Annotated in this window: 51 protein-coding genes and 1 tRNA gene (1 of these 52 running past the window's edge); 10 read left to right on the top strand and 42 right to left on the bottom strand. The window is 71.3% G+C overall.

The features are described from left to right. Window positions 1-462 precede the first annotated feature (462 nt). The 11 genes from QC282_RS16450 to QC282_RS16500 form a co-directional block, all read right to left on the bottom strand. A complete protein-coding gene (locus QC282_RS16450; protein ID WP_279550169.1) occupies window positions 463-1,284 on the bottom strand; it encodes a Pro-rich N-terminal domain-containing protein in 822 nt (273 codons plus the stop codon). A gap of 164 nt (window positions 1,285-1,448) precedes the next feature. Further along, on the bottom strand, window positions 1,449-2,540 hold the full coding sequence (gene aroB / locus QC282_RS16455) for a 3-dehydroquinate synthase (protein WP_279550170.1): 1,092 nt from the start codon (window positions 2,538-2,540) through the stop codon (window positions 1,449-1,451). Next, window positions 2,537-3,055 carry a shikimate kinase gene (locus QC282_RS16460; RefSeq protein WP_279550171.1) on the bottom strand — a complete coding sequence of 173 codons (519 nt, stop codon included), beginning with the start codon at window positions 3,053-3,055 and terminating at the stop codon, window positions 2,537-2,539. The genes aroB and QC282_RS16460 overlap by 4 nt, the downstream gene beginning before the upstream one ends. Continuing rightward, on the bottom strand, window positions 3,052-4,236 hold the full coding sequence (aroC, locus tag QC282_RS16465) for a chorismate synthase (RefSeq protein ID WP_279550172.1): 1,185 nt from the start codon (window positions 4,234-4,236) through the stop codon (window positions 3,052-3,054). Before aroC ends, QC282_RS16460 begins: the two co-directional genes overlap by 4 nt. Before the next feature lie 271 nt (window positions 4,237-4,507). Then, complete coding sequence (locus QC282_RS16470; protein WP_279550173.1) at window positions 4,508-4,846, bottom strand: hypothetical protein; 339 nt, start codon at window positions 4,844-4,846, stop codon at window positions 4,508-4,510. Between the two features lie 48 nt (window positions 4,847-4,894). Continuing rightward, window positions 4,895-5,734 carry a shikimate dehydrogenase gene (locus QC282_RS16475; protein ID WP_279550174.1) on the bottom strand — a complete coding sequence of 280 codons (840 nt, stop codon included), beginning with the start codon at window positions 5,732-5,734 and terminating at the stop codon, window positions 4,895-4,897. Then, window positions 5,715-7,331, bottom strand: a complete 1,617-nt coding sequence (gene mltG / locus QC282_RS16480; protein WP_279550175.1) for an endolytic transglycosylase MltG — start codon at window positions 7,329-7,331, stop codon at window positions 5,715-5,717. The genes QC282_RS16475 and mltG overlap by 20 nt, the downstream gene beginning before the upstream one ends. Before the next feature lie 123 nt (window positions 7,332-7,454). After that, a complete protein-coding gene (gene ruvX / locus QC282_RS16485; RefSeq protein ID WP_279550287.1) occupies window positions 7,455-7,919 on the bottom strand; it encodes a Holliday junction resolvase RuvX in 465 nt (154 codons plus the stop codon). Window positions 7,920-7,954: 35 nt separating this feature from the next. Further along, a complete protein-coding gene (alaS, locus tag QC282_RS16490) occupies window positions 7,955-10,627 on the bottom strand; it encodes an alanine--tRNA ligase (protein WP_279550176.1) in 2,673 nt (890 codons plus the stop codon). Further along, window positions 10,627-10,983, bottom strand: a complete 357-nt coding sequence (locus tag QC282_RS16495; protein WP_279550177.1) for a hypothetical protein — start codon at window positions 10,981-10,983, stop codon at window positions 10,627-10,629. Before QC282_RS16495 ends, alaS begins: the two co-directional genes overlap by 1 nt. 7 nt (window positions 10,984-10,990) lie before the next feature. After that, window positions 10,991-11,437, bottom strand: a complete 447-nt coding sequence (locus tag QC282_RS16500) for a DUF948 domain-containing protein (RefSeq protein WP_279550178.1) — start codon at window positions 11,435-11,437, stop codon at window positions 10,991-10,993. 162 nt (window positions 11,438-11,599) lie between these two features. On the opposite strand from QC282_RS16500, the gene QC282_RS16505 reads away from it, so the two are divergent. Next, on the top strand, window positions 11,600-13,747 hold the full coding sequence (locus tag QC282_RS16505) for a regulator (RefSeq protein ID WP_279550179.1): 2,148 nt from the start codon (window positions 11,600-11,602) through the stop codon (window positions 13,745-13,747). Between the two features lie 31 nt (window positions 13,748-13,778). Here QC282_RS16505 and rpsD read toward each other — a convergent pair whose 3' ends face one another. From rpsD to QC282_RS16520, 3 genes are all read right to left on the bottom strand, one after another. Next, on the bottom strand, window positions 13,779-14,393 hold the full coding sequence (rpsD, locus tag QC282_RS16510; RefSeq protein WP_279550180.1) for a 30S ribosomal protein S4: 615 nt from the start codon (window positions 14,391-14,393) through the stop codon (window positions 13,779-13,781). Between the two features lie 345 nt (window positions 14,394-14,738). Next, entirely contained in the window at window positions 14,739-16,094 is a 1,356-nt protein-coding gene (locus tag QC282_RS16515; RefSeq protein WP_279550181.1) for a replication-associated recombination protein A, read from the bottom strand. 43 nt (window positions 16,095-16,137) lie between these two features. Then, window positions 16,138-16,794 (bottom strand): vitamin K epoxide reductase family protein, encoded by a 657-nt coding sequence (locus QC282_RS16520; protein WP_279550182.1) that lies wholly within the window; start codon window positions 16,792-16,794, stop codon window positions 16,138-16,140. Between the two features lie 144 nt (window positions 16,795-16,938). Here QC282_RS16520 and QC282_RS16525 point away from each other — a divergent pair, with 144 nt between their 5' ends. From QC282_RS16525 to QC282_RS16540, 4 genes are read left to right on the top strand one after another with little or no spacing between them, the layout of a single operon-like run. Beyond that, window positions 16,939-17,805: an ABC transporter ATP-binding protein gene (locus QC282_RS16525; protein WP_279550183.1), complete on the top strand. Its 867-nt coding sequence runs from the start codon at window positions 16,939-16,941 to the stop codon at window positions 17,803-17,805. Further along, window positions 17,802-18,650: an ABC transporter permease gene (locus QC282_RS16530; protein WP_279550184.1), complete on the top strand. Its 849-nt coding sequence runs from the start codon at window positions 17,802-17,804 to the stop codon at window positions 18,648-18,650. The genes QC282_RS16525 and QC282_RS16530 overlap by 4 nt, the downstream gene beginning before the upstream one ends. Next, window positions 18,608-19,843, top strand: a complete 1,236-nt coding sequence (locus tag QC282_RS16535) for a sensor histidine kinase (protein ID WP_279550185.1) — start codon at window positions 18,608-18,610, stop codon at window positions 19,841-19,843. Before QC282_RS16530 ends, QC282_RS16535 begins: the two co-directional genes overlap by 43 nt. Continuing rightward, window positions 19,840-20,466 (top strand): response regulator transcription factor, encoded by a 627-nt coding sequence (locus QC282_RS16540; protein ID WP_279550186.1) that lies wholly within the window; start codon window positions 19,840-19,842, stop codon window positions 20,464-20,466. The genes QC282_RS16535 and QC282_RS16540 overlap by 4 nt, the downstream gene beginning before the upstream one ends. A gap of 98 nt (window positions 20,467-20,564) precedes the next feature. Here QC282_RS16540 and hisS read toward each other — a convergent pair whose 3' ends face one another. Continuing rightward, on the bottom strand, window positions 20,565-21,827 hold the full coding sequence (gene hisS / locus QC282_RS16545) for a histidine--tRNA ligase (protein ID WP_279550187.1): 1,263 nt from the start codon (window positions 21,825-21,827) through the stop codon (window positions 20,565-20,567). Between the two features lie 13 nt (window positions 21,828-21,840). After that, complete coding sequence (locus tag QC282_RS16550) at window positions 21,841-22,548, bottom strand: MBL fold metallo-hydrolase (protein WP_279550188.1); 708 nt, start codon at window positions 22,546-22,548, stop codon at window positions 21,841-21,843. Window positions 22,549-22,727: 179 nt separating this feature from the next. Here QC282_RS16550 and QC282_RS16555 point away from each other — a divergent pair, with 179 nt between their 5' ends. Together QC282_RS16555 and QC282_RS16560 are read left to right on the top strand one after the other, a co-directional pair. Further along, window positions 22,728-23,546, top strand: a complete 819-nt coding sequence (locus tag QC282_RS16555; RefSeq protein WP_279550189.1) for a peptidylprolyl isomerase — start codon at window positions 22,728-22,730, stop codon at window positions 23,544-23,546. 137 nt (window positions 23,547-23,683) lie between these two features. After that, window positions 23,684-24,913, top strand: coding sequence for a DUF349 domain-containing protein (locus QC282_RS16560; RefSeq protein WP_279550190.1), 1,230 nt, complete (start codon window positions 23,684-23,686; stop codon window positions 24,911-24,913). A 69-nt stretch (window positions 24,914-24,982) separates the two neighbouring features. On the opposite strand, the gene relA is transcribed toward QC282_RS16560, so the two are convergent. The 15 genes from relA to pgsA all read right to left on the bottom strand — a co-directional run bounded on the left by relA (window position 24,983) and on the right by pgsA (window position 40,530). Then, the gene (relA, locus tag QC282_RS16565; protein ID WP_279550191.1) at window positions 24,983-27,532 is read right to left on the bottom strand and encodes a GTP pyrophosphokinase; all 2,550 of its coding nucleotides are present in this window, start codon (window positions 27,530-27,532) and stop codon (window positions 24,983-24,985) included. Window positions 27,533-27,726: 194 nt separating this feature from the next. Next, window positions 27,727-28,266 (bottom strand): adenine phosphoribosyltransferase, encoded by a 540-nt coding sequence (locus QC282_RS16570; protein ID WP_279550192.1) that lies wholly within the window; start codon window positions 28,264-28,266, stop codon window positions 27,727-27,729. Next, window positions 28,263-29,390, bottom strand: a complete 1,128-nt coding sequence (gene secF / locus QC282_RS16575; RefSeq protein ID WP_279550193.1) for a protein translocase subunit SecF — start codon at window positions 29,388-29,390, stop codon at window positions 28,263-28,265. The genes QC282_RS16570 and secF overlap by 4 nt, the downstream gene beginning before the upstream one ends. A gap of 3 nt (window positions 29,391-29,393) precedes the next feature. After that, window positions 29,394-31,163: a protein translocase subunit SecD gene (gene secD / locus QC282_RS16580; protein WP_279550194.1), complete on the bottom strand. Its 1,770-nt coding sequence runs from the start codon at window positions 31,161-31,163 to the stop codon at window positions 29,394-29,396. 134 nt (window positions 31,164-31,297) lie between these two features. Then, window positions 31,298-31,795 (bottom strand): preprotein translocase subunit YajC, encoded by a 498-nt coding sequence (gene yajC, locus QC282_RS16585; RefSeq protein ID WP_279550195.1) that lies wholly within the window; start codon window positions 31,793-31,795, stop codon window positions 31,298-31,300. A gap of 166 nt (window positions 31,796-31,961) precedes the next feature. Continuing rightward, entirely contained in the window at window positions 31,962-33,032 is a 1,071-nt protein-coding gene (ruvB, locus tag QC282_RS16590; protein WP_279550197.1) for a Holliday junction branch migration DNA helicase RuvB, read from the bottom strand. 139 nt (window positions 33,033-33,171) lie between these two features. Then, window positions 33,172-33,777, bottom strand: a complete 606-nt coding sequence (gene ruvA / locus QC282_RS16595; RefSeq protein WP_279550198.1) for a Holliday junction branch migration protein RuvA — start codon at window positions 33,775-33,777, stop codon at window positions 33,172-33,174. After that, window positions 33,774-34,313: a crossover junction endodeoxyribonuclease RuvC gene (ruvC, locus tag QC282_RS16600; protein WP_279550199.1), complete on the bottom strand. Its 540-nt coding sequence runs from the start codon at window positions 34,311-34,313 to the stop codon at window positions 33,774-33,776. The genes ruvA and ruvC overlap by 4 nt, the downstream gene beginning before the upstream one ends. 142 nt (window positions 34,314-34,455) lie before the next feature. Beyond that, a complete protein-coding gene (locus QC282_RS16605) occupies window positions 34,456-35,208 on the bottom strand; it encodes a YebC/PmpR family DNA-binding transcriptional regulator (protein WP_279550200.1) in 753 nt (250 codons plus the stop codon). Window positions 35,209-35,257: 49 nt separating this feature from the next. Then, a complete protein-coding gene (gene pdxT / locus QC282_RS16610) occupies window positions 35,258-35,863 on the bottom strand; it encodes a pyridoxal 5'-phosphate synthase glutaminase subunit PdxT (protein ID WP_279550201.1) in 606 nt (201 codons plus the stop codon). Window positions 35,864-35,868: 5 nt separating this feature from the next. After that, a complete protein-coding gene (gene pdxS, locus QC282_RS16615) occupies window positions 35,869-36,774 on the bottom strand; it encodes a pyridoxal 5'-phosphate synthase lyase subunit PdxS (protein WP_279550202.1) in 906 nt (301 codons plus the stop codon). A gap of 285 nt (window positions 36,775-37,059) precedes the next feature. Next, window positions 37,060-37,602, bottom strand: coding sequence for a hypothetical protein (locus tag QC282_RS16620; protein WP_279550203.1), 543 nt, complete (start codon window positions 37,600-37,602; stop codon window positions 37,060-37,062). A 146-nt stretch (window positions 37,603-37,748) separates the two neighbouring features. Beyond that, entirely contained in the window at window positions 37,749-38,912 is a 1,164-nt protein-coding gene (locus QC282_RS16625; protein ID WP_279550204.1) for a glycosyltransferase family 4 protein, read from the bottom strand. Beyond that, window positions 38,909-39,835 carry a phosphatidylinositol mannoside acyltransferase gene (locus QC282_RS16630; protein ID WP_279550205.1) on the bottom strand — a complete coding sequence of 309 codons (927 nt, stop codon included), beginning with the start codon at window positions 39,833-39,835 and terminating at the stop codon, window positions 38,909-38,911. Before QC282_RS16630 ends, QC282_RS16625 begins: the two co-directional genes overlap by 4 nt. Continuing rightward, the gene (gene pgsA, locus QC282_RS16635) at window positions 39,832-40,530 is read right to left on the bottom strand and encodes a phosphatidylinositol phosphate synthase (RefSeq protein ID WP_279550206.1); all 699 of its coding nucleotides are present in this window, start codon (window positions 40,528-40,530) and stop codon (window positions 39,832-39,834) included. The genes QC282_RS16630 and pgsA overlap by 4 nt, the downstream gene beginning before the upstream one ends. A 275-nt stretch (window positions 40,531-40,805) precedes the next feature. On the opposite strand from pgsA, the gene QC282_RS16640 reads away from it, so the two are divergent. Then, the gene (locus tag QC282_RS16640) at window positions 40,806-43,004 is read left to right on the top strand and encodes an elongation factor G-like protein EF-G2 (protein ID WP_279550207.1); all 2,199 of its coding nucleotides are present in this window, start codon (window positions 40,806-40,808) and stop codon (window positions 43,002-43,004) included. Window positions 43,005-43,192: 188 nt separating this feature from the next. Further along, on the top strand, window positions 43,193-44,848 hold the full coding sequence (locus QC282_RS16645; RefSeq protein WP_279550208.1) for a hypothetical protein: 1,656 nt from the start codon (window positions 43,193-43,195) through the stop codon (window positions 44,846-44,848). 93 nt (window positions 44,849-44,941) lie between these two features. On the opposite strand, the gene QC282_RS16650 is transcribed toward QC282_RS16645, so the two are convergent. From QC282_RS16650 to QC282_RS16665, 4 genes are all read right to left on the bottom strand, one after another. After that, entirely contained in the window at window positions 44,942-45,490 is a 549-nt protein-coding gene (locus QC282_RS16650) for an HIT domain-containing protein (RefSeq protein WP_279550209.1), read from the bottom strand. Window positions 45,491-45,638: 148 nt separating this feature from the next. Continuing rightward, window positions 45,639-47,618 carry a threonine--tRNA ligase gene (gene thrS, locus QC282_RS16655; RefSeq protein WP_279550210.1) on the bottom strand — a complete coding sequence of 660 codons (1,980 nt, stop codon included), beginning with the start codon at window positions 47,616-47,618 and terminating at the stop codon, window positions 45,639-45,641. Window positions 47,619-47,741: 123 nt separating this feature from the next. Next, window positions 47,742-48,971: a hypothetical protein gene (locus QC282_RS16660; RefSeq protein WP_279550211.1), complete on the bottom strand. Its 1,230-nt coding sequence runs from the start codon at window positions 48,969-48,971 to the stop codon at window positions 47,742-47,744. Next, entirely contained in the window at window positions 48,968-49,534 is a 567-nt protein-coding gene (locus QC282_RS16665; protein ID WP_279550212.1) for a DUF4365 domain-containing protein, read from the bottom strand. Before QC282_RS16665 ends, QC282_RS16660 begins: the two co-directional genes overlap by 4 nt. Before the next feature lie 178 nt (window positions 49,535-49,712). On the opposite strand from QC282_RS16665, the gene QC282_RS16670 reads away from it, so the two are divergent. Further along, window positions 49,713-50,438: a 3'-5' exonuclease gene (locus QC282_RS16670; RefSeq protein WP_279550213.1), complete on the top strand. Its 726-nt coding sequence runs from the start codon at window positions 49,713-49,715 to the stop codon at window positions 50,436-50,438. A 91-nt stretch (window positions 50,439-50,529) separates the two neighbouring features. On the opposite strand, the gene QC282_RS16675 is transcribed toward QC282_RS16670, so the two are convergent. The 7 genes from QC282_RS16675 to QC282_RS16705 all read right to left on the bottom strand — a co-directional run. Next, window positions 50,530-50,601, bottom strand: a tRNA-Val gene (locus tag QC282_RS16675). 39 nt (window positions 50,602-50,640) lie between these two features. Next, on the bottom strand, window positions 50,641-51,099 hold the full coding sequence (locus QC282_RS16680) for an SRPBCC family protein (RefSeq protein ID WP_279550214.1): 459 nt from the start codon (window positions 51,097-51,099) through the stop codon (window positions 50,641-50,643). Between the two features lie 35 nt (window positions 51,100-51,134). Further along, window positions 51,135-53,870: a Tat pathway signal sequence domain protein gene (locus QC282_RS16685; protein ID WP_279550216.1), complete on the bottom strand. Its 2,736-nt coding sequence runs from the start codon at window positions 53,868-53,870 to the stop codon at window positions 51,135-51,137. 118 nt (window positions 53,871-53,988) lie between these two features. Next, entirely contained in the window at window positions 53,989-54,588 is a 600-nt protein-coding gene (locus QC282_RS16690) for a hypothetical protein (RefSeq protein WP_279550217.1), read from the bottom strand. Between the two features lie 12 nt (window positions 54,589-54,600). Further along, a complete protein-coding gene (locus tag QC282_RS16695) occupies window positions 54,601-55,494 on the bottom strand; it encodes a carbohydrate ABC transporter permease (RefSeq protein WP_279550218.1) in 894 nt (297 codons plus the stop codon). After that, on the bottom strand, window positions 55,491-56,492 hold the full coding sequence (locus QC282_RS16700) for a sugar ABC transporter permease (RefSeq protein ID WP_279550219.1): 1,002 nt from the start codon (window positions 56,490-56,492) through the stop codon (window positions 55,491-55,493). Before QC282_RS16700 ends, QC282_RS16695 begins: the two co-directional genes overlap by 4 nt. After that, window positions 56,492-57,071, bottom strand: partial view of an ABC transporter substrate-binding protein gene (locus QC282_RS16705; protein WP_279550220.1) — the 3' end only. Its footprint extends 710 nt past the window's final position; only the last 580 of its 1,290 coding nucleotides appear in the window; its start codon lies off the right edge, out of view; it ends in the stop codon at window positions 56,492-56,494. Before QC282_RS16705 ends, QC282_RS16700 begins: the two co-directional genes overlap by 1 nt.

Raw genomic sequence — 57,071 nt, forward strand, 5'->3', positions numbered from 1 at the left:
GGTCGCGCCCCTCCGTCCGCCCTACAAGGCACCGCCGGGTGGTAGCCGGCTAAGCGGCGGGCCGCACCACACCCCCACGCCCCACTCCCGTCCGGCGCCCAGCTGCGGGCCGTCGTGCCGCCCCGCCCCAGCTGCGGGCAGATGTCCCTTCCGCCCAGCTGGCAGGCAGTCGTGACCTCCAGCTGCGGGCAGTCGTGACCTCCAGCTGCGGGCAGTCGTGCCGCTGGAGCGGCACGGGTGGGCGCAGGCGGCAACCCGTCAACGCCGGGGTGCGTGGCCGACCGTCGGGGTGGGCAGCGGGCGGTGACCCGTCTACGCGGAGGTGCGTGACCGGCCACTGAGGGCGGCGACGGGGCGGTGCCCCGTCAGCCCTCGGCCGCGTGGCCGACCGTCGGGTGCGGCAGCGGGTGGTGGCCCGTCGACGCCGGGTGGGGGGCAGTGCACCCGCTCACGCTGCCGCGTTCACCAGTTCGGTGGGCTGGCTATCGCTCGGGTGAGGACTTCGTCCAGGACTCTGGCCGCTTCGGGGATGTCCAGCTGGGAGTTGTCGATGATCGGGAGGCCCGAGCCGTACCAGCCGGCCATGCGGCCGTGGATGCGGGCGACCTCCTCGTCGGTGAGGCGGCGGTTGCCCGAGCGTTCCGCGTTGCGTTCCAGGACGATGTCCAGGCCGGGGAGGAGGACGACCGGGAGCAGGCCGGGGCCCACGTGGCGTTTCCAGCCGCCGAGGCCGACGACCGGGCGGTCGGGGAAGACGGCGTCGTCGAGGATGCAGGAGATGCCGTTGGCGAGGAAGTTCCGCGCGGCGAAGCCGCAGGTGCGGCGGGCCAGGCGGTACTGGGCCTCCGAGTTGTCGTTCCACCCGGACTGCGGGTCGGCGAAGCCCGAGCGGACCCATTCGCGGACGTCGTCGAGGCTGATGTGCGCGGTGGGGACACGGCGGTGGTCCGCCCAGTACTTGGCGACGCTCGTCTTGCCGGCGCCGGCCGGGCCTATGAGGAGCACCGCGAGGGTGGTGGCCGTGGGGTCCGGGGACGTGGCCGGTGGCGGGCTGGGCATGGCGACCGGGCCGCCCGGCGGGAGTGTCATGTGGCCCGTGGTGTCCGGGGCCGGGGCCGGGGGCATCGGCGGTCCCGGGGGTGCGGTGAAGCCCGGGGGCGGGGGTGCGGGGGCCGGGCCCCGGTGCTGCGCGCCCGGGTGGTGCGCGGCCGGCGCCCAGCCGGCGGCCGGTCCGTGCCCCGGCTGGTGGGGCGGCGGCAGCGGAGAACCCACTGCGTGCTGCATCCGGTGCCACTCCGTCTCGTACAGGCGATTTCGACGCTGACGGCGGGGGAAGACCCGCGTGCTACCGAACGGTACCGCCCCCGGCCGTCGTTTGGTGAACGGCCGGGGGCGGTGCCAAGTGCCCGGTGGCGGAAGAGAATCGGACGGAAGGTGCCTTCGGGGACCTACTCGCCCACTTCGCCGTACGCGGCGAGGAGGACGGCCGGGTCGGGGCCCTCCAGGACGGTGGGCTTGGCCAGGCCGTCCAGCACGATGAAGCGCAGCAGGTCGCCGCGGGACTTCTTGTCGACCTTCATGTTCTCCAGGAGCTTCGGCCACTGGTCGTAGCGGTAGTGGAGGGGAAGTCCGACGGATTCGAGGATGGTGCGGTGGCGGTCCGCGGTCGCGTCGTCCAGGCGGCCCGCGAGGCGGCCGAGTTCGGCGGCGAAGTGCATGCCGACGGCCACGGCGGCGCCGTGCCGCCACTTGTAGCGCTCGTTCTTCTCGATGGCGTGGCCGAGGGTGTGGCCGTAGTTGAGGATCTCGCGCAGGCCCGATTCCTTGAGGTCCGAGGAGACCACGTCGGCCTTGACCCTGATGGAACGCTCGATCAGTTCCGCGGTGTGCGGGCCGGCCGGGGTGCGGGCGGCCTGCGGGTCCGACTCGATGAGGTCCAGGATGGCCGGGTCGGCGATGAAGCCCGCCTTGATGACCTCGGCCAGGCCGGAGACGTAGTCGTTGACCGGGAGCGAGTCCAGCGCGGCCAGGTCGCACAGCACGCCGGCGGGCGGGTGGAAGGCGCCCACGAGGTTCTTGCCCTCGGCGGTGTTGATGCCGGTCTTGCCGCCGACGGCCGCGTCCACCATGGCCAGCACGGTCGTCGGGATCGCGATCCAGCGCACGCCGCGCAGCCAGGTCGCCGCGACGAACCCGGCCAGGTCGGTGGTGGCTCCGCCGCCGACGCCGACGATGACGTCGGTGCGGGTGAAGCCGGACTGGCCCAGCGCCTTCCAGCAGTACGCCGCGACCTCGGCCGTCTTGGCCTCCTCCGCGTTCGGCACCTGGACGGCGATGGCGTCGTAGCCCTGTCCGGCCAGGTCGGCGCGCAGCGCGTCCCCGGTCTCGGCGAGCGCCTCCGGGTGGACGACGGCGACCTTCTTGGCCTTCGGGCCGATCAAGGCGCCCAGCTCGCCGAGGAGCTGACGGCCCACCAGGACCTCGTACGGGTCGGTGCCCGCCGTGCCGCCGACCTGGATCCGGGTGACTGCCTCGCTCATGCTTCCTTCAACTCCAGTGCGTCCAGGGCGGCTTGGGTGACCTCTTCGGGCGTGCGGCCGTCGGTCGGGACCACGGCCGTGGCCACTTCCTCGTACAGGTGGCGGCGTGCTTCCATCAACTCGCGCCACTGTCTGCGCGGGTTGACCGCGAGGAGGGGGCGGGCGGCGTTCAGGCCGGTGCGCTTGACGGCCTCCTCGACGTCCATCGAGAGGTAGACGACCCGATGACCGGCCAGCAGTGAGCGTGTGTCGGGGTCGAGGATGGCGCCGCCGCCCAGGGCGAGGACGCCGTCGTGTTCGGCGAGTGCCCGGTGCACCGCCCGCTTCTCGACGGCACGGAAGGCCGGCTCGCCCTCGTCGACGAAGATGTCGGCGACGGTCCGGCCCTGCCCGGCCACGATGTCGTCGTCGGTGTCCCGGTAGCCGACCCCGAGCCGCTGGGCGAGCAACTGCCCCACGGTCGACTTGCCGACACCCATCGGACCGACCAGCACGACGACCGGACCCGTGCTCATCGCACGGCCAGGTTGTCGAGGTACGAGGTGACATTGCGGCGGGTCTCCACCACCGAGTCACCCCCGAACTTCTCCGCCACCGCATCCGCCAGCACCAGCGCGACCATCGCCTCCGCGACGATCCCGGCCGCCGGCACCGCACACACGTCGGAGCGCTGGTGGTGGGCCTGCGCGGGCTCACCGGTCACCACGTCCACCGTCCGCAGCGCCCGCGGCACCGTCGCGATCGGCTTCATCGCCGCCCGCACCCGCAGCAGCTCACCCGTGCTCAGACCACCCTCCGTCCCGCCCGAGCGGCCCGTGGCCCGCCGGATCCCCTCATCCGTAGTAACGATCTCGTCGTGCGCCTTCGAACCGGGCACCCGCGCCAGGTCGAAACCGTCACCGACCTCCACGCCCTTGATCGCCTGGATACCCATCAGCGCGGCGGCGAGCCGGGCGTCCAGCCGCCGGTCCCAGTGCACGTGCGAGCCGAGCCCCACGGGCACCCCGTAGGCCAGCACCTCCACCACACCACCGAGCGTGTCGCCGTCCTTGTGGGCCTGGTCGATCTCCGCGACCATCGCCTTCGAGGCGTCCTGGTCCAGACACCGCACCGGGTCCGCGTCCAGCCGCTCCACATCACCCGGCCTCGGATACACCCCGTACGGCGCCTTCGCCGCCGCCAGCTCCACCACGTGCGAGACGATCTCGATGCCCGCCGTCTCCCTCAGGTACGACCGGGCCACCGCGCCCAGCGCCACCCGCGCCGCCGTCTCCCGCGCCGAGGCACGCTCCAGCACCGGACGCGCCTCGTCGAAACCGTACTTCTGCATCCCGGCCAGGTCCGCGTGACCGGGACGCGGACGGGTCAGCGGCGCGTTGCGGGCCAGCCCGGCCAGGATCTCCGGGTCGACCGGATCGGCCGCCATCACCTGCTCCCACTTCGGCCACTCCGTGTTGCCCACCATGACCGCCACCGGGGAACCGAGGGTGAGGCCGTGGCGGACACCACCGAGGAAGGTGACCTCGTCACGCTCGAACTTCATCCGGGCACCGCGACCGTAGCCCAGCCGCCGCCTCGCCAAGTGGTCCGCCACCATCTCCGTGGTGATCGGCACGCCGGCGGGAAGGCCCTCCAGCGTCGCGACAAGTGCGGGACCGTGGGACTCCCCCGCGGTCAGCCAGCGCAACCTGCTCAACGGTGCTCCTCAGTGCTCGCGCCCCGGTAGTACTGCCCGTACGTGCGCACTTCCTCGCGCACGGCGACGGCTCGACCGGGTGCGCGGTCCCGGCCCGCCACCTCCGATCCTCCCACGTCCGGTGCCGCTTCCAGGCCGCCGGTCCATCTGGCGGACGGACGGGCGGACGGGACGGAGCGGGGGTCCGGGTGGACGGGTGGTGGTGGCGCCAGTCGGTCGGGGACACGGCCGGGGGTCGCGGCGGTGCCCGTCCTCGCGCGTGCCGCGCTCGTCAGCTCCGCGGAATGTCGCCCGCGTTGGCCTGGGGCTGCGCGTACGCGCCCAGGTGGTCCGCGCCGCTCCCCTGCCGCACGGGCCGCGGCTGCTGGGCGTACTCGCCCAGGTAGTCGGCGCCGCGCCCCTGTCCGTACTGGGCGGCGGCGTGGACCGGCTGTCCGCTGCGCACGGCGCGGCGGTGGGCGATCTTGCGCTTGAGCTTGACGCCCCAGCTCGCGAGCAGCAGCACCACGATCAGGACGAGCACCGTGATCTGCACCCAGTCGGGCAGGAACCCGAGGACGGCGTCGAATATCTGGGTCTTGACGGACGCCAGAGGCACGCTGCTGGACATGGACAGTCTTCCCCTCCCCGTTCCGCCCCCTGCGGAACGGGGAGGATCTTAGCGTTCGGCGAGAGCGTGCTCGCCCGCTTTTCGCATGGCGTCCAGGGGCGCCGGGGCCCGGCCCGTCATCTGCTCGACCTGGAGCACCGCCTGGTGAACCAGCAGGTCGAGGCCGCTGACCACGGCGCCGCCGTACGCCGACCAGCGGGCCGCGAGCGCGGTGGGCCACGGGTCGTACAGCACGTCGAAGAGGGTGGCGGGGCGTTCCGGGACGGCGGAGGACAGCGCGTCCGTCGCGCCGGCCGGGGTCGTCGCGATCACCAGCGGGGCGTGCAGCGCGCGGTCCGCGTCGGCCCAGTCGGCGGTGCGGACCTCCACGTCGAGCCGTTCGCCCCACTGCCGCATCTCCGCGGCGCGTGCCTCGCTGCGCACGTAGGCGACGATCTCTCCGGTGCAGATCCGGGCGAGCGCGGCCAGCGCGGAGGAGGCGGTGGCGCCGGCGCCGAGGATCGCGGCCGAGTCGACCTGTTCGATGCCGCGCTCGCGCAGGGCCGCGACCATGCCGGGGATGTCGGTGTTGTCGCCGAGGCGGCGGCCGTCCTCGGTGAACACGACCGTGTTGACCGCCTCGACCGAGGCCGCCGTCTCGCTGACCTCGTCGAGCAGCGGGATCACGGCCCGCTTGAGCGGCATGGTCAGGGACAGCCCGGCCCATTCGGGGCCGAGCTTCGCCACGAAGCCGGGCAGCGCCTCCTCGTCGACCTCGAAACGGTCGTACGACCAGCCGCTCAGGCCCAGTGCCTCGTAGGCGGTGCGGTGGAGCACCGGGGAGAGGGAGTGCGCGATGGGCGAACCGAGCACGGCGGCCCGGCGGGCGTCAGTTGCCCGAGTTTTCATTGAACTTTTCCTTGAGCCGCAGGAATTCGTCGTGGGTGCGGGCGAATTCGGTCTTGTTCGCCCCGTCCGTCGCCACGAAATAGATCCAGCCGTCACCGGTCGGGTTCAGTGCCGCCTTCAGCGCGTCCTCACCGGGGTTGCCGATGGGGCCGGGCGGCAGGCCCTTGCGGGTGTACGTGTTGTACGGGTCCTGATTGCTGTTGATCTCGGACTCGCTGATGTGGATGTTGCTCTCGCCCTTCAGGTAGTTGAAGGTCGAGTCGAACTGCAGCAGTTGGTTGGTCTCGGTGTTGGTGGGCTTGAGGCGGTTGTAGACCACCTCGGCCATCTTGCGGAAGTCGTCGTGCGTCTTGCCCTCGGCCTGGACGAGGCTCGCGACGGTGACGAGTTCCAGCGGGTTCTCCAGGTCGAACCCCTGGGCCTTGGCGGACAGTTCGTACGCGCCGTACTTCTTGGTCGCCTGGGTGACCATGTCCTTGAGGACCGCCTCGGGCTTCATGCCCTCGGCCGCCGGATAGGTGCCCGGCCAGAGGAAGCCCTCCAGCGGATCCTTTATGTCGCCGTCGTTGTTCGCCCACTCGGGCAGGCCGAGGGTCTTGTACTTGGACTCGGCGACCTTCTCGGTGCTGCCGTCGGACAGCCCGAGTTTGTCGTCGATCGCCTTGTAGACCTGAGCGTTGCGCTGGCCCGGCGTGACCATGACGTTGTTCTGGCTCTTGGGGTCGAGCATCATCTCGACGGCGCTCTCGGCGGACATCTGCTTGTTCAGCAGGTAGGCGCCGGCCTGGATGCTCTTGCCGTCGGGGTTCTGCGCCTGGGCGGCCACGAAGGCGTCGACGCTCTTGACGACGCCGGCCTCCTTCAGCCGCCGGCCGATGTCGTAGCCGCTCGCGCCCTTGGGGATCTGGACGGTGACGGCCTGGCCGGTGCCGTCGCCCGAGTAGTCCGGCGCCTCACCGAAACGATTCTGGTAGAACTGGAAGCCAAAGTAGCCAACTCCGGCGATTCCCCCGCCGAAGACCGCGAGGACCACCAGGCAGGCGCAGCCGTTGCGGCGTTTCTTGGCCTTGCCGCCGCGGCCCCGGCCGCGTCCGGGACGGGCCTTGTCGTCGCCGTCGTCACCGCCGTCGTCATCGCCGCCGCCCGCGAAGAAGGCGTGTTCGCCCTGGTCGGGGCCGGGGTCCCAGTCGGTACCCGGTTGCGGTTCGGTCTGCCTGCGGCTCGGCGGCTCGGGCGGCGGGTAGGCCTCGGGGGTGCCGTAGTAGTCGGACTGGTCGCCGCCGTACGCGGCGGCCTGCTGGCCGTAGGGGTCCACGGGGTCGGGGTACGCGACCTGCGGGTGGCCGCCGGTGCCCCAGGCGTCGCCGTCGTACTGCGGGTGCTGCTGGGGATCGGCCGGGTACTGCTGCTGGTCGTACGGCCGGCCCCACTCGTCGTACTGCTGCTGCGGCTGCTCCGGGTAGTGCTGCTGCGGCCGGCCGCCGTAAGGGGACTGCTGACCCGTCTGGGCCTGCTGTCCTGTCCATCCGGCGTCCCCGTACAACGGGTCGTCCGGATGCCACGGTTCGGAGCCTGGGCCCCGGCCATACTCAGTCATCGATCCCCTAGAGCCGCGAGGTGGCGGTCGCACGGTGTGCAGCCCGGGCTTCCGTCCCGCCTCATCTCTGTGCGGCAGCTGTTCGAACACCGCCGCGTCGCGCGGAACGTTACCGTATCGCGATCAGATGACCACTTCGACGCCCTCGCCGGGTGCTTTGCCTGACACCCGTTCGGATTCCAGCGCCTGCTGCAGAATGATGACCGCGGCCGCCTGGTCGATGACGGAGCGGCCCTTCTTGGACCGTACGCCGGATGCGCGCAGCCCCTGACTGGCCGTCACCGTCGTCATGCGTTCGTCCACGAGTCTCACCGGAACCGGCGCGATCATGCGCGCGAACTCCTGGGCGAAGCCGCGGACCTTGGCGGCGGCCGGGCCCTCGCCGCCCTTGAGGGAGCGAGGCAGACCGACGACGACCTCGATCGGCTCGTACTCCTCGACCAGCTGCTTCAGCCGGCGGTGCGCGGCGGGGACGTCCCGGCCGGGCACCGTCTCGACGGGGGTGGCGAGGATCCCGTCGGGGTCGCAGGAGGCGACCCCGATGCGGGCGTCCCCGACGTCGATCGCCAGGCGACGGCCGCGGCGCATCACCGGGCCGTCCGCCTGGCCGTTCTCCGTACCGGTCACTTGGCGGTGTCCGCCACGAGCCGCTCGACGGCGTCGACGGCGTCGCCGACGGCGGCCGGGTTCTGGCCGCCGCCCTGGGCGACGTCGGGCTTGCCGCCACCGCCGCCGCCGAGGGTCTTGGCGGCCGTGCGGACCAGGTCACCGGCCTTGAGGCCGCGCTCGCGGGCGGCCTCGTTGGTGGCGATGACCGTCAGCGGCTTGCCGTTGACCGTGGTGAACAGGGCGACCACGGCGGCCCGGCCGCCCTGGATGCGGCCGCGCACGTCGAGGACCAGCTTGCGCAGGTCGTCGGCGGTGGTGCCGTCCGGCACCTGACCGGTCACCAGGGCCACACCGCGGACGTCCTTGGCGGACTCGGCGAGACCGGCGGCGGCCTGGAGGACCTTCTCGGCGCGGAACTTCTCGATCTCCTTCTCGGCGTCCTTCAGCTTGCCGAGCATGGCGGAGACCTTCTCCGGGAGCTCCTCGGGGCGGCCCTTGATCAGCTCCTGGAGCTGGGCGACGACCGTGTGCTCGCGGGCCAGGAAGTTGTAGGCGTCCACCCCGACCAGGGCCTCGATGCGGCGCACACCGGAGCCGATGGAGGACTCGCCGAGCAGCTTCACCAGGCCGAGCTGGGCGGTGTTGTGCACGTGCGTGCCGCCGCACAGCTCCTTGGAGAAGTCGCCGATGGTCACGACGCGGACGCGTTCGCCGTACTTCTCGCCGAACTCGGCGATGGCGCCCTGCTTCTTGGCCTCCTCGATGCCCATGACGTCGGCGCGGACGTCGAGGTCGCGGGCGAGCACCTCGTTGATCTTCTGCTCGACGTCGGTCATGACCGTCTGCGGCACGGCGGACGGGGAGCCGAAGTCGAAGCGGAAGCGGCCGGGCTGGTTCTCGGAACCGGCCTGGGCGGCCGTCGGGCCGAGGGCGTCGCGCAGGGCCTGGTGGGTGAGGTGGGTGGCCGAGTGGGCGCGGGCGATGGCCTTGCGGCGGCGGGCGTCGATGGAGGCCTGGGCCTTGGCGCCGACGGTGATCTCGCCGACCTGGACGACGCCCTTGTGGACGTACACGCCCGGGACCGGCTTCTGGCAGTCGCGGACCTCGACGACGGCGCCGGAGTCGACCTTGATGCGGCCGGTGTCGCCGATCTGGCCGCCGCCCTCGGCGTAGAACGGGGTGCGGTCGAGGACGACCTCGACCTCGTCGCCCTCGGTGGCGGCCGGGGAGGACACGCCGTCGACGAGGATGCCGACGATGGTGGACTCGCCCTCGGTGTCGGAGTAGCCGATGAACTCGGTCTCGCCGGCGGAGTCGGCGATCTCGCGGTAGGCGCCGAGGTCGGCGTGGCCGGTCTTCTTGGCCTGGGCGTCGGCCTTGGCGCGCTCCCGCTGCTCCTTCATCAGGCGGCGGAAGCCGTCCTCGTCGACCTTCAGGCCCTGCTCGGCGGCCATCTCCAGGGTGAGGTCGATGGGGAAGCCCCACGTGTCGTGGAGCAGGAAGGCCTTGTCGCCGGGCAGCACGGTGGAACCGGAGGCCTTGGTCTCGGCGACGGCGGTGTCCAATACGTTCGTACCGGCGTTGAGGGTCTTGAGGAAGCGGGCCTCCTCGGCGAGGGCGACCTTCTCGATGCGCTCGCGGTCCGTGATGAGCTCCGGGTACTGCTGGCCCATCATGCCGATCACGACGTCGATCAGGTCCTTGACGACCGGGCCGGTGGCGCCGAGCAGGCGCATGTTGCGGATGGCGCGGCGCATGATGCGGCGCAGCACGTAGCCGCGGCCCTCGTTGCCCGGGGTGACGCCGTCGCCGATGAGCATGGTGGCGGTGCGCATGTGGTCGGTGACGACGCGCAGGGAGACGTCCGAGTCGTGGGCGTCGCCGTAGCGGACGCCGGTCAGCTCGGTGGCCTTGTCGATGACGGCCATGGAGGTGTCGATCTCGTACATGTTCTGCACGCCCTGCAGAATCATGGCGAGCCGTTCGAGGCCGAGGCCGGTGTCGATGTTCTTGCTCGGCAGGTCCCCGAGGATCTCGAAGTTGTCCTTGCCGATGCCCTCGCCGCGCTCGTACTGCATGAAGACGAGGTTCCAGATCTCCACGTACCGCTCGTCGTTGACGGCGGGGCCGCCCTCGGCGCCGAACTCGGGGCCGCGGTCGTAGTTGATCTCGGAGCAGGGGCCGCACGGGCCGGGGACTCCCATGGACCAGTAGTTGTCCTTCATGCCCAGGCGCTGGATGCGCTCCTTGGGCACGCCGACGACCTCGTGCCAGATGCGCTCGGCCTCGTCGTCGTCCTTGTAGACGGTGATCCACAGACGCTCGGGGTCGAGGCCGTAACCGCCCTTGTCCTGGGGGCTGGTGAGCAGCTCCCAGGCGAGCTTGATGGCGCCTTCCTTGAAGTAGTCGCCGAAGGAGAAGTTGCCGCACATCTGGAAGAACGTGCCGTGCCGCGTGGTCTTGCCGACCTCTTCGATGTCGGGGGTGCGCACGCACTTCTGCACGCTGGTGGCACGGTCGAACGGCGGCTTGACCTCGCCCAGGAAGTAGGGCTTGAAGGGCACCATGCCGGCCGGGACGAGCAGCAGAGTCGGGTCGTCCGCGATGAGCGACGCCGAAGGGACGACGGTGTGCCCGCGCTCCTCGAAGAAGCTCAGCCAGCGGCGGCGGATCTCGGCCGACTCCATCAGTGGTCCTCATTCCGGTTGTACGAGTACGTCGTCCTGTCGTTGTCGACGGACTTCGGGGCGTTGCGGTTCTCGATGGCGGTGTAGTGCCGCATTTCGGGCAGTTCACGGCCGACGGGGGCGCTCAGCCCGAGCGCGTCGTCCAGTTCGGCCTCGCGCTGTGCCATGTTGTCGCGGACGTCGAGCGCGAAGCCGACCGCGCGGTCCTTGAGCCGGTGACCCGCCTCGATCGCCTTGTTGGCCGCGGTCACGGCCAGGTGCTCGGGGGTCAGTTGCTTCAGCTTGCGGTTGACCTTGGTGGTGGCCCACACACCGGTGGCCACACCTGTGGTGAACCAGAACGTACGGCGGAACATGTTCGGGTCAGTCCCTCTTTCCGCGGTTTCGCTTCGTCCGCCGCGCGGACGGCACGGCACGGCCCACGATCACGGTACGCCTCGGCTCCCTCGCGGGGATGTCCTCGTCCCGGCGGCCGGCGATCGCCTTGCGCACGCCGTAGCCGAAGGCCGCGACCTTGACCAGCGGGCCGCCGAACGTGGAGGCGACCGTGGTGGACAGCGCCGAGGCGTTGGAGGTGACCTCCTGCACGTCGGTGGCGATCGCGTCGACCCGGTCGATCTGGGTCTGCGCGGAGCGCACCGCCGAGGAGGCGTCCGCCAGCAGCGGGACCGCCTGGTCGGTCACGTCCGCCACGAGCTTGGTGGTCGCCCTGAGCGTCTGGGCCAGCCTCGCCAGTGCGACGGCGAGGAAGGAGACCAGAATCGCCCAGAAGACGGCCACCAGGATTCCGGCCACCTCTCCACCGGACACTGTGTGCACCCGCTCCCTGAAACGTGCCTGAACATCGAGAAAGTCGTGCACCGAGCCTATCGCGCCGGGCGCCGGGGTCCGTACCGCATTACCGTCGGCGGCGGGCGGGGTTGCGGGAAGCGATTGTACGGACCGAATTCGCTTCAGTACGCTCCGTGTTCCATGCGGGATCATCGGCGCGGCGGTATCCCCGCGCACGGCAATCTGCCCCTGGAACTCGACGCCTTCGTGGGGCGAGCGGCTGAACTCGCCGGGCTGTGCCGGGCCCTGGAGGACGCGCGGCTGGTGACGGTGACGGGCGTGGGCGGGGTCGGCAAGTCGCGCCTCGCGGTGCACGCGGCCGCGCGGTGCGCCCCACCGGACGGGGTGTGGCGGGCGGAGCTGGCGCCGGTGCGGGATCCGGCGTTCGTGGACCACGCGGTGGTGGCGGCGCTGGGGCTGACCGACCACACCACACGGCAGCCGCGCGAAACGCTGGTCGAGCATCTCGCCGGACGGCGTGCGCTGCTGGTCCTGGACGGTTTCGAGCATCTGGTGGACGGGTGTGCGGCGCTGGTGACGGAGTTGCTGCGCCGGGTGCCGGGGCTGCGGGTCCTCGCGGTGGCGCGGCGGGCGCTGGCGGTGGCCGGTGAGCGGCTGTTCCCGCTGGCGCCGCTCGGCGAGGACGAGGCGGTCGAGCTGTTCGGGGTCCGCGCCGAGCAGCAGGGCATCGCCGTCGGGGACGGCCCGGAGGTGCGGGAGGTGTGCCGACGTCTGGAGGGCATTCCGCTGGCCGTCGAGCTGGCGGCGGGGCGGCTCGGGGCGCTGTCCCCGGCGCAGTTGCTGGAGCGGCTCGACGACCGGTTCCGGGTGCTGACGGGCGGCGGGCGCGACGCCCTGCCCCGGCATCAGGCGCTGCGCACGGCGATCGGCTGGAGCCACGAGCTGTGCACTCCCGGGGAACGGCTGCTGTGGGCGCGGCTGTCGGTGTTCGCCGGTCCGGTCGACCTGGAGGCCGCCGAGTACGTGTGCGGCGGGGACGGACTGGCCGCGGAGGACGTGCTGGACGTGCTGAGCGCGCTGCTCGCGCAGTCGGTGGTGACGCGCGAGGAGGGCCCGGCGGGCGTGCGGTACGGCATGCTCGACACGGTGCGGGCGTACGGCGCCCAGTGGCTGGAGGCGACCGGGGACGCGGAGCGGCTGCGGCGGCGGCACCGCGACTGGTGCGTGGGTCTTGCGACGTGGTGCGAGCTGGAGTGGTTCTCGCCGCGCCAGGCGGAGGTGGCGGCGAGCATCGACGCGGAGCTGCCGAACGTGCGGGCCGCGCTGGAGTTCTGCCTGTCCGACCCGGAGGAGACGCATCTGGGCCAGTATCTGGCGGGGACCCTGTGGTTCGTGTGGGTGGGGTGCGGGCGGCTGTCGGAGGGCCGCCACTGGCTGGAGCAGGCGGTGCGGCTGGAGTCGGGCAGTGAGCGGTCCCGGCTGAAGGCGCTGTGGGTGCTCGGTTATGTGGCGATCCTGCAGGGCGACACGGTTCCGGCGCTGGCGGCGCTGCAGGAGTGCCGTGCGGAGGCGGAGCGGTCCGCGAGCGAGACGGCGGTGGCGTACGCGGAGCACCGCACGGGCTGTCTGGCGCTGATCACGGACGACGTGGCGCGGGCGGAGACGCTGCTGCGTTCGGCGCTGGAGCGCTACCGGGAGATCGGCGAGCTGAACAGCAACGTGCTGATGGGCCAGGTGGAGCTGGCGATGACGCGCGCGTTCCAGGGGGATCTGCCGGACGCGGTGCGCCTGTGCGAGGACGTGCGGCGGGTGTGCGAGGACCACGGCGAGCGGTGGACGCGGGCGTACGCCCTGTACGTGCTGGCGTACGCGGCCTGGTACGAGGGCGATCTGGCGCGCGCCCGGGAGCTGCTGCACGACTGTCTGTCGGACGCGCACTCCTTCCACGACCTGCTCGGCTCGGTGCTGGCGGTGGAGCTGGTGGCGCTGGTGACGGCGGCGGAGGGGGATGCGGCCGAGGCGGCGGTGCTGCAGGGCGCGGCGGCGCGGATGTGGCCGTCGGTGGGGCTGCCGCTGTTCGGCTCGCGCTTCTTCAACGCGCCGCACGAGCTGTGCGAGGCGACCGCCCGCGAGGAGCTGGGCGACGCCCGGTACGAGGAGTGCGTCCGGCAGGGGGCGCGGCTCGGCCGGCGGGAGGCGGTGGTGCGGGCGCTGGTGCGGCGGCGGGCGCTGGACCCGCTGCCGGCACGGCGTGCGGCGGCGCGGGCGGCGCGCATGCGGCAGCCCGCCGCCTCGCCCACCTCGAAGGGCGGGGAGACGGCGGGCTGAGGTACCGCTGGGATGAGCTACGTCCGCCGGATCAGCGGGCGTAGTACTCGACGACGAGCTGCTCGTCGCAGATCACCGGGATCTCCTTGCGGTTCGGCTCGCGGTCCAGGCGGAACGCCAGGGCCTTGAGGTTCACCTGGAGGTAGCGCGGGGTCTCGCCGTCGGGGGCGAAGCCACCCTCACGGGCGATCGTGAAGAGCGTCTTGTCCTTGCTGCGGTCGCGGACCTGGACGACATCGTCGGGACGGACGACGAAGGACGGCTTGTCGACCTTCTTGCCGTTGACCTGGATGTGGCCGTGGACGACCATCTGGCGGGCCTGGTAGATCGTGCGGGCGATGCCCGAGCGCAGGACCAGCGCGTCGAGGCGCTTCTCCAGCTCCACGATCAGGGCCTCACCGGTCTTGCCCTGGACCTTGGACGCGCGCTCGTAGGCGCGGACCAGCTGACGCTCGGAGATGTCGTACTGAGCGCGCAGCCGCTGCTTCTCGAGCAGACGGACCTTGTAGTCCGAGTTCTGCTTGCGGCCACGGCCGTGCTCGCCCGGCGGGTAGGGGCGGGCCTCGAAGTACTTGACGGCCTTCGGGGTCAGCGCGATACCGAGGGCACGCGACTTCTTGACCTTGGGGCGGGACTGGTTCGCCATGAACCAAACACCTCTTGTTCTGTGTGCGAATACGGCTTCACCAGGGTTTTGGGAGGTCGCATCCGCAGCCGGGGAAACCCCGCGGGTCCGCTTGCGCGGGCCTGCCGGGCAGCCGCTCCCCTGATCTGGGCACATACGTGCAGCACGCGAGTGGCCCACCGACCGGTCCCGGGAATCCGGGTGGTGGTGGGCTGCCCGCGACACCGTTCGCCGGTGCGCGACGCTCCTGGAGATCCCCCGCCCGGGGGCCGGGTCTCCGGCTGGATGTCCCGCTCTGGTGGCGCCGGTTTCCCTCAGGAGGGGCCGGACACGGGACTCAGCACTTCGCAGAAGTCTACAGGGTGCTCACGGACGCTTACGACCGAGGTGTGTGCGGGTCCACTCGACGGCGTCCGCGTAGCGCGCCTCGGCGCCGTGCCGGGTGGGTGTGTAGTACTCGCGGTCCTTGAGGGCGTCCGGGGCGTACTGCTGGGAGGCGATGCCCTCGGGCAGGTCGTGCGGGTAGACGTATCCCTGGCCGTGCCCGAGTTTGCCCGCGCCCTTGTAGTGGCTGTCGCGCAGGTGCGGCGGGACGGGCCCGGCCAGTCCCTTGCGGACGTCTTCCAGGGCGGCGCCGATGGCGGTGGTCGCGGCGTTGGACTTGGGGGCCAGGGCGAGCGCGATGGTGGCGTGGCTGAGGGTGAGGGCGGCCTCGGGGAACCCGATCATGGCGACGGCCTGGGCGGCGGCGACCGCGATCGGCAGCGCGTTGGGGTCGGCGAGGCCGATGTCCTCGCTGGCGGAGATCATCAGGCGGCGGGCGATGAAGCGGGGGTCCTCGCCGGCCTCGATCATGCGGGCCAGGTAGTGCAGGGCGGCGTCGACGTCGGAGCCGCGGATGGACTTGATGAGGGCGCTGGCGACGTCGTAGTGCTGGTCGCCGTCGCGGTCGTACTTCACCGCCGCCCGGTCGACGGTCTCCTCCAGTGTGGTGAGGGCTACCTCCGTCTCGCCCTTGTCGAGGGCGGCGCCGGCGGCGGCCTCCAGGGCGGTCAGGGCGCGGCGGGCGTCGCCGCCGGCGATGCGCAGGAGGTGGTCCTCGGTGTCCTCGGGCAGGGTGACGGCGTCCTTCAGTCCGCGCTCGTCGCTCAGGGCGCGGCGGAGCAGGGAGCGGACGTCGTCGTCCGTGAGGGGTTCGAGGGTGAGCAGCAGGGAGCGGGACAGCAGCGGGGAGATCACCGAGAAGTACGGGTTCTCGGTGGTCGCGGCGATCAGCGTGACCCAGCGGTTCTCGACGGCCGGGAGCAGGGAGTCCTGCTGGGCCTTGCTGAAGCGGTGGATCTCGTCGAGGAAGAGGACGGTCTCCTTGCCGTACCCGCCGACGGCGCGGCGGGCGCCCTCGATGACCGCGCGGACCTCCTTGACGCCCGCGGTGATCGCGGACAGCTCCACGAAACGCTTGTTGGTGGCCTTGGAGACGACGTACGCCAGGGTCGTCTTGCCGGTGCCCGGCGGGCCCCAGAGGATCACCGAGGAGGGTCCCGCGGGGCCGGAGGCGCCCTCGCCGACCAGGCGGCGCAGCGGTGAGCCGGGCTTCAGCAGGTGCTGCTGGCCGACCACCTCGTCGAGGGTGCGCGGACGCATGCGGACCGCCAGAGGGCTGCCCGCGGGGTCCTTCTCCTGGCGTTCTTCTGCTGCGGCGGTGAACAGGTCGGGCTCCACGTCGGCAACCCTAAATCACCGCACTGACAACGCGTCGGCGTCCTCAGCCGGTCCAGAAGTCCCACCAGCGGGTCAGGATCAGCATGCCGATGATGCCGATGTGCAGCACGGGCATGACCCAGGTGAACTCGCCGAAGAAGCCGCGCAGCCAGCCCGGGGCGGGCAGGAAGCCCTTGCGGATGGTGAACGACGTCACATACCAGAACATGACGATCGTGGCGACCCAGGCCAGGCAGCACCACAGGCACAGCGCGTTGATCCGGTACAGGGACTGGAAGGTCAGCCAGGCGCAGAAGCCGACGCCGAAGAGGGTGCCCGCGTTGAAGGTGAGCCAGTACCAGCGCGGGAAGCGGGCTCCGGCGAGCAGGCTCATGCCGACGCAGACGACGATGCCGTAGGCGACGAGGCCGAGCATCGGGTTGGGGAAGCCGAACGCGGCGGCCTGGTCGCTCTCCATGACGCTGCCGCAGGAGACCACCGGGTTGAGGCTGCAGCCGGGCGTGAAGGTCTTGCCCTCCGCCTTGGCTTCCAGCAGCTTGAACTTGTCGAGCGTGATGACCCACGCGGCGAGCAGTCCGGCCGCGCCGGTGATCACGAGCAGCAGGGCGAAGGCGCGGCTGCCGCCCTCCGCGCGCGACGCGGCGGCGGTGTGCTCCGGCTCGGGCTCGGTGGAGACGTCCTTGACTGTCGTCTTGCTCATCACGCCGATTCCGTCACTCGAGGGGTCGGACCTGCTTCGGGCACGGCCATTGTGCCGCACGCGCCTGTGTGTCCACCGTTCGGTGGACACAAGAAGGTCCGCACGGTCGTCCCCGGACGCTCGGTTCCGGCCGACGCTCGTGCCATGACAGGACACGGGTACGCATTCGCGGTGGCGGTGCGGGGGCTCCGCAAGCGCTACGGGAACGTGACCGCCGTCGACGGCATCGACCTCGGCATCCGGCCGGGCGAGGTGTTCGGCCTGCTGGGACCCAACGGGGCGGGCAAGAGCACCACGGTGGAGATCCTCCAGGGCAACCGCGCGCGGGACGGCGGCGAGGTGTCCGTGCTGGGCGCCGACCCGGCGACGGGCACGCGCGCGTGGCGTTCCCGGGTCGGGATCGTCTGGCAGGACGAATCGGCGCCCGCCGAGTTGACGGTCCGGGAGACGGTGCGGCACTTCGCGCACTACTACCCCCGGCCGCGGGACCCCGAGGAGGTCATCGGTCTGGTGGGCCTGGAGGCGAAGGCGGACAGCCGGATCAAGGCGCTGTCGGGCGGCCAGCGCCGGCGGCTCGACGTGGCCCTCGGGGTGATCGGCGGTCCCGAACTGCTGCTCCTGGACGAGCCGACGACCGGTTTCGACCCGGCGGCGCGGCGGCGGTTCTGGGAGCTGATCCGCGCTCTGGCCGACGAGGGCACGACCATCCTGCTGACCACGCACTATCTGGAGGAGGCGGAGGCGCTCGCCGACCGGCTGGCGATCGTCTCCAGGGGCCGGGTCGTCGCCGAGGGCGACCCCGCCGCGCTGCGCGAGCGCCACGGCGCCGAGGCCACCGTCGAGTGGACGGAGCCCGACGGCAGCCCGCGCACGGCACGCACCCACACTCCGACCAGGACGGTCACCGAGCTCATGGGCCGCTTCGACGGCGAGATCCCGGGGCTCAGGGTCAGCCGCCCCACGCTGGAGGACGTCTATCTCCGGCTCGCCGGCCAGGGGGACGCGCGATGACGGCCACGACCGCCCCGCCGGCCGGGACGGGCTCCCCCGCCGCGCGGCTGCCCGGAGCGTGGCGGCTCGGGCTGCGCCGGGGCGCCCTGGAGCTGCGGCAGTTCTTCCGGCAGCGCGACCAGGTGGTGTTCACGTTCGCCTTCCCGGTCGTCTTCCTGTTCCTGTTCGCGTCGATCTTCAGCGGCGAGTTGCGGGGCGCCGGCGTCAGCGCCTCGCAGCTGTACGTGCCCGGGATGATGGCCGCGGGCATCATGTCGACGAGTTTCCAGTCGCTCGGCATCTCCATCGCGATCGAGCGGGACGAGAGGGTGCTGCGCCGGCTGCGGGGGACGCCGATGCCGCCGGCGGCGTACTTCCTCGGCAAGATCTGGCTGGTTCTGGTCACCGGGCTGCTGGAGACGGCGATCCTGCTCGGCGTCGGCACCACCCTGTACGACGTCGACCTGCCGTCGGACGCGGGACGGTGGTTCCACTTCGGCTGGATCTTCCTGCTCGGCATGACGGCGTGCGCGCTGCTCGGCATCGCGATCAGCTCGGTCCCGAGGTCGGGCCGCAGCGCCAGTTCCGTGGTGGTGCTCCCCTTCCTGGTCCTGCAGTTCGTGTCCGGGGTGTACATCTCCATCGACACGGTTCCGGACCGGCTGGTGGACATCGCGGCGCTGTTCCCGCTGAAGTGGATGTGCCAGGGCCTGCGCGGGGTGTTCCTGCCGGAGTCGGCGCGGGTGCTGGAGCAGGCCGGGAGCTGGGAGTTCGGACGGATCGCCCTGGTGCTGGCCGCCTGGTGCGTCGGAGGATTGCTGCTGTGTCTGCTGACGTTCCGCTGGAAGAGCCGGCGCGACGCGTGACGGGTCCGGCCGCCGACGCCTACACCTGGGACCGCTCGTTCCGGCTCTGGGACTCGTACTTCGCGGTGATCTGGCTGGCCACCCAGGTGTTCGTGCTGGGCGCCGGGCAGCCCGGCCGGCCCCTCCGGCTGGTCGCGGCGGCGCTCCTCGTGCCGCTGATCCCGCTGTACCTCGGGGTGGGGCGCCGCATGCTGCGGGGTGAGCCGTCCGGCGAAGGGCCGGCGCTTGCGTATCTCGCGGCGGCGCTCGCGTTGTTCCTGCCGTCGGCGGTGCTGGTCGGCGAGACGCGGCTGCTGACGTTCGCGCTGGTCCCGCAGTGCTTCATGACACTGCGGAGGTGGCGGGCGACGGCCGCCGCCGCCGTGATCACCCTGGTGCCGGTGACGGGCTGGGCCCTGGTGTGGTGGCCGGGCGGCTGGGAGGTGTTCTTCAACGCGCTGTTCGCCGTGGTCACGTTCGTGTTCTCGGTGGCCGTCGGCGGCTGGGTCATCCGCGTCGTCGAGCAGAGCCAGGAGCGGGCCGAGCTGATCGCCGAACTCGACGCCAGCCGCCACGAGCTCGCGCAGCTGTCGGCGGCGCACGGGGCGCTGGCCGAGCGGGAGCGCATGGCGCGGGAGATCCACGACACGCTGGCGCAGGGCTTCACCAGCCTGCTGATGCTGGTCCAGGCCGTCGAGGCCGAACTCGACCACGACGCGCCGCGGGCCCGCCGTCATCTGGCGCTGATGGAGGAGACGGCCCGGCAGAACCTCGCCGAGGCCCGCGCCCTGGTCGCCGGCGGCACGCCCGCCGATCTGGCCGGCGCGTCCCTGTCCGACGCGCTGCACCGGCTGGCGAGGCGGCACGACGCGGGGCTGGAGGTGACCGGGCCGGTGCGGGCGCTGCCTGCGGGCACCGAGGTGGTGGCGCTGCGCGCCTGTCAGGAGGCACTGGCCAACGCCCGTAAGCACGCCGGGAGTTCGGTGGGCGTGGTGGTCGCGCTCGCGTACGCCGACGAGTCGGTCACCGTGTCCGTGCGGGACGACGGCCCCGGCTTCGACCCGGACGCGGTGTCCGCCGGGTACGGTCTGGCGGGGCTGCGGGCCCGGGCCGCCGAGGTGGGCGGGACGGCGCGGGTGCACAGCGCGCCGGACGCCGGCACGACGGTGACCGTCCGGCTGCCCGTACCCGCCGCGAGGAGTGAGGTGCCGTGATCCGGATCGTCCTGGCCGACGACCATCCCGTCGTACGGGAGGGACTACGGGCGATGCTGACCGCCGAGCCCGACCTGGAGGTGGTCGCGGACGCGGCGAGCGGGCCGCGTGCGGAGGCGCTGGCGGCCGAACTGCGGCCCGACATCGTGCTGATGGATCTGCGGATGCCGGGTGGCGGGGGTGTCGACTCGATCGCGCGGATGACGGCGGCCGGGCTGCCGTGCCGGGTGATCGTCCTGACGACGTACGAGACGGACCGGGACATCCTGCGTGCCGTGGAGGCCGGGGCGGCCGGGTACCTGCTGAAGGACCTGCCCCGCGCGGAACTGGCCGAGGCGGTACGGGCCGCCGCGCGCGGCGAGACGGTGCTGGCGCCGTCGGTGGCGGCGCGCCTGGTGGACCAGTTGCGCACGAAGCCGGAACGGCCGCGGCTGTCGGAGCGGGAGACGGCGGTGCTGCGACTGGTGGCGGAGGGCTGCACCAACGCGCAGATCGGCCGCCGGCTGTTCATCGGGGAGTCGACGGTGAAGACCCACCTGCTGCGCACCTTCGCCAAGCTGGACGTGGACGACCGCACGGCAGCCGTGACCAGCGCACTGCGACACGGCCTGCTCGACCCATGACACGGGCAGCAGAGCCGCCGCGACACGGTCTCCTCGACCAGTCACGCAGGCGCCGGGCGCCCCCGCGGGCACCCGGCGCCTTCGTCGTGCGAGGTGTGTCAGCCGAGCCTCGACTCCAGTTCCGCCACGATCTCGTTCACGCCCACCGCCGTCTGCTCGCCGGACTCCATGTCCTTGAGCTGGACGACGCCCTCGGCGAGGTCGCGTTCGCCGGCGACGACGGTGTAGCGCGCGCCGCTGCGGTTGGCGTTCTTCATGGCGCCCTTGAGGCCCTTGCCGCCGTAGCAGAAGTCCGCGGCGACGCCGTTCTTGCGCAGCTCGGTGACCTTCGCGAACAGCAGGCGGCGGGCGTCCTCGCCGAGCGCCACGGCGAACACGCTGGTGCCGGCGGGCAGTTCGAGCTCCACGCCCTCCGCCTCCAGCGCCAGGACCGTGCGGTCGACGCCGAGCGCCCAGCCCACCGACGGCAGCGCGGGGCCGCCGATCATCTCGGACAGGCCGTCGTAGCGCCCTCCGCCGCCGACCGCGGACTGCGAGCCGAGGCCGTCATGGACGAACTCGAAGGTGGTCCGGGTGTAGTAGTCCAGGCCGCGCACCAGCTTCGGGTCGTCCTCGAAGGCGACGCCCGCCGCGCCGATCAGCTCGCGGACCTCCTCGTGGTACGCCTTGCACGCGTCGCACAGGTAGTCGCGCAGCAGCGGCGCGCCGGTCAGCTGCTTCTGGACCGACTCCCGCTTGTCGTCCAGCACGCGCAGCGGGTTGATCTCCGCGCGCCGCAGGGTGTCCTCGTCGAGGTCCAGGCCGCGCAGGAAGTCCTGCAGCGCGGCCCGGTACACCGGCCGGCACTCCTTGTCGCCCAGGGAGTTCAGCAGGATCCGGAAGTCGCGCAGGCCCAGCGAGCGGTACGCCTGGTCGGCCAGGATGATCAGCTCGGCGTCGAGCGCCGGGTCCTCCGCGCCGATGGCCTCCGCGCCGACCTGGGAGAAGTGGCGGTAACGGCCCTTCTGCGGGCGCTCGTAGCGGTAGTACGAGCCCGAGTACCAGAGCTTGACGGGGAGGTTGCCCGTCTTGTGCAGGTTGGCCTCCAGCGCGGCGCGCAGGACGGAGGCCGTGCCCTCCGGGCGCAGGGCGAGCCGGTCGCCGCCCTTGGTCTCGAAGGCGTACATCTCCTTGGTGACGATGTCGGTGGACTCGCCGACACCGCGCGCGAACAGCTCGACGTTCTCGAAACCGGGCGTCTCGATGTAGCCGTAGCCGGAGTTGCGCAGCGGGGCGGCGATCGCCTCGCGGACCGCCAGGTACTTGGCGGAGTCCGGCGGGATCAGGTCGTACGTGCCCTTGGGGGCCTTGAAGGTGCTCACGGAAGGTCTCTCGTCACATTCCTCGTCGAGGAGCGCCGGGCGCTCCCTGGCCGGCCGCCACCTGCCGCAGATAGGGGTTGGTGGCGCGCTCCTGGCCGATGGTCGTCTGGGGGCCGTGGCCGGACAGCACCACGGTCGAGTCGTCGAGCGGCAGGCACACGCGGGCCAGCGAGTCGAGCATCTCGGCCATGTCACCGCCGGGCAGGTCGGTGCGTCCGACGGAGCCGGCGAACAGCAGGTCGCCCGAGAAGAACACCGGCGGAATGTCCGCCGCCGCGGGCATCCCGAAGGTCACCGACCCCTTGGTATGGCCCGGCGCGTGCGCGACGGAGAACTCCAGGCCCGCCAGCTCCAGCTTCGCGCCGTCGGCCAGTTCCTTGACGTCGTCGGGCTCCCCCACGGTGAGCTCACCCATCAGCGGCATCCCGATGGAGCGGCCGAGCGCCTTCTCGGGGTCGCTCATCATGTACCGGTCCTCGGGGTGGATCCAGGCCGGCACGTCGTGCGCGCCGCACACCGGGACGACCGAGGCCACATGATCGATGTGGCCGTGGGTGAGGACGACGGCGACGGGCTTGAGCCGATGCTTCTTCAGTGTCTCCTCGACGCCCTGGGCGGCCTGATGGCCGGGGTCGATGATCACGCACTCCTCACCGGCGGCGGGGGCGACGAGATAACAGTTCGTCCCCCAGGCCCCGGCGGGGAACCCGGCAATGAGCACGATCGTCCTTCGTTGTGTCGGTTCGGGTGGGTTGCGCTCGGGCTGCGCCCGTGGTCAGAGCCTACCGGCGCTGCCGATTCCTCAGCGAACCCATATACGGTACGGGGCACACGCAGGCGGTCGGCTCACCGCACGCACGCGTACCGGTCGGCACACAAGACGCATGAGGAGAGAACCCGGTGGTCAGCCAGGAGCAGCGGCGGCGTCAGCTCGCCCGGGAGAAGTTCTTGCGGCAGCAGCAGCGGCGCACGTCCGCACGGCGCAAGGCGCGGATGCGCAACGCCGTGATCGCGTCGGTCCTCGGTGTGGTCGTGGTGGGCAGCGTCGCGCTGTACACGACCGGGGCGCTCAAGGGTGACGACAAGGCCAACGCGAACGCGGAGGTCAGCCCGAGCGCGTCGGCACCCAGCAAGGCGCCCGACCCGTGCGAGAAGCCCGCCGAGGGCAAGGTCACGTCGCAGACCTGGAAGAAGGAACCTGCGATGACGATCGACAAGTCCGCGAAGTACACGATGAAGCTCGCGACGACCTGCGGCGACATCGACATCGACCTGAAGGCGTCGGCGGCCCCGCACACCGTCAACTCGTTCAGCTTCCTCGCCGGGAAGGGCTACTTCGACCACACGAAGTGCCACCGCCTCACCACCAACGGCATCTACGTGCTGCAGTGCGGCGACCCGACGGGCCAGGGCACCGGCGGCCCCGGCTACACGATCCCGGACGAGAACCTGAAGGACGAAAGCCTGAAGGGCAACACCTACCCCAAGGGCACCGTCGCGATGGCCAACACGGGGCAGAAGGACAGCGGAGGCAGCCAGTTCTTCCTGGTGTACGAGGACAGCAAGTTGCCGCCCAGCTACACACCGTTCGGTACCGTCTCCGAGTCGGGAATGAAGGTGCTGCAGAAGATCGCCAAGGCGGGCGAGAGCACGGGGGCCGGTGACGGAGCACCGAACGCGACGGTGGTCATCGACAAGGCGACCGTCACGAAATCCTGACCCTCAACTGCGAAATTTCGGTCGTGCGGGATGCGGACAGCCGCCCCGCCGGTCGCCTATGTTGGCCGTGACGAAACTGTGGACGATGCCCGGGGGAGCTCTACAGCCCCTCGCAGGCATCATGTGGAGGAGGCGCTGTGAGCAGCGACCCGTGGGGCCGCGTCGACGAGACGGGGACCGTGTACGTGCGTACGGCCGACGGCGAGCAGGTCGTCGGTTCCTGGCAGGCCGGCTCCCCTGACGAGGCGCTGGCCTACTTCGAGCGCAAGTACGAGGGCCTGGTTGTCGAGATCGGCCTCCTCGAGAAGCGAGTGAAGACCACCGACCTGTCGGCGAAGGATGCGCAGGCCGCGATCGACCACATCCGCGAGCAGGTCGACGCGCATCACGCGGTGGGTGATCTGGACGCCCTGCGGGTGCGGCTGGACAAGCTCGTGGAGACCGTGGAGAAGCGCCGCGAGGAGCGCAGGCAACAGCGCGCGAAGCAGTCCGACGAGGCGCGTCACGCCAAGGAGGCGCTGGTCGCTGAGGCGGAGGAGCTGGCGCAGTCCGACCAGTGGCGGGCGGCCGGTGAGCGGCTGCGGGCCCTGGTGGACACCTGGAAGGGTCTGCCGCGGCTGGACCGCAAGTCCGACGACGAGCTGTGGCACCGCTTCTCGCACGCGCGCTCGGCGTTCTCCAAGCGGCGCAAGCAGCACTTCGCGCAGTTGGACGCGCAGCGCGAGGAGGCCCGCCGGATCAAGGAACGGCTGGTCGCCGAGGCCGAGTCGCTGTCCGGTTCGACGGACTGGGGCCCGACGGCCGCCCGGTACCGCGAGCTGATGACGGAGTGGAAGGCGGCGGGCCGCGCCCAGCGCGAGCACGAGGACGACCTGTGGAACCGGTTCCGGGGCGCTCAGGACGTCTTCTTCGCCGCCCGCAGCTCGGTGTTCGCCGAGCGTGACGCCGAGCAGGCGGAGAACCTGAAGCTGAAGGAGGAGCTGGCCCACGAGGCCGAGAAGATCCTCCCCGTCACGGACCTGAAGGCGGCCCGCGCCGCCTTCCGCTCGATCAACGAGCGCTGGGAGGCCATCGGCCACGTGCCGCGCGACGCCCGGCCGAAGGTCGAGGGCCGGATGCACGCCGTGGAGCGGGCCATCCAGGAGGCCGAGGAGGCCGAGTGGCGCCGGACGAACCCGGAGGCACGCGCGCGTGCCGAGGGTCTGACCGGCCAGCTCCAGGCGGCGGTGGACAAGCTCAAGGGCCAGATCGAGCAGGCCCGCGCCCAGGGCAACAACGCCAAGGCCGAGAAGCTGGAGCGCGAGCTGGAGGGCCGTCAGGCGCTCCTGGACCAGGCCCTGAAGGGCCTGCAGGAGTTCGGCGGCTGACCGGCGACGACGAAGAGGGCCTCCGCACAAGCTTGTGCGGAGGCCCTCTTCGTCGTCGGTGCGTGGCCCCTACGCCCTGCTGCGGGCCGACGTCACGCGGTACACGTCGTAGACGCCCTCCACTCCCCTGACCGCCTTCAGGACGTGCCCGAGGTGCTTCGGGTCGCCCATCTCGAAGGTGAAGCGGGACGTGGCGACGCGGTCGCGGGAGGTCTGGACGGCCGCGGACAGGATGTTCACGTGCTGGTCGGACAGCACGCGGGTGACGTCCGACAGCAGCCGGGAGCGGTCCAGGGCCTCGACCTGGATGGCCACCAGGAACACCGAGGACTGGGTGGGCGCCCACTCGACCTCGAGGATGCGCTCGGGTTCACGGGAGAGCGAGTCCACGTTGACGCAGTCGCTGCGGTGCACCGAGACTCCGCTGCCGCGGGTGACGAACCCGATGATGGGGTCGCCGGGGACCGGTGTGCAGCAGCGGGCCAGTTTGACCCACACGTCCTCGACGCCCTTGACGACGACGCCGGGGTCGGAGCTGGAGCGGCGCTTGCGGCTGCGCCCGCGGGCCGGGGGTACCGACTCGTCGATCTCCTCGGTGGCGGCCTCCTCGCCGCCGAGGGCCTGCACCAGCTTCTGCACGATGTTCTGCGCCGAGACGTGTCCCTCGCCGATCGCCGCGTACAGCGCGGAGATGTCCGAGTAGCGCATCTCGTGCGCGAGCGTGACGAGCGAGTCGCCGGTGAGGATGCGCTGGATCGGCAGGTTCTGCTTGCGCATCGCGCGGACGATGGCGTCCTTGCCCTGCTCGATCGCCTCGTCGCGGCGCTCCTTGGAGAACCAGGCGCGGATCTTGTTGCGGGCGCGCGGCGACTTGACGAAACCGAGCCAGTCGCGGGAGGGGCCCGCGCCGGCCGCCTTGGAGGTGAAGACCTCCACGAGGTCGCCGTTGTCCAGCGTGGACTCCAGCGGCACCAGGCGGCCGTTGACCCGTGCTCCTATCGTGCGGTGGCCGACCTCCGTGTGGACGGCGTACGCGAAGTCGACCGGGGTGGCGCCGGCCGGGAGTGCAATGACGTCGCCCTTGGGCGTGAAGACGAAGACCTCGTTGCGGGAGAGGTCGAAGCGCAGGGACTCCAGGAACTCGCCGGGGTCCTCGGTCTCCTTCTGCCAGTCCAGCAACTGCCGCAGCCACGCCATGTCGTTGATGGCGCCCGCGTCCTTGCCGACCTTGCCGGTGCTGCGGGGCGCGTCGGTGCGCACCTTGGAGGCGCCGGCGACGGCCTCCTGCTTGTACTTCCAGTGCGCGGCGATGCCGTACTCGGCGCGGCGGTGCATGTCGAACGTGCGGATCTGCAGTTCGACGGGCTTGCCGCCGGGGCCGATGACCGTCGTGTGCAGCGACTGGTACATGTTGAACTTGGGCATCGCGATGTAGTCCTTGAACCGGCCGGGGACCGGGTTCCATCGCGCGTGCACCGTGCCGAGGGCCGCGTAGCAGTCGCGGACGGTGTCCACGAGGACGCGGATGCCCACCAGGTCGTAGATCTCCGCGAAGTCCCGGCCGCGGACGATCATCTTCTGGTAGACGCTGTAGTAGTGCTTGGGGCGGCCCGTGACGGTGGCCTTGATGCGGGCGGCCCTGAGGTCCTGCTGCACCTCGTCGGTCACTATGGCGAGGTACTCGTCGCGCTTGGGGGCGCGTTCGGCGACGAGGCGGACGATCTCGTCGTACATCTTGGGGTAGAGGATCGCGAAGGCGAGGTCCTCCAGCTCCCACTTGATGGTGTTCATGCCCAGGCGGTGGGCGAGCGGCGCGTAGATCTCCAGGGTCTCGCGCGCCTTCTTCTCCTGCTTCTCGCGCTTGAGGTAGCGCATGGTGCGCATGTTGTGCAGGCGGTCGGCGAGCTTGATGACCAGGACGCGCGGGTCCTTGGCCATCGCGACGACCATCTTGCGCACGGTCTCGGCCTGCGCGGCCTCGCCGAACTTGACCTTGTCCAGCTTCGTGACGCCGTCGACGAGCAGCGCGACCACGTCGCCGAAGTCGCGGCGCAGGTCGTCCAGGCCGTACTCGGTGTCCTCGACGGTGTCGTGCAGCAGTCCGGCCATCAACGTGGCCGGATCCATGCCCAGTTCGGCGAGGATCGTGGTGACGGCGAGGGGGTGTGTGATGTACGGGTCGCCGCTCTTGCGCTTCTGGCCGCGGTGCCAGCGCTCGGCGACCTGGTAGGCGCGCTCGATCTGGCGCAGTGTCGCCGTCTCGATCTTGGGGTCGTTGCTGCGGACTATGCGCAGCAGGGGTTCCAGGACCGGGTTGTACGGGTTGGCGCGCTGGACGCCGAGCCGGGCGAGGCGGGCCCGGACGCGGTTGGAGGAGCCGGAGCGTGCGGGCTGGCCGGTGGGGGCGCGGACCACGGGCGGCTGTGCGGGGCGCTCCGCGGAGGGCACGGGCTTGGGGCGGGACTCCTCGGCCCCCTTGTCGACGGGCGCCGACTGGGCGTGCTGGACCGGCCCGCTGGTGTCGTTCTTCGCCTGGGGCGTGCTCGGCGCGGGCTTGGCCGCGGCGGCCGAGACGGACTCGGGCTTCGCGGCGGTCAGGGGCTGGGCCTCGTCTGGCAAGAGGGCTCCTCGTGCACGATCCGGGTCCCCCGGTCAGGCTCCGGAAACCCCATGGTAGCCATCCCGGGCCGAAGGATCGCCTTCAGGCCATGGTGAGACCTGTCTACCGGGGAAACACGAGAGGCGGACGCCGGATGTCTCCGGGCCCGCCTCCGCGGTGTTCTGCCGATGTGTCCGGCCTGGTCAGGGGCGCTTCAGACCGTGAGGAGCGCCTGCAGTGGGGCGCCTGCGAGGGCCGGTTCCAGGCGGGCGCGGCCGCCGAGGAAACCGAGCTCCATGAGGACCGCGAGGCCCGCGACCTCGGCGCCCGCCCTGCGCATGAGCTGGATCGAGGCCTCCGCGGTGCCGCCGGTGGCGAGGACGTCGTCGACGATCAGGACACGGTCGTCCCGTCCCAGGTCCTCGGCGTGCACCTCGATCTCGGCCGAGCCGTACTCCAGGTCGTACGCCTGGCGGAGGGTGGCTCCGGGGAGCTTGCCCGCCTTGCGCACCGGGATGAAGCCGAGGCCGGCGCGGACGGCGACCGGGGCGCCGAGGATGAAGCCCCGGGCCTCCAGGCCGACGACCTTGGTGGCGCCGGCGTGCTCGGCGATCTCCGCGAGCGCGTCGGTGAGCGCGGTGAACGCCGCCGGGTCGGCCAGCAGCGGGGTGATGTCCTTGAACATCACGCCCGGCTCCGGATGGTCGGCCACGTCACGGATACGGCTGAGCAGCAGCTCCTGGATGTCGGTCATCGCCGCTTCCCCGAGGAACGGCCGCGGCCCCGGGCACGGGACGCGGGCTGGCTGCGCGGGCCGACGACGGCCGGGGCGGCGTCGTCGACGACGTCGGTGTCCTCGGTCTCGTCGGCGTCCTCGGCGTAGTCGTCCAGGGGCTCGCCCGTGGCCGCGGCGTGGGCGCGCTTGGCGAGGACGCGCTTCTTGAGGGCCTTCATCGGCGGCTCGAGTTCCTTGAGGTCGGCGACGAGCGGCGTGGCGATGAAGATCGACGAGTACGCGCCGGCGGCGAGGCCGACGAACAGCGACAGCGAGATGTCGTTGAGCATGCCGGCGCCGAGGACACCGCCACCGATGAACAGCAGGCCCGCCACCGGCAGCAGCGCGACGACCGTGGTGTTGATCGACCGCACCAGGGTGCTGTTGATCGAACGGTTGGCGATCTCGCCGTACGTCCAGCGGGTCTGTTTGGTGATGTCCCTCGTCTGTTCCTTGAGGCTGTCGAAGACGACGACCGTGTCGTAGAGCGAGTAGCCGAGGATGGTCAGCAGACCGATCACCGTGCCCGGCGTGACCTCGAAGCCCACCAGGGCGTAGATGCCGACGGTGATGGTGATGTCGTGGATCAGCGCGACGAACGCGGCGACGGCCATGCGCCACTCGAAGGCGATCGCCAGATAGATCACCACGAGGAACATGAAGATGCCGAGGCCCTGCCAGGCCTTGTTGGCGATCTGGTCGCCCCAGCTGGGACCGACCAGGTCGGCGTTGATCTGCTCGGCGTCGACCTTGATGTCGTCGGCGAGCGACTCCTTGATCCTGTCGGCCGCGCCCGTGTCGATGCCCGCGACCTGGATGCGCAGGCTGCCGTCGCCGAGCTTCTGCACGATCGCGTCGTGGCCGGAGGCCTCTTCCGCGTACTCCTCGGCCTGGGCCACCGAGACGCTCGTGTTCTTGGGCGTGGTGAAGACCGCTCCGCCCTGGAACTCGATGCCCATGTTCAGGCCGCGCACCGCCAGGCCGACGATGGCCGTGATGGTGATCAGGATGGAGATGCCGTACCAGATCTTGCGGTTCTTGACGAAGTCGTAGCCGACCTCGCCACGGTGCAGTCGGGCGCCGAGGGTGCCGAGTTTCGACATCGCTCACGCCTCCTTCGGGTCGACGGGGCCGGCGGCGGAGTGGACGGGACGGCGGGTGCGGCGCAGCGGGGGCTTGGCACCCAGGCTCTTCGGGTCGAGGCCGGACCACTTGTGGCCGCTCGCGAAGAAGTGGCGTCGGGCCATCAGCGTCAGCAGCGGCTTGGTGAAGAGGAACACCACGACCACGTCGAGCACGGTGGTCAGACCGAGCGTGAACGCGAAGCCCTGGACCTTGCCGACGGTGACGACGAACAGCACCGCGGCGGCGAGGAACGACACGAAGTCGGAGACCAGGATGGTGCGCCGGGCGCGGGGCCAGGCCCGCTCGACGGCGGGGCGCAGCGTGCGGCCCTCGCGGATCTCGTCACGGACGCGTTCGAAGTACACGATGAACGAGTCCGCGGTGATGCCGATGGCGACGATGGCGCCGCACACGGCGGGGAGGTTCAGCGCGAAGCCGATCGCCGGGCCGAGCAGCGACATGATCACGTACGTGAGGGCCGCGGAGACCAGCAGCGAGGCGATGGCGATGAACGACAGGCCGCGGTAGTACGCCAGCAGGTAGATGACGACCAGCGCCAGGCCGATCGCGCCGGCGATCAGGCCGGCCTCCAGCTGCTCGCCGCCGAGCGCCGCGGTCACCGTGGTGACGCTGTCCTCGCGGAAGGTCAGCGGCAGGGCGCCGTAGGACAGCATGTTGGCGAGGTTCTGCGCGGACTCCTGGTTGAAGTTGCCGGAGATCTCCGCGCTGCCGCCGGTGAGGGCCTGGCTGACGTACGGGTCGGAGACGACCTCGCCGTCCAGGACGATGGCGAACTGGTTCTGCGGGGACTGGTTCTGGGCCAGCTTGCCGGTGATGCTCGCGAACTTCTTGGAGCCCTTGTCCGTGAACTTCATCGTGACGGTCCAGCCGGCACCGGTCTGCGTGTTGAAGACCGCCTGGGCGTCGTCGACGTCCGTGCCGTCGACCTCGGCCGGGCCGAGGATGTACTTCTGCCACTGGCCCTGCGCGTTCTGGCCGCAGGCGAGCGTGGAGTCCTCGGGCTTGGCGCCGTCGCCGGCCTTGGCGCGGACGGCGGGCTTGGTGCAGTCCAGCGCGGCGTACTGCTTCTGGAGGTCGCTGTCGCCGGCGGGGGCGCTGGAGCTCGCGGACGGCGTGGCGCCCGGGGTGCCGGAGGCGGAGCCGGACGGTGTGGGGCTGGCCTTCAGCGCGTCACTGGCAGGGCGGCCCTGCGTGGTGGCGCTCGCCGACGGGGTCGCGGAGCCGTCCGCGGAGGGCGAGGAGGTCGCCTTCTCGTCACCGTCGTCCTTGCCGGACGCGCTGCTGGACGCGCTCGGCGACGGGCTGGCCTCGGCGGCGCCGCCGGCGAGCTCGGTGGCGACGACCGGGCGGAAGTAGAGCTTGGCGGTGGTGCCCACCTGGTCCCGGGCCTGCTTGGAGTTGGTGCCCTTGGGAATGTTGACGATGATGTTGCGATCGCCCTGCGTCTGGACCTCGGCCTCCGAGACACCCAGACCATTGACGCGGCGTTCCATGATGGAGACGGCCGTGTCCATGTTGGTCTTGTTGATCGCGTTCTCCTGGCCGGCCTCGGGAACCGCCCGGAGCGTGATGCTCGTACCGCCGGCCAGGTCGATGCCGAGACGCGGAGTGGTGTGCCCGGAGGCGTACATGCCACCGGTGAGCGCCACGATGGCGATCAGAATCAGGGCCAGCGAGCGCCCCGGCTTGCTCTGGGCGCTCGCGTTCCGGCCCTTTTTAGGTGCTGCCACCTTCTCGTACTCCCTCTCGGGCCGCTCTCACGCCGGGTGGGCGCGCCGGCGGCCATGACATGGTGTCGGGAACCCCCGTGCGAGCTGCGCAGGCCCAGGAGCGCACGGGCCCGCCCGCACGCCCCGGGACGCGACTACTTCGCCTCGGAGTCGCCGTCGGTCTTCTTCGGCGCCTCGTCCGTCGTCGCCTCGGCGGGGGCGGCGTCGGCCGCGGCGGTCTCGTCCTCGTCCTTCTTGCCGAGGTCGACGGCCTTGTCGTCGGAGTCGGCGGCAGCGGAGGGCTCGTCGGTCTCGGTGAGGGAGGAGGCGTCGTCCGGGACGATGTCGGCGTCGGACTTCAGGTCGTGCTCGATGCCGTGCACGATGCGGTTGTACTCGTCGTCGGTCAGGACGGCACCGATCGAGTTCTTCGCGAAGAGCAGTTCCACGCCAGGACCGGCGTCGAGAAGGACCGTGTCCTCGCTGACCTCCTTGACCGTGGCGTACATGCCCCCGATGGTGCGGACGCCGGAACCGGGCTGCATCTGGTTCCGCATCTCGATGGCCTGCTGCTGCTTCTTCTTGGCCGAGCGGGTCATCAGGAACATGGCCCCGATGAGCACGATGAACGGGAGGAGGGTCAGGAGACTCACGGGTCGGAACTTCCTTCACGCGACCGCGATGGTGAACGGCCTGATGGTTGGGGGTGTGTGATGCCGCCGACAAAGGCGGCATCGGCGGAGTCTAAGCGAGTCCGCGCGCATGGAACAACGCTCAGCATGGCACCGGGGTTCCTGCCCCCGGTGAATGCGCGCGCCGTCACGCCCCGAACAGGTCCTGTTGTCCGTTTCCCGCGCCCTGCGCACGGGGCGGCGTGAGGCCGAGATGCGCCCATGCGGCGGGGGTGGCGACGCGGCCGCGCGGGGTGCGGGCGAGCAGCCCCTCCCGTACGAGGAACGGCTCGGCGACCTCCTCGACGGTCTCGCGCTCCTCCCCCACGGCGACCGCGAGCGTGGACAGTCCGACGGGGCCGCCGCCGAACAGCTTGAGCAGGGCCTCCAGTACGGCGCGGTCGAGGCGGTCGAGGCCGCGGGCGTCGACCTCGTAGACCGCGAGGGCGGCGGCGGCGATGTCCCTGGTGATGACGCCGTCGGCCTTGACCTGGGCGTAGTCGCGGACGCGGCGCAGCAGGCGGTTGGCGATGCGGGGGGTGCCGCGCGAGCGGCCGGCGATCTCGGCGGCGCCGGCGGTGTCGATCTCGACGTCGAGGAGGCTCGCCGAGCGGTGGATCACCCGCTCCAGTTCGGCGGGTTCGTAGAACTCCATGTGCGCGGTGAAGCCGAAGCGGTCGCGCAGCGGGGGCGGCAGCAGTCCCGCGCGGGTGGTGGCGCCGACCAGGGTGAACGGCGGGAGTTCCAGCGGGATGGCGGTGGCGCCGGGGCCCTTGCCGACGATGACGTCGACGCGGAAGTCCTCCATGGCCATGTAGAGCATCTCCTCGGCGGGCCTCGACATGCGGTGGATCTCGTCGAGGAAGAGGACCTCGCCCTCCTGCAGGGAGGACAGGATCGCCGCGAGGTCGCCGGCGTGCTGGATGGCGGGGCCGGAGGTGATGCGGATGGGGGCGCCCATCTCGGCGGCGATGATCATGGACAGGGTGGTCTTGCCGAGGCCCGGGGCGCCGGAGAGCAGCACGTGGTCGGCGGTGGCGCCGCGCGCGCGTGCGGCGCGCAGCACGAGGTCGAGTTGTTCGCGGACCTTCTCCTGGCCGATGAACTCGCCCAGGTCCTTGGGGCGCAGGGCGGCCTCGACGGCCTGGTCCTCACGGTCGGCGACGGGGCCGACCAGCCGCTCGGCCGCGGTGCTGTCGGTCGTGTCGTCCCAGTTCATGGAGTGTGCCTCGGGGTCGCGGTCGGTGGGTTCGGAGGGCTTGGGCGGCTGAGCGGCGCACGACGCCCCGTGGGGCGGTTTTCGGCCTTTGGCCGGGGGCGGTGCCGGGCCAGGGCGGTCCGGGCGCCGCCCGGGGCGCTCAGCGCGTTCGGTTCAGGGTCTGGAGCGCCGCCTTCAGCAACTGCCCGACCTGCGGTGTGCCCTCGGCGGCCTCGGCCTGCGGGGCGACGGCGGCGACCGCCTCGTCGGCCTCGCGGGTGGCGTAACCGAGGCCGCTCAGGGCGGCGTGCAGCTGGTCGCGCCAGCCCGCGGTGACCGGTGCTCCGGCGGCGGGGGCGCCGGTCGGCGCGCCCAGGCGGTCCTTCAGTTCGAGCAGCAGCTTCTGGGCGCCCTTCTTGCCGATGCCGGGGACGGCGGTGAGCGCCTTCTCGTCCCCGGTGGACACGGCGCGCCGCAGGGCGTCCGGCGTGTGCACGGCCAGCATCGCCTGGGCCAGCCGGGGGCCGACGCCGCTGGCGGTCTGGAGCAGCTCGAACGTCTGCCGCTCGTCGTCGTCCGCGAAGCCGTACAGCGTGAGGGAGTCCTCCCGCACGACCAGGGACGTGGCGAGCTTGGCGGGCCGGCCGACGCGGAGCGCGGACAGCGTGTTCGGCGTGCACTGGACGGCCATGCCGACGCCGCCGACCTCGACGACCGCGGCGTCGGGGGCGAGCGCGGCGACCGTGCCGCTGACGAAGGCGATCATGCCGTACGGCCTTTCGATTGCTGGGTGGCGTGCAGGGCGACGGCCTGCTGGAGTCGGTTCTGCGCGGGGGCGCGCCAGATGTGGCAGATGGCGAGCGCGAGGGCGTCGGCGGCGTCGGCCGGTTTCGGAGGCGCGGCGAGCCGCAGCAGCCGGGTGACCATGGCGCCGACCTGGGCCTTGTCGGCGCGGCCGGAGCCGGTGACGGCGGCCTTGACCTCGCTGGGGGTGTGCAGGGCGACGGGGATGCCGCGGCGGGAGGCGCACAGCAGGGCGACGGCGCTGGCCTGGGCGGTACCCATCACCGTACGGACGTTGTGCTGGCTGAAGACGCGCTCCACCGCGACGTACTCCGGGCGGTGCTCGTCGAGCCACTGCTCCAGGCCCTGCTCGATGGCGACGAGGCGGTGGCCGAGGTCCGCGTCCGCGGGGGTGCGCACGACGCCGACGCCCAGCATGGTCAGCGGCCGTCCGGCGACGCCCTCGACCACACCGACTCCGCACCGGGTCAGTCCCGGGTCGACCCCCAGTACGCGCACGCGAAGCCTTTCCCCTCGATCACTCGATCGCTCGATCACCGGTTTGTGCAGGCTATCGGGTGCCACCGACAAGGACCGGCAACGCGACGGGCCGACGGGTGTGTCCCGTCGGCCCGTTCGGTGCGCGGAGTCGCCGGCGGCGTTACGCGTCGACCTTCTCCATGATCTCGTCGCTGACGTCGAAGTTGGCGAAGACGTTCTGCACGTCGTCGCTGTCCTCGAGCGCGTCGATCAGCTTGAAGATCTTCTTGGCGCCCTCCTCGTCCAGCTCGACCTGCATGGTCGGGACGAAGTTGGCGTCGGCGGAGTCGTAGTCGATGCCCGCGTCCTGGAGGGCGGTGCGGACCGCGACCAGGTCGGTGGCCTCGCTGATGACCTCGAAGGTCTCGCCGAGGTCGTTGACCTCCTCGGCGCCCGCGTCCAGGACCGCGCCGAGGACGTCGTCCTCGGACAGCTCGCCCTTGGGCACGATCACGACGCCCGTGCGGTTGAACAGGTACGACACCGAGCCCGGGTCGGCCATGGAGCCGCCGTTGCGGGTCATCGCGACGCGCACCTCGGAGGCGGCGCGGTTGCGGTTGTCGGTGAGGCACTCGATGAGGACCGCGACACCGTTGGGGCCGTAGCCCTCGTACATGATCGTCTCGTAGTCGGCGCCACCGGCCTCCAGGCCGGCGCCGCGCTTGACCGCGGAGTCGATGTTCTTGTTGGGGACCGACGACTTCTTGGCCTTCTGGATGGCGTCGTACAGCGTCGGGTTGCCCTCGGGGTCGGCGCCGCCCATCCGCGCCGCGACCTCGATGTTCTTGATCAGCTTCGCGAAGAGCTTGCCGCGCTTGGCATCGATGACGGCCTTCTTGTGCTTCGTCGTGGCCCATTTAGAGTGGCCGGACATCTGCCTGTCTCCTTCGCGTAACCCATCTCTGCAACGAACGCCAGGAATCCTACAAGGACTCGGCTCCGGCGTTCGCGCGCACCATGTCGACGAACAGCGCGTGCACCCGGTGGTCGCCGGTGAGTTCCGGGTGGAACGACGTGGCGAGCGCGTTGCCCTGACGGACCGCGACGATGTGGCCCTCGTGCTCGGCGAGCACCTCGGCCGCCGCGCCGACGGACTCGACCCAGGGGGCGCGGATGAAGACGCCCTCCACGGGATCTCCCGCGACGCCCTTGACGTCGAGCGCCGCCTCGAAGGACTCGTTCTGGCGTCCGAAGGCGTTGCGGCGCACGATCATGTCGATGCCGCCGATGGTCTCCTGGCCCGAACGCGGGTCGAGGATCTTGTCGGCGAGCATGATCATGCCCGCGCAGGTGCCGTAGACGGGCATACCGGCACGCACGCGTGCGCGAAGGGGCTCCATGAGGCCGAACAGGACGGCCAGCTTGGAGATGGTGGTGGACTCGCCGCCGGGGACGACGAGGCCGTCGACCTCGGCGAGTTCTTCGGGGCGCCGCACCGGCCTGGCCACGGCATCGGCCGCGGCCAGGGCGACGAGGTGCTCCCGTACGTCGCCCTGGAGGGCCAGGACGCCGATGACAGGAGTGTTCATGGTGCTTACCAGCCGCGGTTGGCGTAGCGCTCGGCCTCGGGCAGGGTGTCGCAGTTGATGCCGACCATGGCCTCGCCGAGGTTGCGGGACGCGTCCGCGATGATCTTGGGGTCGTCGTAGAAGGTGGTGGCCTTCACGATGGCGGCGGCACGCTTGGCCGGGTCGCCGGACTTGAAGATGCCGGAGCCGACGAAGACGCCCTCGGCGCCGAGCTGGCGCATCAGGGCCGCGTCGGCCGGGGTGGCGACGCCGCCGGCGGAGAACAGCACGACCGGGAGCTTGCCCAGCTCGGCGGTCTCCTTGACCAGCTCGTACGGGGCACGCAGCTCCTTGGCGGCGGCGTACAGCTCGTTGTTGTCGTAGCCGCGCAGGCGGGCGATCTCGTTCTTGATCTGGCGCAGGTGGCGGACGGCCTCGACGACGTTGCCGGTGCCGGCCTCGCCCTTGGAGCGGATCATGGCCGCGCCCTCGGCGATGCGGCGCAGGGCCTCACCGAGGTTGGTGGCGCCGCAGACGAAGGGGGTGGTGAAGGCCCACTTGTCGGAGTGGTTGACCTCGTCGGCCGGGGTGAGGACCTCGGACTCGTCGATGTAGTCCACGCCGAGGGACTGCAGGACCTGGGCCTCGACGAAGTGGCCGATGCGGGACTTGGCCATCACCGGGATGGACACCGCGTCGATGATGCCCTCGATCATGTCCGGGTCGGACATCCGGGCCACGCCGCCGTCCTTGCGGATGTCGGCCGGGACCCGCTCCAGGGCCATGACGGCGACGGCGCCCGCGTCCTCGGCGATCTTCGCCTGCTCCGGCGTGACGACGTCCATGATCACGCCGCCCTTGAGCTGCTCCGCCATGCCGCGCTTGACGCGGGCGGTGCCGATCTCGGGAGCCTGGTTCTCGGTGCTGGACACGGGTGACCTCACTGATGGGAAAGAAGGATTCTGCGTTCTTGAGGAAACGCGAGCGGACCAGGCCACAGCAAGGGCCAATGGGAAGGCGGTGGATCGTTTTCGCGACCGCCGGGCGGCGAGAGTGGCCGACGGCCGGGCACGGGCGGCCGGAACGGCCGGGACGCTATGGCCGGAACGGCCGGGCGCTACGGCCGAAACGGCCGGGACACGGTGACCGAACCGGCCATGGACACGATGGCCGATCCGGCCGAGACGCGGCCGCCGCGGCGACCCGGTCAACGGCGGCTAGGAGGACCGGTCCACCAGGGCCGCCGGGGGCTCGTCGTCCATCTCGAAGGCCAGCGGGAACGGCGCGTGGCCGGCCAGCCGGAACCAGCGCACCTTGTGGTGCCTGCGCAGCGCGCGTGCCGCCCGCACGGCGTCGTTGTGGAAGCGCCGGGCCATCGGCACCTTGCGCACCGCCTCCGTCAGCTCCCGGGCGGCCTCCTCGCCTCCGGGCGCCTCGCGCACCGCCTCCACCTGCGGCGCCTCCCCGAACACGGCGCGCAGGGCCTGGCTCAGCTCGCTCTCGGCGACCTCCCGCTGCTCCTCCTCGGCCTGACGCGCGGCGTGCGCGGCCTCGTACAGCACGATCGACGCGGCCGGGTCGAGCACTCCCGAGGTGGCCAGTTCCTGGGCGACGGAGGCCCGCCTGAGCAGTTGCGCGTCGAGCGCGGCGCGGGCGGCGTCGATGCGGGCGTGCAGCCGGTCCAGCCGCCCGGCGGTCCAGCTCAGGTAGAGGCCGATCACGACGAGCGCGACGAGGATCCAGATGAGGGTTGCGGTCACGTGCCGCAACGTTACCGGGGCACACCGCGCGGCCGGCCGGGTGCCCGGGTCGGCCGTCCCCGGAGCCGCCGTCCCCGGGCTCCCGGTCCGGCCGCCCGCCGCGGGGCGGGCCGGATCGCGCCGGCCGGCGGCTCAGGGGCCCGGCGTCAGTCCCGCACCAGGCCCAGCCGGGCCCTCAGGCTCGTCGTCCTGTCGTCCGCGGCCACCGCCGTCGCGCCCGCCGTCACCGTCTCGTAGACCGACAGGATGTCCGCGCCGACCGTCGACCAGTCGAAGCGGCGCACGTGGTCGCTGCCGCGTTCGCGCAGTTCCGCGCGCCGGACCGGGTCCTTCAGGAGGCGTACGGCCGTTTCGGCGAGCGCGTCCGCGTCCTCGTTCGGGAACAGCTCCCCCGCCGCGCCCCGGTCCAGGACCTGGGCGAAGGCGTCCAGGTCGGAGGCGAGCACGGGGGCGCCGGCCGACATGGCCTCGACCAGGATGATGCCGAAGCTCTCGCCGCCGGTGTTGGGCGCCACGTACAGGTCGACGCTGCGCAGCAGCCGTGCCTTGTCCTCGTCGCTGACCATGCCGAGGAACTCGACGCGGGAGCGCAGCCCGGCGGGCAGGGTCTCCACCGCCTCCTCCTCGTCGCCGCGCCCGGCGACCAGGAGCCGCGCCTGCGGGCGGGCGGCGAGGATCTTCGGCAGGGCCTTCATCAGCACGGGCAGGCCCTTGCGGGGCTCGTCGATACGGCCGATGAAGCCGATCGTGTCGCCCTGCCACTCGGCCTTGGGCTCGGCCCTGGCGAAGAAGTCCACGTCGACGCCGTTGGGGATGACCACCGCGTCCCCGCCGAGGTGCTCGACCAGGGTGCGGCGGGCGTACTCGCTGACGGCGATCCGCGCGCTGATCTTCTCCAGGGCCGCCTGGAGGATGGAGTACGCGGCGACCATCGCGCGCGAGCGCGGGTTCGACGTGTGGAAGGTCGCGACGATCGGGCCCTGCGCGGCCCAGCAGGTCAGCAGGCCCAGGGACGGCGAGGTCGGCTCGTGGATGTGGATGACGTCGAACGCGCCGTCGTGCAGCCAGCGCCGCACCCGGGCCGCCGACAGGAAGCCGAAGTTCAGCCGGGCCACCGAGCCGTTGTACGGCACCGGAACCGCGCGCCCGGCGGAGACGACGTACGGCGGCAGCGGGGTGTCGTCGTCGGCGGGCGCGAGGACGGACACCTCGTGCCCGAGCCGGATGAAGTACTCGGCCAGGTCGCGGATGTGGAACTGGACGCCACCCGGCACGTCCCAGGAGTACGGGCAGACGATGCCGATCCTCACGGGCGCTCTCCGTCCGCGCTGCCTGCCGGGTGCGGTTCCAGGTCGGCGAGCCACAAGCGCTGGAGCATGTGCCAGTCCTCCGGATGGTCGGCGATCCCCGTGGCGAAGGCGTCGGCCAGCGCCTGTGTCATGACGGACGTCTTCTCGGCCCGGGTACCTGACCGCGGCACCTCGATCGGGGCGTGGATCCGGCCCTTCATCACCGGCGAGTCGTCGTACCAGAGCGTCGCCGGCAGCAGCCGGGCGCCGGTGTGCTGGGCGAGCAGCGCCGGTCCGGCGGGCATGCGGGCCGTGTCGCCGAAGAACTCGACGGGCACGCCCGAGGCGGACAGGTCCCGGTCGGCGACCAGGCAGACCAGGCCGCCGTCGCGCAGCCGCCGGGCGAGGGTGCCGAAGGTGGTGCCGCCGCTGTGCGGCAGGACCTCCATGCCGAGGCCCTCGCGGTAGGCGACGAAGCGGTCGTAGAGCGTCTCGGGCCTGAGGCGTTCGGCGACGGTGGTGAACGGGATCTTCAGGTACGTGGTGGCCCAGGCACCGGCGAGGTCCCAGTTGGCGAGGTGCGGCAGGGCGACGATCACGCCCTTGCCGGCGGCCAGGCCGTCGGTCAGGTGGTGCAGGCCCTTGGCCTCGAAGCCGGTGCTGACGCGCTCGGCGCTCCAGACCGGGAGCCGGAAGGACTCCATCCAGTAGCGCAGGTAGGAGCGCATGCCCGCGCGGGACAGCTCGGCCAGCCGCTCGGGGCTCGCGTCCGGCACCACGCGCGCGAGGTTGCTCTCCAGGCGCAGCACGCCCTTGCCGCGCCGCTTCCAGGTGATGTCGGCGATGGTGCGGCCGAGCCGTACGGCGGCGGGCTCGGGGAGCTTCTTGACGGTGCTCCAGCCGAGGCCGTACAGCGCGTCCGTGATCTGGTCCCGGGCTGTCATGTCGCGGCCTCGCTGCCGTGTGAGGCGTTGTGCTGGTCGTCTTCATTGTCCTGCGCCGCGGCGGCGGCCTCTGCCTCGGCGGACTCGCGGCGGACCGTGACGACGCGCTGGATCAGCGTGACCAGACTGCCGACGGCGACGAGCCACAGCGCGATGGGCAGCAGGACGTGGATGCCGGGCACGCCGAACGTGTCGAAGCCCGCGAGACCGGCCGCGACCAGCGAGACCACCAGCCGCTCGGCGCGCTCCACGAGCCCGTTGACGGCCACCGGCAGCCCGATCGACTCGCCGCGCGCCTTGGTGTACGACACGACCTGGCCGCTGGTCAGACAGAAGATCGACACCGCGCACAGCACGTTGTCGTCGCCGCCGCCCGCGTACCAGAGCGCGAAGCCCCCGAAGATGGCGCCGTCGGCGACCCGGTCGAGCGTCGAGTCCAGGAAGGCGCCCCAGCGGCTGCTGCGGCCGAGCTGGCGGGCCATGTTGCCGTCGACCAGGTCGGAGAACACGAACAACGTGATCACGACCGTGCCCCAGAAGAACTCCCCCCGGGGGTAGAAGACCAGCGCACCCGCGACCACGCCGGCGGTGCCGATGAGCGTGACCGTGTCCGGGCTGACGCCCCGGCGGATGAGAAACGCGGCGAACGGTGTGAGGACACGCGTGAAGAATGCACGCGCGTACTTGTTCAGCATGGCCTTCCCGACGGTCGGTTGCGCCGGACGGCCCCTGCTGGCCTGCCGGCTGGCCCATCGTAGCCACGCGCGCGGGGGTGCGACGGCCGGGCACCCTGCGCACGTGTCCGCGCACGGACGGCGACCCGGGCCCGGCGGGATCGCGTCGTTCGTATGGACGCACCGTGACGGGAGTGGAAAGCTCGAAGGACCGCGGGCGTCGCCGGAGCCGCCCAGCACGCGGTGTCCGCGTGTCCGCGCCCACAGTGACCTCACCGTGCACGGGAGGCAAGGTTATGGGCGACAAGGCGCACACACACCCCGGAGCCGCCGGCAGGGCAACGGCGGCCGACCATCCCGCGTCCGTACGGAATGTGGTGCTGGTCGGCCACTCCGGATCGGGCAAGACCACCTTGGTGGAAGCCCTCGCGCTGACGGCGGGGGCGGTGAACCGGGCGGGCCGCGTGGAGGACGGCGGCACCGTCTCCGACTACGACGACATCGAGCACCGGCAGCAGCGCTCGGTACAGCTCTCCCTGGTGCCGGTCGAATGGGACGGCATCAAGGTCAATCTCCTCGACACCCCCGGATACGCCGACTTCGTCGGTGAACTCAGGGCCGGTCTGCGAGCGGCGGACGCGGCCCTCTTCGTCGTCTCGGCCTCCGACGGCGTGGACGGCTCCACCCGCGTGGTGTGGGAGGAGTGCGCGGCCGTCGGCATGCCGCGGGCCATCGTGATCACACACCTGGAGTCCGCGCGTTCGGACTTCGAGGAGATGACGCGGTTGTGCGCCGAGGCCTTCGGCGCGGACGACCCCGACGCCGTGCTGCCGCTCTACCTGCCGCTGCACGGTCCTCAGGCGCCGGACGGGCACGCGCCCGTGACCGGGCTGATCGGGCTGCTGTCGCAGAAGCTGTTCGACTACTCGACCGGCGAGCGCAAGGAGTCCGAGCCGGGCGAGGACCAGCTGCCGCGGATCGAGGAGGCCCGCAACCGGCTGATCGAGGGCATCATCTCGGAAAGCGAGGACGAGACCCTCATGGACCGCTATCTCGGCGGTGAGCCGGTCGACGTCACCACCCTGGTCCAGGACCTGGAGCGGGCCGTCGCGCGCGGTGTGTTCTTCCCCGTCCTGGCCGCCGCCTCCGCCGCCGACGGCGCCCGGCAGGGTCTCGGCACGGTGGAGCTGCTGGAACTGGTCACCCGCGGGTTCCCGACCCCGCTGGAGGGCGAGGCGCCCCGCGTGACGACGCCGGACGGCGAACCGCGCGAGCTGAAGCGGTGCGATCCGGACGCCCCGCTGGTCGCCGAGGTCGTGAAGACGTCCTCCGACCCGTACGTCGGCCGGCTCTCGCTGGTCCGGGTCTTCTCCGGCACCCTGCGCGCCGACCAGACGGTCCACGTCTCCGGGCACGGCCTCGCCGACCGGGGCCACGAGGACCACGACGTCGACGAGAAGGTCGGCGCGTTGTCCACGCCGTTCGGCAAGCAGCAGCGGCCCGTCTCGCACGTCATCGCGGGCGACCTCGCGTGCGTGGCGAAACTGAGCCGCGCGGAGACCGGGGACACGCTGTCCGCCAAGGACGATCCGCTGCTCATGGCGCCCTGGGAGATGCCGGACCCGCTGCTGCCGCTCGCCATCCAGGCGCACAGCAAGCCGGACGAGGACAAGCTGTCGCAGGGCCTGGCGCGGCTCGTCGCCGAGGACCCGACGATGCGGCTGGAGCAGAACCAGGACACCCACCAGGTGGTGCTGTGGTGCCTGGGCGAGGCGCACGCGGACGTGGCGCTGGAGCGGCTGCGCAGCCGGTACGGGGTCCAGGTCGACGTCGTGCCGCACAAGGTGTCGCTGCGGGAGACGTTCGCGACGAAGTCGGCCGGGCGGGGACGGCACGTGAAGCAGTCCGGCGGGCACGGGCAGTTCGCGATCTGCGAGATCGAGGTGGAGCCGCTGCCGGGCGGCTCGGGCATCGAGTTCGTGGACAAGGTGGTCGGCGGCGCCGTACCGCGGCAGTTCGTCCCGTCCGTCGAGAAGGGCATCAGGGCCCAGGCGGACAAGGGCGTCGCGTCCGGCCACCGGCTGGTCGACGTGCGGGTGACGCTGCTGGACGGCAAGGCGCACTCGGTGGACTCCTCCGACGCGGCGTTCCAGACGGCGGGCGCGCTGGCGCTGCGGGAGGCGGCGGCCGACGCGAGGATCCATCTGCTGGAGCCGGTGGCCGAGGTGTCGGTCCTCGTCGGCGACGACTACGTGGGCGCCGTGATGAGCGACCTGTCCGGCCGGCGCGGCCGGGTGCTCGGCACCGAGCAGACGCCCGGCGGGCGCACCCTGGTCCGCGCCGAGGTGCCCGAGATCGAGATCAGCCGCTACGCCGTCGACCTGCGCTCGCTGTCGCACGGCACCGCGCGTTTCAGCCGGGCGTACGCGCGGCACGAACCGATGCCGCCGCAGGTCGCGGAACGGGTCCGCCAACAGTCCGACGACGCGGGATAGTTGATCAGGGGCGCGCCGCAACCGGCGTGCTCCCCCGCGTGCTTCCACGTGCGCCGGTGGGCGGCTTTGGCCGTCCGTCGGCGCACGTCGCCGCCTGCGGATACGCTGATGACCTGATCAACAGGTGTGCGCGGCAGGCAAGTCGGGAAGGCCGCAGAAGCAGGAACGGCGTCGATCTGGGGGCGGGAATGACCGTTGAGAGCGGTTACGCGGACATCTTCGGTCCGCAGGTGCCGCGTACGGGTGACGAGGCGCAGACGGCGACCTTCGCGCTGGCCTCGGCGGCCTATCGGGACAACGACGTCGAGGAGATACTCAAGGCCAACGGCGAGTGGCACCAGTCCAAGGTCAGCCCCGGCAAGGTCGCGCTGTTCAAGCCGAACCTGGGGGAGGCGTTCTCGCGGGCCGTCGTGGACCGGATGCTGGGGGCGGGCCGCAAGCCGCTCATCCAGTCCTTCGGCGCCGAGCCGCAGGTCGTCGTGGAGCACTGCCTCGCGGCGAACCACATCCGCAAGAACCGCGACAACCAGCTCAGCGCGATCATGGTGCTGTGCGGTCTGCTGTTCCTGCCGGGCCTGCTGGTCTGGCTGCTGGTCTTCCAGATCCGCACCACCATCGCCAAGCGCGAGGACAAGCGGGCCGGGGCGCTCGCCACCACGCTGCTGGTCGCGATGGGCGCCCTCGCGCTGATCTTCCTCGTCCGCATGCCGTTCACGGGGTTCTGGGGCCTGTACGCGCGCGCGTCGGTGATCCTGCCGGTGGTCGGCTGGTACCTGGCCAAGCGGGTCTGCGAGCGCACGGCGCACGACCTGCGGGCGCGCTGGGACGGTCTGCTGTCCGGCAGCAGCGTGGGCGCCAAGGTGCCCGAGACGGTGCCGACCAGCCCCAATGAGACGGCGGCCGAGAAGCTGCGCCAGTCCCTGGCCAGGCTCGCCGCGGAGCAGCAGTCCAACTCCGTGTTCTACGCCGGGCCCAAGGGCATCCTCGGCATGGGCACCCGCTGGGGCAGCTGGCAGCTCGCCGAGGACCTGGTGCCCGCCGATCCCAGCCGCGAGATCCATCCGTTCCGCAGCTGGGACGTCATCCGGTCCATCCACGACCAGCTGCGCATGCTGGAGCGCGGCCCGCTGAACACGGGCGGTTTCCCGAAGCCGTCGATACGGCACTGGATCGTCACGCCCGTCGGGGAGAACGCGGGGGCGGTGTCCCGCCCGGAGGGCACGGACGTCGAGGCGTACCAGGTCAAGTCGCACGCGATACAGGACATCTGCAACAAGCAGCAGTTCGGCGCGGGCGACCGGCACTACCTGGGCGTGCAGTGGACGCTGTGGGAGGGGCAGCTGGTCATCACCATGCTGATCACGGTGACCGTGCTGCACGAGACGCTGCGCATCGAGGTCACCGGGCACGCGCTCGGGCCGGTGCACCCGCTGTTCACCTCCAAGCCGGCGGCCAAGGAGAAGAAGGTCCAGAAGTCGGTCAGGTTCTGGGAGACCCGGACGGTGAAGCTCCCGCTGGTCGACGCGGACGAGGTGGTACGGCTCGCGGCGCGGGCGCCGCTGTCCTGGTACCCGCCGCTGCTGAACTGGCTGGGCGGCTCGCTGAGCCTTCCCGAGCCGTTCGGTCTGCGGCACGCGTGGGCGGACAAGCCGTGGCGGCACCGGTTCATGGCGGACGACGCGCTGCGGGCGGCCACACCGGTGCTGCGGGTGGTGCACGCGGCGGCGATCAAGGTGCTGAAGGAGAACGGCGTGGACACCGAGAAGTTCGGTTCGCGGTCGGCGTCCCTCAGCACGGCGGTGCAGGACGCGGCGCCGAAGAAGGCGGACGTCTACGACGCGTAGGCCTCCGGCGGTTCGGCGGATACGGGCCCTGGGGTTTCCCCGGGGCCCGTCGGCCTGCGGCCTCGTCCTCGGACGCGGACGGGCCGATCGGGCTCAACCCCTCGGCCAGGCCTCCGCCAGCATCTTGCGGGTGTCCGCCAGCAGTTGCGGCAGCACCTTCGTGTGGCCGACGACCGGCATGAAGTTCGTGTCGCCGCCCCAGCGCGGGACGATGTGCTGGTGCAGGTGGGCCGCGATGCCCGCGCCCGCCACCGTGCCCTGGTTCATGCCGATGTTGAAACCGTGCGCGCCGGACGCGGTGCGCAGGGCCGTCATCGCCTGCTTGGTCAGTTCGGCCAGCTCGGCGGTCTCCTCCGCCGTGAGCTCGGTGTAGTCGGCGACGTGCCGGTAGGGCACGGTCATGAGGTGCCCGCCGTTGTACGGGTAGAGGTTGAGCACCGCGTAGACCCGCTCGCCGCGCCGGACGATCAGGCCGTCCTCGTCGGACTTGGCCGGGATGGAGCAGAAGGGGCAGCCGTCGCCGGCCTCGGGGCCGGTGGGCTTGTTCTCGCCCTGGATGTAGGCCATCCGGTGGGGCGTCCACAGACGCTGGAACGCGTCCTGCGACCCCACTCCCAACTGCTGCTCCGGCTCACTCGTCATGCGTGCAGCATATGGCGTCCCGCCCGGAGGAAGGGAAAGGCCCCCGGGCCTGAAGCCCAGGGGCCGAACCACCGCTGTCGCGGGGAGCACGTCTACGCGCCCGAGCCACAAGGGCAAGCCCGGACCACCCCCGCCTCGGCGGGGAACATCACACCTGCGCGCGACGCTCCACCACGTCAACGACCTTGGCCAGTGCCTGGTCACGCGGAATGCCGTTCTCCTGCGAGCCGTCGCGGTAGCGGAAGGACACCGTGCCCGCGTTCATGTCGTCGTCACCGACGATGATCATGAACGGCACCTTCTGCTTCTGGGCGTTCCTGATCTTCTTCTGCATGCGGTCGGAGGACGCGTCGACCTCGACCCGCAGGCCCTTCGCCTTGGCTTCCTCCGCGAACTTCTCCAGGTACTCGACGTGCGCGTCGCCCACCGGGATGCCGACCGCCTGCACGGGGGCCAGCCACGCCGGGAAGGCACCGGCGTAGTGCTCGAGGAGGACACCGAAGAACCGCTCGATGGAGCCGAACAGTGCTCGGTGGATCATGACCGGCTGCTGGCGGGAGCCGTCCGCGGCCGTGTACTCCAGGTTGAACCGCTTGGGCTGGTTGAAGTCGACCTGGATGGTCGACATCTGCCAGGAGCGGCCGATGGCGTCCTTGGCCTGCACGGAGATCTTCGGGCCGTAGTAGGCGGCGCCACCCGGGTCCGGGACCAGCGGCAGGTTCTGCTTCTCGGCGGCCTGGCGGAGCGCCTCGGTGGCCTCCGCCCAGTCCTCGTCCGAGCCGATGAACTTGTCGGAGTCGTCGCGGGTGGACAGCTCCAGCTCGAACTCGGTCAGACCGTAGTCACGCAGGAGGTCCAGGACGAAGGTGAGGAGCGTGTCCAGCTCCTCGGGCATCTGCTCCTTGGTGCAGTAGATGTGCGAGTCGTCCTGGGTGAAACCGCGCGAACGGGTCAGACCGTGCACGACGCCCGACTTCTCGTACCGGTACACGGTCCCGAACTCGAAGAGGCGCAGTGGCAGTTCACGGTACGAACGGCCCCGCGACTTGAAGATCAGGTTGTGCATCGGGCAGTTCATCGCCTTGAGGCGGTAGTTCTGCTCGTCGAACTGGATGGGCGGGAACATACCCTCCGCGTAGTGCGGCAGGTGCCCGGAGATCTCGAAGAGGTGCTCCTTCGAGATGTGCGGGGTGTTCACGAACTCGTAGCCGGAGACCTCGTGGCGGCGGCGCGAGTAGTCCTCCATGACCTTGCGGATCACACCCCCCTTGGGGTGGAACACCGCGAGGCCGGGGCCCAGCTCGTCGGGGAAGGAGAACAGGTCCAGCTCGCTGCCGAGCTTGCGGTGGTCGCGCTTCTCGGCCTCGGCGAGGAATTCCAGGTACTGCTTCAGCTCGTCCTTGGACGGCCAGGCGGTGCCGTAGATCCGCTGGAGCTGGGGGTTCTTCTCACTTCCGCGCCAGTAGGCGGCGGCCGAGCGCATCAGCTTGAAAGCGGGGATGACGCGGGTGCTCGGCAGGTGCGGACCGCGGCACAGGTCCTTCCAGCACAGCTCGCCGGTCTTGGCGTCGAGGTTGTCGTAGATCGTCAGCTCGCCGGCTCCGACCTCGGCGTCGGCACCGTCGGCCGCCTGCGCCGCGTTGCCCTTGAGACCGATCAGCTCCAGCTTGTACGGCTCGTCCGCCAGCTCCTCGCGGGCGGCCTCGTCGGTGGTGACCCGGCGGGAGAAGCGCTGGCCCCGCTTCTGGATCTCCTGCATCTTCTTCTCGATGCGCTTGAGGTCCTCGGGGGTGAACGGCTCCTCGACGTCGAAGTCGTAGTAGAAGCCGTCCTTGACGGGCGGCCCGATGCCCAGCTTGGCCTCGGGGAACAGCTCCTGCACGGCCTGCGCCATGACGTGCGCGGTGGAGTGGCGCAGGATGTCGAGGCCGTCGTCGGAGGAGATCTCGACGCCCTCGACGGTCTCGCCGTCCCGCAGCTCGTACGCGAGGTCCTTGAGCTCGCCGGCCACGCGCGCGGCGATGATCGAGCGCTCGCCGGCGAAGAGGTCGGCGGCCGTAGTGCCCGTCGTCACCACGCGCTCTTCCCGCTCGGAATCGCGTTGGATGATCACACGGACGTCTGACACCGGTCTCTCCTGACTGAAGGGGAATGCGGCGCCATACCGGGAGCGCGCGCATGACCGGATCGTACCGACCCGGGGCGGCCCTCCGCGAAATCGGTCTCCGCTCCCCCGCCGCCGGCGCCCGGATCAGTCGCCGCGCTCTCCTCCGCAGGCCCCTTCGAAGAAGTCCAGGTCCTCCTGGAGGGACTTCATCAGCCGGTCCCGTTCGGCGTCGTCGACCTGCACGGGCGCCATCGCGGCGGCCTCGGTCAGCCGCCGGAAGCCGCCCCGGCTCTCCAGCCGCCCGTGCACCCGCACCGGCAGTCCGACCAGGTGCGCGTGCCCGGCGATGCGGTACGCCTCCTCGTCCAGCGTCATCCGTACGTGCGCGACGTCGGCCCCGGCGAGGACCCGCAGCCGTACGGGGCCCGGTCCGCGCGGGCCGGATCTGCGCATCCGGACGACGGCGCCGGTGATCCGCACGGGCACGGACGGTTCGTCGCGCAGATAGCGGGCGCCGGCCTCGCGCAGCACGGGCAGGTCGCCCGGCGAGACCTCGACGGGCTCGGCGGAGGGGGCGCAGCCCTCGGGGACGCCGGCCGCCGGGGCCCAGGCGACGGCGACCCGGGCGCCCTCGCTGCCCTTGACGAGGGTGACGAGCGCCTCGGTGAGCTCGTGGCTGACGCCGGTCGCGACGGCCCCGTCGAAGGCGTCCATGCCGCCGGTGGCACGCCGGTAGTCGACGGCCTCGCGGGCGGCGTACAGCGCCTGGTGGAGGCGTACGGCGAGGGGGCGGCCGGAGCCGACGGGCACGAAGGCGGTGAGGCGGCGGCCGCCGGTGGCGGAGCCCACGAGGACGTCACCGAGGGAGGCGGCGGCGGAGCGCCGGTGCCGGGCGCCGTAGTAGCCGGCACGCGCGCGTGTGGCGAGGGCGGCGGCGAGGAGCATCCGGCGGGCGGCGGTGCGCAGGTGTTCCTCGACGGTCCAGGGGGCGGCGCCGGCGGGCCCGTCCGGGACGTCGCGCCACCAGTGGATCTCGTCGCTGGGCACGGCGAGGGAGAGCAGCACCTCGCGGGCGGCGAGCGTGCCGCTGCGGGACAGGGCGAGCAGGGCCTCGCCGAGCAGGTCCTCGCTGTCGGGGAAGGCGCGGCTCTCGGGCACCAGGAGGCTGGTGGCGCCGGCGCCGGGTCCGGGCGGCGTCCAGCGGCCGTAGCGTCCGGCGGCGCCGCCGCGGCGCTGCCAGCCGTGCCGTTCCAGCAGCACGGCGAGCACGGCCGGGTCGACGTCGCGGGGCTCGGGTGTGCGGCCGTGCCAGGTGGGGTCGGCGGGGTGCGGCCGGGCGGGGCGCGCGGGCTCGTCGGGCGGGCGGTGCGTCATGGTTTCCCTCCCGTGCCGACCCGCGTCATGATCTCGCACAGCGCCCGGTCGTCGAAGATGCGTGAGGTCGGTATGCGCACGGTGGTGCGGCGGCGGCCCGTGACGGGGTGTCCGGCCAGGTTGGTCCAGTAGCAGCAGTGCCTCAGGTCGAGCCGGTCGTGTCCGGCCCGCAGCCACTGGTCCCGGGAGCGCGGCACGATCATCACGACGAGGATCTTGTGCACGGAGACCGGGGTGCGGGCGAGCTTGGCCAGGTGCTCGTTGTCGAGCGTGAAGGAGAAGGACCGCTCGGGCGGATGCGGCGGGAGCTGGTAGGTCGCCTTGAGCTGCACCTTGATGGTGACCTCGTCGTCGACGGTGTGCCCGGGCGCGCTGTGGCTGACGTGCCAGTCGATGCCGTTGTCCGGGAAGGGCTGGGACAGCGAGCAGCCGGCGGCGGCCGCGACGGCGTGCAGATAGCCGACCTGCAGGGTCTCCATGCAGGCGGTGGTGGCGAGAGAGCCCCGGGTGGGTGCCGTGCGCTCGGGCAGCAGCCCGCCCCGTTCGGGCTGCGCAATGGCCATGACCAACAGCCTTCCAGAACAAGTGGTTCCCCGTTGCGGGTCGCTGAACTGCGAGGACCCGTACTCCTGTTGTCTCCTTCCGGCGTACGGCGCAAACAGCCCGGGTATCACCGAAACGGGCAGCGGGCGAAGCGGACGGCGCGTCAACTGCCGAGGGTGAACGAGGGGTTGTGTGGGTATGACGTGCTGGTTCGAAGGGCCCCTGGCCGCGTTCGACACGGAGACCACGGGCGTGGACGTCGAGACCGACCGCATTGTGTCGGCGGCCGTCGTCGTCCAGGACGCCCCGGGCATGCGGCCGCGGGTGTACCGCTGGCTGGTGAACCCGGGCGTGCCGGTGCCGGCGTCGGCGACCGCGGTGCACGGGCTGACGGATGAACATCTGCAGCGCAACGGCCGCTGGCCCGCGCCGGTGATGTACGAGGTGGCCGAGACGCTGGCCGAGCAGGCGTCGGCGGGACGGCCGCTGGTGGTGATGAACGCACCGTTCGATCTGACCCTGCTGGACCGGGAGTTGCGCCGGCACCGGGCCTCGTCGCTGAGCCGCTGGTTCGAGGCGACGCCGCTGCGGGTGCTGGATCCGCTGGTGCTGGACAGGCATCTGGACCGCTACCGCAAGGGCCGCCGCACGCTGACGGACCTGTGCGCGCAGTACGGCGTCACGCTGGAGGGCGCCCACGACGCCGGTGCGGACGCGCTGGCCTCGCTGGACGTCGTCCGGGCTGTGGGGCGGCGGTTCGCGGGGCGGCTGGAGCGGCTGTCCCCGGCCGAGTTGCACACGCTGCAGGCGGTGTGGCACGCGGCACAGGCGCGGGGTTTGCAGGCGTGGTTCGCGCGCAGCGGCACGGAGGAGGCGGTGGACCCGGCGTGGCCACTGCGTCCGAGCCTGCCGGCGGCGGCCTGACCTCGACGCGGGCCGCGGCAGCGCGGGCCGCGGGTGCGGGGTGCCGGAATGCGCGAAGGCCGGTCCGTTGTGCCGGACCGGCCTTGACCCGTGGGCGATACTGGGTTCGAACCAGTGACCTCTTCGGTGTGAACGAAGCGCTCTTCCGCTGAGCTAATCGCCCGGGAACGCACTGAACAATACAGGTCCGGGCGCGCTTCCTTCAAACCGCTTCCGGTGGCGTCGTCAGGTACGCCGTGAGCCCGCGCCGCCCCGAGCGCATCATCAGCGCGTGGTTGGCGCGGAAGCAGGCCCGTCCGGGCACGGCGAGCCGGCGCAGCAGCGGTTTGCGGACGTCGACCTCCTGGTCGTAGCGGACGAGGGTGCCGCGCCCGTCCGGGAGGAGCGTCCAGCGTGCCCGGCCCTCGACGTCGCCGGTGAGGGCGACCTCCAGGACGCCGGCGGCCGCGTCGCGCCGCTCCTCCCGCAGGACCGTGGTCAGGTCGTACGGGAGGAGGGAGCGGATGCGGACGATGCCGCTGGTGACGTCGGTGCGGCGGACCTCACGGACCTGGGGCCACCAGCGGGGGTAGTCCTCGATCCGTTCGAGCGCCCGGTACACGGCCGGGGCGGGCGCGGGCAGGGCCCACAGGCTGCGGAAGCGGTAGTGGTTCCAGTCCATGCACGGAGTGTGCCCGCCCGGCCGTGCTCCGTGCGCTACGGCATGCGGTCACCGAGGAGCGCGAGGTTCTCGATGGCGGCGAGGCCGTAGAGCGCGGTGTCGTTGGTGGACACCCAGGTGGCCTCGCTGCCCGGCACCAGCGTGACCGGGCCGCTGAGCTTCTCCGTCTTCCAGGGCGCCGACTCCTTGTAGCCGTCGGAGTTGTAGAACTTCTCCCAGGCCCGCTTGGCGAGCTTGGCGTCGCCGGTCTGGACGGCGGCGTAGGCGTCGAGGCGGGAGTGGCCCTGGAACAGGATCAGTGAGCCGAAGTTGCTGCCGTAGCGTGCCGCCTGTTCGGCCTTGGTGGCGTTGAAGTAGCGGCAGTAGTCGAGGTACGCCTCCTTGAACTCCGGCATGTCGACGAGGTCGATGAGCTCGGCACACAGTTCGCCCAGGCCGAACACGGCGGACAGGTGCGACACCGACACGACGGGCTTGTCGGCGACGGCGAACCTGCCGGTGTCGAGGTCGTACAGGCCCTGGCCCTGTACGAAGCCGTTGGGCTGGGCGGCGATGGTCTCCATCGTGGAGAGCACCCGCGCCTTGGCCTTCTCCCACTTGGGGCCCTTGCGCTCCCACTCGGTGAGCCAGGCGGAGACCAGGCCGCTCCAGTCGGTGCCGAAGCCGATCGACAGGGCGTGCCGGTCGGGCGTGTACGGCTCGGTGCGGATCTTGCGGATCGGGTCGAGGACGAGGAACGTCTCGTCGGAGTCGACGTTGGCGTGCATGAGGTCGCCGACGCGTTCGTCCGCGGTGAGGAAGTAGTAGTAGCGGCGGTAGGTGGTGTTGGCGATGCGCTGCTGCTTGGCGCTGTCCGCGAAGTGCTGCACGCCGTGCCGGGTGCCGAGGCCGGCCCACTCACCGATGTGGTAGACGTCGACCTCGCCGGTGTGGCGGGTCATGGCCTCGGCGAAGCGGAAGATGTCGGAGCGGCCGCTTCGCAGGTACGCGTACCAGAGCCACAGGTCGGGCGACAGCTCGGAGTTGTCCCAGGCGTAGCCGCCGACGTCGTAGCGCCACTGGTGACGGACCGTGTCGTAGGTGTGCATGATGTCGCCGTAGTCCCAGAAGCCGTACCAACGGCGCATCTCCACCTGGTCCTTGTAATAGGTGAAGAGGAAGTCGAGGTGGTCCTCGATCTTCGCCTTGGCCGGGGTGGACCGGTCGGGCTCGGCGTACAGGCCCTTGCCGAAGACGCCGGCCCGGATGAGCTGCTTGGGCGGGGCGGCGAGCTGCGGGAGCACGCGTACGGCCTCGACCTGCTGGGCGAGTGTGTCGGCGCTGGGCGTGGACTCGTTGGCCCAGAAGAGGAGTTCGGAGGTCCGGGCGATGCCGTACGGGGTGCCGAACTCGGGCTCGTAGTCCTCGTAGGTGATGTTGAGGCCTTCGAGCTGTTCGGCGAAGGTGTCCTGGCCCATGCCGTCGTGGTAGAAGCGCAGGTCCATGGGCTGCGCCTCGGGCGACCAGAGCCAGAGGGTGACCTGGGCCTCGTCGGTGTGGGCGCCGCGGATGTCGAGCTGGGCGGGGAACTTCTCCCAGAAGTCCCGCAGGCCGAAGGAGAATCCGCCGCTGACGCCGCCGACGTAGCCGAAGCCGGAGGCGCGCCGGCCGCCGCCCGCGGGGATCCAGCCGTGGCCCTTCTTGGTGCGCTTGCGCAGGGTGAAGCCGTCGGCGGAGAGCTGGGAGAGCGTGTAGTCGCCCCACTCGGGGATGTACTGGAGGCGGGTGGTGACGCGCTGGTCCCAGGTGGAGGGGTCGGGCAGCTTCTTGCCCTCGTACTGGGCGGCCTGCACGGCGGCGCCCGGGTCGCGGCGCAGTCCGGTGATGCCCTTGACGGCCTCGCGGAGCAGGCCGGTGCCCTCGCCGCCGATGCGGACGTGGCGGTCGTAGGACGCGTCGCGCAGGGGCACGGTGAAGCGGACGCCGAGGCCGCGGATGAAGTCGCCGCTCGCCCTGCCGGGCTCCTGGGTGCCGTCGAAGGTGATGGTGTGCACCATGCGGAAGGAGTCGGCGCCGGCGTAGAAGTACAGGCGGATCGAGAAGGGCAGCCAGCTGCGGTCGCCCTTGCGGTGCTTGCCGTCGATCCGGACGACGGCGCGGACCGGGCCCTCCTGCTCGACGGTGACGTCGGAGATGACGCCGTCGAAGCGCTCGGTCTTCACGGTGGTCTGGTCGCCGTCCTCGAACTCCGGCTGGCGCAGCAGCACGAGCCGGCCGTTCCTGGCGATCTCGGTGGAACCGCGGGTCACGGACTTCACGAGGGTGGCGCCGGACGTGCCGATCCGGGCGGTGATGACGCCGGTCGAGACGTCGACGGTGCCGCCGCTCCTGTCGACGGTGACCTTCTTGGCGGGCGCGGCGGCGTCGCCGGCGGTGAGGGTGAGCTGGCCGGAGCCGGAACTGACGGCGTGCGCGGTCCACTTGAGGGAGCCGTCGGGCCAGTACGCCAGCGGCCAGGACTGCACGGGTACGGCCTTGCCGTCCGCGTCCGTCAGCGCGAACGTCTGGTCCTCCTGGTGGGCGCCCTTGGGCCAGGGGACGCCGACGGTGGAGCCGGGGGCGGCGCCGAGGCCGCCGTCCTCCAGCCAGTCCAGGGTGACCGGTTCGGCGTCGGCGGGCGCGGCGGCGGGCGCGGCCTGCGCGTTCTGGCTGCCGAGGGCCCAGCTGAACTGGGCGGCGGCGCCGGCGACCGCGGCGGCCTTGAGCAGGGATCTGCGGGGAAGGGGAGACATGGTGAGACGCAGCCTTTCTTTCCGTGCGGGAAGGTGTCAGGGCATGCGGAATGGTCAGGGGCATGACAGGCAGAGGCGCGGCGCCCGGAGGCGCCGGCCCCGGGACCGGGGGCACCGCTCAGCGGCGCCGGTAACGCTCCTCCACGGCGAGGGAGGCGGCCGCGACGGCGCCCAGGACGGGAACCGCCAGCGGCGCGGCGAACCAGGCGGAGCAGACCACCACGGCCAGTCCGCCGACGATCAGGAAGGAGCCGGCCGGGTCGAGGACGGTGCGCCGCCCGGCGTCGGCGAGCAGCGCGCGCCAGGACGCGCCGGGCTGCCAGACGGCCGCCGCGCGCAGCCCGGCGACGGCGGCACCGATCAGCGCGAACAGGCCGACGGCGCCGACCAGCGGTCCGCCGGGGAGCCCGGCCCGCACGGCCTGCACGTCCACCCACACCGCGCCGGCGGCGGCCCAGCCGGCCAGTCCGACGAGCCAGCCGCGGCGCACCGCCGAGCGGAAGTCGGCGGCGAACTCGCGCAGGCCGCCGACCTCGTGAGTGATGCGTCGCCGCAGGTGCCGGGCGCCGGCGGCGAACGCGGCGGGGCCGGTCACCAGCGGCAGCGCGGCCACCGCGATCCACACGCCGGTCAGCAGGCACTCGGCGAACAGGGCGAACCGCTCGGCGAACAGCGACTCCCCGCGTTCCGTACGGGCCTTCGCACGCGCTTCGGTCATGGCCGGCTCCCCTCAGCCCTTCAGACCGGACGTCGCCATGCCGTCGATCAGGTAGCGCTGGAAGGCCAGGAAGAAGGCCAGCACGGGCAGCAGGGCGACGAGAGACATGGCGATCATGCCGCCGTAGTCGGCCACGGCCTCCTGGTCGACGAACATCTTCAGGCCCAGGGAGACCGTGTACTTGTCGGGCTCGTTGAGGTAGATCAGCGGGCCCATGAAGTCGTTCCAGGCGTTGATGAAGGTGAAGATCGCGCTGGTGATCAGGGCCGGGCGGCTCAGCGGGAGCACGATCGACCAGTAGATGCGGAAGTGCCCGCAGCCGTCGAGGCGGGCGGCCTCGTCCAGTTCCTTCGGCAGGTTCCGCATGAACTGCACCATGAGGAAGACGAAGAACGCCTCCGTGGCGAGGTACTTGCCGAGCAGCAGCGGCGTGTACGTGTTGATCATGTCCATGTTGCGGAACAGCACGTACTGCGGGATCAGCAGCACGTGGTACGGCAGCAGGAGCGTCCCGATCATCAGCGTGAACAGCAGATTGCGTCCCGCGAACCTGATCTTCGCGAAGGCGTAGGCCGTCAGCGAGCAGGACACCAGGATGCCGACGACCGAACCCAGCGACAGGAACAGCGAGTTCATGAAGAACGTCGAGATCGAGACGTCCGCGATGCCCTCGGTCAGACGGGTGTAGTTGGACGTGATCGGGTCGGCCGGGAAGAGGTCCAGGCTGCCGACGATGTCCCCGCTCCTCTTGAAGGACCCGCCGATCACCCAGACCACCGGGTAGAGGATCACCACGAGGATCGCCAGCGCTCCCAGGTGCCAGGCGAGGGAGCCGGGCAGCCTGCGGCGCAGACCTCCGTCCCGCCCGGACCGGGCCGGTGTGACGTCGGTGGCCTGTGCGGTCATCGGCCGCCCTCCTCGTAGTGCACCCAGCGCTTCTGGGACCAGAACAGCACCGCCGTCACCAGGGCGACCGCGACCAGCAGCATCCACGCCATGGCGGAGGCCAGGCCCATCCGGCTGTTCTCGAAGCCCTGGACGTACAGGTAGCAGGTGTAGACCATGGAGCCGTCCGCCGGGCCGCAGGCGTTGCCTCCGGCGCCGCCGCCGACGATGTACGCCGAGCTGAAGATCTGGAAGGAGTGGATGGTCTCCAGCAGGACGTTGAAGAACAGCACCGGGGAGATCATCGGCAGGGTGATGTTCCAGAACTGCCGCAGCTTGCCGGCGCCGTCGACGTCGGCCGCCTCGTACAGCTCGCGCGGGACCTGCTTGAGGCCGGCCAGGAAGATGACCATGGGCGCGCCGAACTGCCAGACCGTCAGCGCCACCAGGCTGTAGATGATCAGGTCCGGGTCACCGGTCCAGCCGCCGGCGTCGATCCCGAAGAACTGCTGCGTGCGGTCGACGACCGCGTCGTCCGAGAAGATCGCCTTCCAGACGATGGCGACGGACACGCTCGCGCCGATCAGGGAGGGCGCGTAGAAGGCGGCCCGGTAGAAGGCCTGGCCGCGCCGCTTCTGGGCCAGCAGCAGCGCCACGCCGAGCGCGGCGAGCAGCTTGATCGGCGTGCCGACCACGACGTACCAGAGCGTCACCTGCACCGAGTGGCGCCAGCGCGGGTCGCCGAACATCTCGGAGAAGTTGTCGAAGCCGATCCACTCGGGGGCGTCGAACAGGTTGTAGTCGGTGAACGCGAAGTAGAGCGAGGCCGCCATCGGGCCCGCCGTCAGCAGCAGGAACCCGGCGATCCACGGGGACATGAAGAGGTAGCCGGTCAGGGTCTCCCGGCGGCCCCGCCGCTTCTGCGCGGCGGGGCTCGGGGAGTTCACCGGACCGTGCCGCGGCTCGGAGTCCCGGATGAGGTCCTCCGTTGCAGGGGCGTGTGTCACGGCGGTTCCCATCAGCTGCCGAGAGCCGTCTTCGACTCGGTGAAGAACTGCTTGACGGCGTCGTCCACGGACCGCTTGCCGAGGGCCATCTCCTCCGCGATGCGCAGGAAGGCGGCCTCGCAGATGTCGGCGCCGTTCGGGTGCGGGGTGATGGTCTCCAGGACACCGGCCTCGACGAGGGACTCCTCGTAGGCGGCGATCGCCTTGTTGACCGGGTCGGTCGGCTGGTACGCGTCGTACTGCGCCTGCGTCGCCGGCACACCGCGGTCGTAGCCCATGATCTTAGCGACCTCGGGGTCGTGGACCATGAAGTCGATGAACTGGGCGACCTCCTTCGGGTGCTCGGTGCGCCTGGAGGCGCTCAGCATCAGCGAGCCGAGGTACTGACCGGTCTTCTTGCCGTCCGTGGTCGGAATGGGGGCGAGGCCGTACTCGCTCTTGCCCTCGGAGGTGTAGCGGACGGTGAAGTTGTCCCAGGTGAACTCGCTGCCCGCGAGTTCGGCCGAGAGCGCCGACTTGGGCTTGATCTGGGCGACCTTCTTGGGGTCGGCGAACAGGCCGGACTTCACACCGCTCTCGGCCTTGGCCCAC

The sequence above is a fragment of the Streptomyces sp. DH24 genome (assembly GCF_029813775.1).
GTDB lineage: Bacteria > Actinomycetota > Actinomycetes > Streptomycetales > Streptomycetaceae > Streptomyces.

What these genes read in the sequence shown, in the direction of transcription:
- QC282_RS16685 (WP_279550216.1), bottom strand. Translation starts at nt 53,870, where the DNA reads ATGTCTCCCCTTCCCCGCAGATCCCTGCTCAAGGCCGCCGCGGTCGCC.
- pgsA (WP_279550206.1), bottom strand. Translation starts at nt 40,530, where the DNA reads ATGCTGAACAAGTACGCGCGTGCATTCTTCACGCGTGTCCTCACACCG.
- QC282_RS16660 (WP_279550211.1), bottom strand. Translation starts at nt 48,971, where the DNA reads ATGACGCACCGCCCGCCCGACGAGCCCGCGCGCCCCGCCCGGCCGCAC.
- QC282_RS16680 (WP_279550214.1), bottom strand. Translation starts at nt 51,099, where the DNA reads ATGGACTGGAACCACTACCGCTTCCGCAGCCTGTGGGCCCTGCCCGCG.
- QC282_RS16605 (WP_279550200.1), bottom strand. Translation starts at nt 35,208, where the DNA reads ATGTCCGGCCACTCTAAATGGGCCACGACGAAGCACAAGAAGGCCGTC.
- QC282_RS16670 (WP_279550213.1), top strand. Translation starts at nt 49,713, where the DNA reads ATGACGTGCTGGTTCGAAGGGCCCCTGGCCGCGTTCGACACGGAGACC.
- ruvB (WP_279550197.1), bottom strand. Translation starts at nt 33,032, where the DNA reads ATGAACTGGGACGACACGACCGACAGCACCGCGGCCGAGCGGCTGGTC.
- QC282_RS16640 (WP_279550207.1), top strand. Translation starts at nt 40,806, where the DNA reads ATGGGCGACAAGGCGCACACACACCCCGGAGCCGCCGGCAGGGCAACG.
- QC282_RS16525 (WP_279550183.1), top strand. Translation starts at nt 16,939, where the DNA reads ATGACAGGACACGGGTACGCATTCGCGGTGGCGGTGCGGGGGCTCCGC.
- mltG (WP_279550175.1), bottom strand. Translation starts at nt 7,331, where the DNA reads ATGACTGAGTATGGCCGGGGCCCAGGCTCCGAACCGTGGCATCCGGAC.
- QC282_RS16450 (WP_279550169.1), bottom strand. Translation starts at nt 1,284, where the DNA reads ATGCAGCACGCAGTGGGTTCTCCGCTGCCGCCGCCCCACCAGCCGGGG.
- QC282_RS16530 (WP_279550184.1), top strand. Translation starts at nt 17,802, where the DNA reads ATGACGGCCACGACCGCCCCGCCGGCCGGGACGGGCTCCCCCGCCGCG.
- QC282_RS16650 (WP_279550209.1), bottom strand. Translation starts at nt 45,490, where the DNA reads ATGACGAGTGAGCCGGAGCAGCAGTTGGGAGTGGGGTCGCAGGACGCG.
- QC282_RS16505 (WP_279550179.1), top strand. Translation starts at nt 11,600, where the DNA reads ATGCGGGATCATCGGCGCGGCGGTATCCCCGCGCACGGCAATCTGCCC.
- QC282_RS16695 (WP_279550218.1), bottom strand. Translation starts at nt 55,494, where the DNA reads ATGACCGCACAGGCCACCGACGTCACACCGGCCCGGTCCGGGCGGGAC.
- rpsD (WP_279550180.1), bottom strand. Translation starts at nt 14,393, where the DNA reads ATGGCGAACCAGTCCCGCCCCAAGGTCAAGAAGTCGCGTGCCCTCGGT.
- QC282_RS16495 (WP_279550177.1), bottom strand. Translation starts at nt 10,983, where the DNA reads ATGTTCCGCCGTACGTTCTGGTTCACCACAGGTGTGGCCACCGGTGTG.
- QC282_RS16520 (WP_279550182.1), bottom strand. Translation starts at nt 16,794, where the DNA reads ATGAGCAAGACGACAGTCAAGGACGTCTCCACCGAGCCCGAGCCGGAG.
- alaS (WP_279550176.1), bottom strand. Translation starts at nt 10,627, where the DNA reads ATGGAGTCGGCCGAGATCCGCCGCCGCTGGCTGAGCTTCTTCGAGGAG.
- pdxT (WP_279550201.1), bottom strand. Translation starts at nt 35,863, where the DNA reads ATGAACACTCCTGTCATCGGCGTCCTGGCCCTCCAGGGCGACGTACGG.
- QC282_RS16630 (WP_279550205.1), bottom strand. Translation starts at nt 39,835, where the DNA reads ATGACAGCCCGGGACCAGATCACGGACGCGCTGTACGGCCTCGGCTGG.
- ruvX (WP_279550287.1), bottom strand. Translation starts at nt 7,919, where the DNA reads ATGCGCCGCGGCCGTCGCCTGGCGATCGACGTCGGGGACGCCCGCATC.
- QC282_RS16460 (WP_279550171.1), bottom strand. Translation starts at nt 3,055, where the DNA reads ATGAGCACGGGTCCGGTCGTCGTGCTGGTCGGTCCGATGGGTGTCGGC.
- QC282_RS16475 (WP_279550174.1), bottom strand. Translation starts at nt 5,734, where the DNA reads ATGAAAACTCGGGCAACTGACGCCCGCCGGGCCGCCGTGCTCGGTTCG.
- QC282_RS16470 (WP_279550173.1), bottom strand. Translation starts at nt 4,846, where the DNA reads ATGTCCAGCAGCGTGCCTCTGGCGTCCGTCAAGACCCAGATATTCGAC.
- QC282_RS16570 (WP_279550192.1), bottom strand. Translation starts at nt 28,266, where the DNA reads ATGACCGACATCCAGGAGCTGCTGCTCAGCCGTATCCGTGACGTGGCC.
- QC282_RS16690 (WP_279550217.1), bottom strand. Translation starts at nt 54,588, where the DNA reads ATGACCGAAGCGCGTGCGAAGGCCCGTACGGAACGCGGGGAGTCGCTG.
- QC282_RS16665 (WP_279550212.1), bottom strand. Translation starts at nt 49,534, where the DNA reads ATGGCCATTGCGCAGCCCGAACGGGGCGGGCTGCTGCCCGAGCGCACG.
- aroB (WP_279550170.1), bottom strand. Translation starts at nt 2,540, where the DNA reads ATGAGCGAGGCAGTCACCCGGATCCAGGTCGGCGGCACGGCGGGCACC.
- secF (WP_279550193.1), bottom strand. Translation starts at nt 29,390, where the DNA reads ATGTCGAAACTCGGCACCCTCGGCGCCCGACTGCACCGTGGCGAGGTC.
- QC282_RS16645 (WP_279550208.1), top strand. Translation starts at nt 43,193, where the DNA reads ATGACCGTTGAGAGCGGTTACGCGGACATCTTCGGTCCGCAGGTGCCG.
- QC282_RS16700 (WP_279550219.1), bottom strand. Translation starts at nt 56,492, where the DNA reads ATGGGAACCGCCGTGACACACGCCCCTGCAACGGAGGACCTCATCCGG.
- ruvA (WP_279550198.1), bottom strand. Translation starts at nt 33,777, where the DNA reads ATGATCGCCTTCGTCAGCGGCACGGTCGCCGCGCTCGCCCCCGACGCC.